The sequence below is a fragment of the Flavobacterium procerum genome (assembly GCF_042431625.1).
Lineage (GTDB): Bacteria > Bacteroidota > Bacteroidia > Flavobacteriales > Flavobacteriaceae > Flavobacterium > Flavobacterium procerum.
In genome coordinates this window covers 287,906-345,576 of the sequence record NZ_JBHLYW010000003.1, presented here as the reverse complement: position 1 = coordinate 345,576, position 57,671 = coordinate 287,906, and the positions used below count along the sequence as shown (strand labels likewise).

Sequence of the window (57,671 nt, the reverse complement as noted above, 5' to 3'; positions counted from 1 at the left end):
TTATATATTGTATGTATTTTTGTAATCATGTATATTTGCATTCACAAAATTATAAACAATGATCAAGATTACTTTACCCGATGGGTCAATTAGAGAGTTCGCTTCAGGCGTAACTCCAATGGAGGTCGCTAAAAACATTAGCGAAGGTTTTGCACGAAATGTTATTTCTGCATCTTTTAATGGTACAACTATTGAAACCGAAACTCCATTGACGACCGATGGTAATCTTATTTTATATACTTGGAATGATGCTGAAGGTAAAAAAGCTTTCTGGCATTCGACTTCGCACGTAATGGCACAAGCTCTTGAAGAATTGTACCCAGGAATTAAATTAACTCTTGGACCTGCAATTGCAAATGGTTTCTATTATGATGTTGATTTTGAAGATCAGAAAATTTCTGAAGCTGATTTCAAAAAGATCGAAGATCGTGTTCTTGAAATCTCTAGAGGAAAACATGAATTCAAAATGCGTCCGGTTAGCAAAGCTGATGCATTAGAAATGTATAAAGATAACGTTTACAAGACTGAATTGATTTCAAATCTTGAAGACGGAACTATCACTTTTTGTGACCACTCTACTTTTACTGATTTATGTCGTGGTGGACATATTCCTAATACTGGAATCATCAAAGCCATGAAAGTAATGAGTGTTGCCGGTGCTTACTGGAGAGGTGACGAGAAAAACAAACAGTTAACTCGTGTTTACGGAACTTCTTTCCCTAAACAAAAAGATTTAACTGAGTACCTTGAACTTCTTGAAGAAGCAAAACGCCGTGATCACCGTAAATTAGGAAAGGAATTAGAATTATTTGCTTTCTCACAAAAAGTCGGTCAAGGTTTACCGCTATGGTTACCAAAAGGTGCTGCACTTAGAGAACGTTTAGAGCAATTCTTAAAGAGAGCTCAAAAGAAAGCAGGTTACGAACAAGTTGTGAGTCCGCATATTGGACAAAAGGATCTTTATGTAACTTCTGGTCACTATGCTAAATATGGTGCCGACAGCTTCCAACCGATACACACTCCCGCAGAAGGTGAAGAGTTTTTATTGAAACCAATGAACTGTCCTCACCACTGTGAAATTTACAATGTAAGACCTTGGTCATATAAAGACTTACCAAAACGTTATGCGGAATTTGGTACTGTATATAGATACGAGCAATCTGGTGAATTGCATGGTTTAACTCGTGTTAGAGGATTTACTCAGGATGATGCACATATTTTCTGTACTCCAGAACAATTGGATGAAGAGTTTAAAAAAGTAATTGACCTTGTATTATATGTATTTGGTTCGTTAGGTTTTGAAAACTTTATAGCTCAGATTTCATTAAGAGATCAGGAAAACAGAGAAAAATACATTGGTACAGACGAAAACTGGGAGAAAGCTGAAAACGCGATTATCAATGCTGCAAGAGACAAAGGTCTTAACACAGTTGTTGAATACGGTGAAGCTGCATTTTACGGTCCGAAACTGGATTTTATGGTTAAAGATGCTTTAGGTAGACAATGGCAGTTAGGAACAATCCAAGTAGATTATAACTTACCAGAACGTTTTGACTTAACTTACAAAGGTGCCGATAACGAATTACATCGACCAGTTATGATTCACAGAGCTCCTTTTGGTTCTATGGAACGATTTATAGCTATTTTACTGGAACATACAGCTGGGAATTTCCCTCTTTGGCTAATGCCTGAGCAGGCTATAATCTTGTCTTTGAGCGAGAAATACGAAAAATATGCTAAAAAAGTTTTAGATTTGCTAGAAAATCACGAAATTCGCGCCCTAATTGACAACCGAAATGAAACAATCGGTAAGAAAATTAGAGATGCTGAAATTCAGAAAACGCCATTCATGCTCATTGTAGGTGAGGAAGAAGAGAAAAACAATACGATTTCTATTCGCCGCCACGGTCAGGAAGGAAAAGGAAATATCACAGTTTCAATTGATGAATTTGTCAGAATTGTAAACGAAGAAATAAATAAGACATTAAAAGTATTTACAGTTTAACTTAAATTAGAAAGTCATAGCAATAAGAAGCAACAGAGGTCAACAACCTCGAGTAGAAAAAAAAGATGCACACAGAATAAACAATCTTATTCGTGTGCCGGAAGTACGTCTTGTAGGCGAAAACATTGAACCTGGCGTTTTTAAAATAGCAGACGCACTACGTCTTGCTGACCAGCTTGAGTTAGATTTAGTAGAAATCTCTCCAAATGCTGAACCGCCAGTATGCAAAATAATGGACTACAAGAAATTTGTTTACGAACAAAAGAAACGTGATAAAGTTTTAAAAGCAAAATCGTCTCAAGTAGTTGTAAAAGAAATTAGATTTGGTCCTCAAACTGACGAACATGATTATGAATTTAAAAGAAAGAATGCTGAAAAGTTCCTTAAAGAGGGGTCTAAATTAAAAGCATTTGTTTTCTTTAAAGGACGTTCGATCATCTATAAAGACCAAGGACAGATTTTATTACTTCGTCTTGCACAAGATTTGGAAGAACACGGCAAAGTTGAAGCGATGCCTGTTTTGGAAGGAAAGAGAATGATTATGTTCATTGCTCCTAAGAAAAAGAAATAACGTTCTGTTTTTTAGCACCAGTGTTCAATAGCGAACCTGAAACTTTAAGATAAAACAAAATATTAAGTAAGTAAGAATTAAATTAAAACACTAGGAAAAATGCCTAAAATGAAAACAAAATCTAGCGCTAAGAAACGTTTTAAAGTTACTGGCTCTGGAAAAATTAAAAGAAAGCATGCTTTTAAAAGTCACATCTTGACTAAAAAATCTAAAAAACGTAAATTAGCTTTGACACACTCAGCGCTAGTTCACCAAACAGATATGAGAAGCATTAAACAACAATTAAGAATTATCTAATTATTGTAAAATGTAAAATGTATAATGTAAAATTGTCTTTGACATCGATACAATATACTGCAATACAATATACAACATAAAGGATTCTTTAGGTTAAAAAATATTTATATAACCTTGGAGTATGGCTTTCAAGTTCCTTTGATTCAATTCAGGACGCCTGCTACAAAAAAACATTAAAATTATGCCAAGATCGGTAAATTCAGTTGCTAAAAGAGCAAGAAGAAAAAAAATAATGAAGCAAGCCAAAGGTTTCTTTGGTAGACGTAAAAACGTTTGGACAGTTGCTAAGAACGCGGTAGAGAAAGCGATGTGCTATGCTTACCGTGACAGAAAACAGAATAAAAGAAATTTCCGTTCATTATGGATTCAACGTATCAACGCTGGAGCTAGATTAGAAGGAATGTCATATTCTCAATTCATTGGAAAAGTTAAAGCTAACGGAATCGAATTGAACCGTAAAGTTCTTGCAGATTTAGCTATGAACCACCCAGAAGCTTTCAAAGCTATTCTTAACAAAGTAAAATAAACGTTTTATAAACTCAATTTAAGATTACTTACTTATTATAGAAAAACCATTCGTTAATTCGAATGGTTTTTTGTTTTATTATCTTTCTAGCCAAAACTGTTAAAAATGAAGAAACTATTTGTCCCTTTATTTATAATACAAATACTTTTTGCGAAAGCTCAAGAGAAAAAATTCGACAAATATTCTATCAAGACCATAATTGGGCTAATTGATAAACGTGATGTAAACTGTATTTCCGAAATTGAACGAGCAAAAATTGATTTTAAAAAACAAGAAGTCCTCTACGAACTAATCCCCGAAGGACATCTTGACAGCGATTATAATAGGCATTATTCTCATTTAATAGATTTGCTAAAAGAAAAAGGAATTAACTTTTCAGAATCTCGTGATTTAGACCCATCTTGGATTTTAGATGATGAAACTAAATATCCATTACTATCAAATTGTTACTGCAAAGCATCTAATGAACTACTGAAGGAAAAATATGGGCAAAATTTCATTAAGAACATTACCAAAACTGCAGACAGTTTGTACGTAATGAGCAGAATAGAAATCCCTTTTGAATATCCATTTGGAGTAGATGACTATTGTTTGATATATCCAAAAGCCGGAGACTTTTTAGAGCAAAAGATTGAAATTCAAAAAGACTTTTTCTCTTCTTTTGTATTCCCAAAAAAATTCATTCAAAGCAGTGAAAAAAGAGATTTTTATGCAAAAACCAAATTCACAATTAATAGAGACAATTCAATATCTAACATTTCCATAGTTATTGAATTTAAAAATTCTAAAAATGAAGAGTTCGGCAAATTTATGAATGATCAAATCACTAAATTTATAAAACATGCAGATTGGCAAGCTGCTGTTAGTAATGGTATAAAAGTAAATACTAACTTTGCTATTAATTTTTACAATTAATTCATACAAATACTTAAACAATGCATAATGTACTTGTAAAACATATTCAAAAGTTTATTAATCTGGATTCTTCAGAAATTGATAGTATTGAATCACGTTTGACAATTTCTCAGATTAAAAGAAAAAATCATGTTTTAGAAGAAGGACAAATTTGCAATACTATGTATTTTATTGTAAAAGGCTGCATGAGACAATATATAATTAACGCTAAAGGAACGGAACAAACTCTTCAGTTTGGAGTAGAGAATTGGTGGATTACAGATTATTTGAGCTATCATAACCACACGCCATCTCATTTTTATATTCAAGCTGTAGAAACAACAGAAGTAATTGCTATCGACAAATCGGTTTTAGAATCATTGCTTGATGAAATTCCCAAACTGGAAAAATACTTTAGGATTGTTGCCCAGAAAGCTTTTGGCGCCGCGCAAATGCGAATTAAATTTTTGTTTACCATGTCAGCTGAGGAACGATATAATCACTTTAAAAATCAGCAACCCGATTTTGTACAAAGAGTTCCACAGTATATGCTTGCCTCCTATTTAGATTTTTCGGCAGAATTTATGAGCAAAATAAGAGCTGGAAAAGTCTGAAATGTATTTCTTGAAGTAGTTCAAGTTTTTAAGAGTATCGATTACTGACCTTTGTAATGAACTTTTAAAACATATAAAAATGAAATCAAGAATTGTTATTCCGCAGGCCGCTCCAGAAGCATACCAGGCCTTAATGAATTTAGAAAAATACATTGCAACCACTTCACTAACATCTACTCATAAAGAGCTTATTAAAATTCGTGCATCACAGATAAATGGCTGTGCATTCTGCATTAATATGCATACCGCAGATGCCCGCAAATATGGTGAAACAGAACAACGTATTTACCTTTTGAGCGCATGGCGAGAAGCCGACGTCTACACAGAAGAAGAAAAAGCAATTTTGGCTTTAACAGAAGAAGTTACCTTAATCAGCAATCATGTCTCTGATGAAGTTTATCAAAATGCTGCACGCCTATTTGACGACAAATATCTAGCTGAAATCATCCTAACCATTATTACCATAAATTCTTGGAACAGGATTGCCATCACAACGGGATTAAGAGCCGTTTAATTTATAAAGATAAATTTTACAAAATTTATTAGAAGAAAAGCTCTCTTAAACAGAGAGCTTTTTCTATTTAGTTGTAAATGAGCGATGGCATTTTTCAACAATCAAAATATTTTAAAATACTGTAATTATACTCTTTAACGGAAATTATATTTTTTTATTTTTGGTACATGATACCAAAAAGAATATATAAATACCACTATATAATCAGTTTTTTTGTCCTTTTTTTATCTTGCCAAAAGAACCAAAATTCAATTGTAAAAAAACCGAAGAATAATACCGAAGTCGAAAAACTTATTGCTGCTGCAGAATTCTTTACATATAAAAATGTCGACAGTGCATTTTATTACTACAACAAGGCCAAACTTATCTGCAATCCCTCCCAAAATATCGAAAATTATGTAACAGTCTTAAATAAAATGGCCGATTTACAGCTGGTTTTAGGAGATTACGCTGGAAGCGAAACGACAATCACAGAAGCAATTCCGTATCTAAAAGGCATAAAAAACCCTGTTCATTTATGGAATACTTACACCACGCTTGGGTCTACTTATTTATTTATGGGTGATTTGAACAATGCTTTTTTGTTTTATAATAAAGCTTTGGCATTAGAAACGAATGAACAAAAAAAACTAGTTGCAAAAAATAATATCGCCACTGTTTTGCGTCAACAAAAAAAATACGACGAAGCATTGCAAATTTTTTATACTTTATCAAACAAAAAAGAAGTAATCAAAAACCCGCTGTATCTTGCTACAACGCTTGATAATATTGGTATTTGTTATCTAAAAACTAAAAATCCTGAAGCGTTACAGTATTTAAACCAAGGTCTGAAAATCAGAAAAGAAATAAATGACAATTTAGGAACCGGAAATAGTTATCTTCATGTTGCTGAATATTACGACAAGGCTAAAAACCCGGAAATGGCTAGAAAGAACGCCATAGAAAGTTATAAAATGTTGACAAAATTACACAATGTTGACAATCGCTTAATGGCTTTAAAGCTCATAATTAAAAACAGTTCGCGCGATGATTTAAAAAAGTATTCTGTCCTTTATGTTAATTTGTCGGACAGTATTTTTGAAGTAAGACAAAAAGCAAAAAACCAGTTTGCCCGAATCAAATACGATTCTAAAAAAGAAAAAGAGGAAAATTTAAAACTAAAGACTCATAAAGCTGAAAACGAACTTAAATTAGAAAGACAAAAAAACAGAAATGTAATCTCGTATGTTGTAATTGCATTAACTTTATGCCTAGTTTTGATTCTATACTTCTATCTGACTTCTAAAGCAAATAGAGAAAAAATAGAAGCTGCTTACAATAGTGAAACCAGAATATCTAAAAAATTACACGATGAACTTGCCAATGATATTTACCATACAATGGCATTTGCAGAAAACAAAAATCTGGCACTTGCCGAAAACCGTGATCAATTATTGAACAATCTTGATGCTATATATTCCAGAACACGCGATATTTCTAAAGAGAATAGTATAATTATCACAAACGAAAATTACATTGTCTCGCTCAAAGAAATGATTTCGGGTTTCAGTACTTCTAAAATAAATTTAATTTTAAATGGTTTGGATACAATTCCGTGGCATCAGATTGACCGAAATAAAAAAATTACCGTTTACAGAGTACTTCAGGAGTTACTGGTCAATATGAGAAAATATAGCGAAGCGACACTCGTTGGAATCACTTTCAAAAAAACTGATAAAAATATTGTGATAAATTATACCGATAACGGAAAAGGAATTGATACCGACAAAATGATAATCAAAAACGGTCTCCACAATGTTGAAAGCAGAATAACGAAGATTAAAGGAAAGGTAAATCTTACTTCTTCTGTTAATCAAGGATTTAAAGTGTCTTTCAAATTTCCGTTGTAAGATGAAAAATGTAACTCAATTTTTTCAACCGAATTGTTTTTGTAAGCTATTTACAATCTTAGCTATTATCATTTTACTGCATTCTTGTGACAAAAAGAATAATTTCGTTTCAAACAAAAGCACTAATAAGCAAACAATAAAAAAGCTTACCGAAAAAGCAGATTCACTTTATTTTAAAGACCAATACGACAGCTCCTACTACTATTACAATAAAGCTCAACTGCTTTGTGACGTTTCTGTTGATTATGAAGAATATGCTTATCTCATTTCTTCTATGGCAGAAATACAATCGCTTTATGGCGATTATATTACTAGCGAAGCTTTATTGACAAAAACACTTCCGTATTTAAAAAAAATTAAAAAAGAGCAAACCGTTCGTAACATTTACAGTTTTATAGGCGATAATTATCATAATATGGATGATCTAGAAAACTCTATTCTTTATCATACTAAAGCCTTAAAAGTGTCTGGGAACTCATTTAAAAAATCACTTGTTTTAAATGACATTGCTGTTGCATACATTGAACAAAAAAAATACGAAGAAGCTGCCGAAATTCTCGAACCTTTGAGCCGAAGGAAAATTGTAAGCATCAGCCATCCTGAATTTTCAGATGAGAATTATGCTTATACATTGCTTAATCTGGGATATTGTTACTTTAATCTCAAAAAAGAGGGAGCACTGAATCTTTATCAAAAAAGTCTTCAGCTCAATCTAAAACATAATTTTAGTCTCGACTTAACTCAAAACTACATTTATCTTTCAAAATATTTCGAAAAAGAAAATCCTAAACTAGCTCGTGATTATGCATTAAAATCATATGAAAGAGCTTGTATTGATGTTTCTTCTTCCAACAAAACTCAGGCATTGGCTCAAATTATTAAAGTAAGCAACGGCAACGAGCTAAAGCGCTATACATTAAGCTACATAAAACTAATTGACAGCATTAGCGAAAGCAGACAAAAAACAAAAAACCAGTCTGCAAACATAAAATACAATTTTGCAAAAGATTTAGAAGAAAACCTAGAACTTAAATCACAGACAATCCAGAACCAAATTCTGTTGGAAAAACAAAAAAGCAGAAATATAGTCTCTTACATCACTATTGCATCTGTACTTTTATCGACCACTTTCCTGATTTTTTATTTAAGTTGGAGAAATAAAAAAGAAAAACAAGAAACGATTTATGAGAGCGAAATGCGTATTTCTCAAAAACTTAGTGCCACTCTCTCTGACGACGTTTACAATCTAGTGTCATTTTCTCAAAATACTGATTTAGAAAACGAACCTGACAAGGAAAAGTTATTGCAGATTTTAGACAATGTTTATCAGCGAACAAGAAAAATATCTAAAGAAAATAGCGTTATTTCAACCAATGAAAACTTCGAAACAGAATTAAAAGAAATGATTTCAGGGTTTAAAAATCCAAACCTGAATATTATTGTTAATGGGTTAAATGAAATTCCGTGGTCTAAGGTCGAAAAAAACAAGAAAATCACCATTTTCCGCATCATTCAGGAACTTTTAGGCCAAACCAAAACAGATAATCCTGCAACATTAACCAGTCTGGTTTTCAAAAATTCTACTCAGAATATTACGCTCATTTACACCGATAACAGAAATGGAATACAAAAAGAGAACTTTTTTTTAAGAAATGGACTCCAAAATGTGGAAAACCGTACAAAAACTATAAAAGGAAAACTTAATTTTGACACCAATGAAAGAGGTATCAAATTAAGTTTCACTTTTCCTTTATAAAATAAAAATATGTTTAAGAGAGTTTTAGTAGCAGAAGATTTAGACAGTATAAGCATTGCAGTTGTACAAGTGCTCGAGGAATTAAAAATTTCCATAATCGATCACGTAAAATATTGTGATGAAGCATTGCTTAAAATCAAGAAAGCACTTCAAGAAGGAGAACCTTATGATTTGCTTATCAGTGATTTATCTTTCAAAACAGATCATAGAAAAGTCAATTTAAGCAACGGAGAAGAGCTCATTGAAGCCGCTAATGCAGTACAACCTAATCTTAAAAAAATTGTTTTTTCAATTGAAGATAAAAGCTTTAGAATTAAAACACTTTTTAACGATTTCGGAGTTAATGCTTATGTCTCTAAAGGCAGAAACAGTATTACCGAATTAAAAAATGCGGTTGAAGCAGTTTATAGAAATGAAGAAAAAATACTTTCTTCAGATCTTGCTTTCAATTTTAATGATAAAACATTGATTGAAATAGAATCTTATGATATTTCTATTCTGAAATTGCTAGCACAAGGCTATATTTTAGAGAATATTTCTAAAGAATTTAAAGAACTTTCGATTGCTCCGAACGGAACCAGCAGTATCGAAAAGAGAATCAACAAACTAAAAATCTATTTTAAGGCAAACAACAATGTACATTTGATTGCAATTGCAAAAGATTTTGGTCTAGTTTAATTTATGCTTTTACGGATTCCCGTAAGGAAAAGCCTTTTTATAGCATTAAATTTGTAATCAACTATCAAGCTAACCATGAGACCACGGACCAAATTTAATATAATTGCGAAATTGAATACTATTCAAAATAAAATTATCATGAAAACAATGCTGTTATGCATCTTACTTTCAATGAGTTTTGCTTATGTCTCAGAAAAAACGGGCTGGTTAGAAATTGACTGGAAACTTGTTTTTATTCCTGCCCTGCTTGTTCTTCAAATTATTATTATCGGAACCGCTTTAAAAAACAGATATAAAAAACACTGATTAATTCTCAAACCTACGTTTTTTATAAAATTGATTGCCGTTAAATTTAGGGCTGGAAATTGAAATTCTTATATTTGATTTCTTTAATAATCTAAATGAAAAACCTACTAAGTTCCCTCTTCCTTTTAATTTATTTTATTTCATTTTCACAGACAAAAGTCGTGTCTTGGAATATTGAAAATCTTGGAAAATCTAAAAGCCCAGCTGTCTTAAACTTTATTGCAGAAACCGTTTTTAGCTATGATATCGTTGTTATTCAAGAAGTTGTTGCAGGTCCTGGAGGTGCACAAAGCGTTGCAAAACTTGCTTCCATATTAAACAATAAAGGATCTAAATGGGATTATATTATCAGTGATCCTACCACAAGCAGCAGTTACAAACGCGAACGTTATGCTTATATCTGGAAAACCAATAAAGCAAAACTAAAAGAAAAGTGGCTGGAAAAAAAACTCAACTTAGAGATTGACAGAGAGCCTTATTATGCGACTTTTGAAATCAACAAAAAAAGCATTACTCTTGCCAATTTTCATGCAATCACCAAAAGCAGACAACCTGAAACAGAAATAAAGTATTTTAAGTTTTTGCCTGAGCAATATCCACAACATAATCTTGTCTTCTTAGGAGATTTTAATTGCCCAGAAACTCACACTGTCTTTAATCCGCTTAAAAAAATGGGATTCTCTGCTCTTTTGAAAGGTCAAAAAACAACATTAAAACAAAAATGTAGAAACAATGTATGTCTGGCTTCAGAATTTGACAACGTTTTTTACAAAGCCGACCGCTTAAACATAAAGAGTTCTGGCGTGATTTTGTTTTACAACAAATTCAATTCACTGCAAGAAGCAAGAAAAATTTCTGATCACATTCCAGTTTGGTTTGAGTTCACTCTGAATTAGGTTTTTAGTTTCTTCTTTTTCGCCGCCGGAAACAAAACATTGTTCAAAATCAGTCGGTAACCTGGAGAATTTGGATGCAGATCTAAAACTGTCGGCGGATCACCAACTTGATGCTGAAAATCTTCTGGATCATGACCTCCAAAAAAAGTAAACATTCCTTTTCCTTTTTCGCCATGAATGTATCTTGCCTCACCATTGAGTTCGCAAGTCCCCATAACCAGCACATTAGATTTTACTAGAGAAGCGTCAAAAGATGTAGTTTGCCCCATAAAACCTTTTACAAGCTGTGTATGATTCTGACAAAGCATACTCGGAATTGGATCCCATTTTGCAGAAAATTCCATTAAAGTAAAATAATCTTTTTCCATCGGAATACGACGTTTCATCGTCATATCAATATTTGAAAACTCATAGACTTCTGGTTTTCTTTCTAAAGTAAAATTTTTAAAAGCAAAAGAATTTCCATAATTCAGTTTAGACTGATAATTTGATTCACTTGGATCTCCGTCAAACATTGCTTCGCAGATATCTACTCCATCTGCTGCAAGTGCAATATCAAAACTATCTGTAGCAGAACACATTGCAAACATAAATCCTCCTCCAATTACAAAATCTCTAATTTTTTTGGCAACGGCACCTTTTTCTTTAGAAACTTTATCATAACCGAGTTTTGCTGCCAAAGCTTCAGAATCTCTCTTTTGATCGATGTACCAAGGAGTAGTTTTGTAAGCAGCATAAAATTTTCCGTATTGTCCAGTAAAATCTTCATGATGCAGGTGTAGCCAATCGTAAAGCAATAATTGGTCGCTTAAAACTTCTTCATCATAAATTGGAGTAAAAGGAATCTCTGCATAGGTAAGAACCAGAGTTACAGCATCATCCCAAGGTTGTTTCCCTTTTGGAGTATAAACGGCAATTTTAGGAGCTTTTTCTAAAATTACCGATTCCATATTTTGAGAAGGACTCGAAATTTCGTTTAAAATAGACGCTTCTTCTCCATCTGAGATAATTTCAAAACTTACGCCTCTAATTTTACATTCTTTTCTTATTTCATCAGCGTCTGGCAGCAAAAAGGAACCTCCACGATAGTTAAGCAACCAACTTGCTTTGTAGTCGCGGCTCAAGCACCAATAGGTTATTCCGTAAGCTTTTAGGTGATTCTGCTGTGTTGTTTCGTCCATCGGAAGCAGTATAAAAGAAGCTTTTGCAGAAAACGACAACAGTAATAAGATAAAATATAAACCCTTTTTCATTCAAAAAATCATTTTAGTAAAGATAGGAAGAACTCTTAAAAACCATAAGGTTCTTGACAAGTTTTACAAAAGAAACCAATATAGAAGAAATATCTTAAGAATATTTTAATTTTAACAAATAAACACGTAAAAACACGCATTCTAAAAATAGAAATTCTAGTTACTTTTGCTTTTTTAGCCCTTCAAATCAATTCAGAAAAATCAAAAGTATGAGGTTTAACAACAGTAATAATAAAAAAAAAGAATTAAATATACTTCAGAAAATAGGTTTATGTGTTTTAGTACTCACAATAATCTTTTATTATGTTTTGTCTATACAATTTCTAGCTTCATAAAAAACTAAAGCGTTAAAACAGCAATTTCATTTTGTATTGCATAAACTACAAGGCCTGCAATATTTCTAGATTCGGTTTTTAAAAGTAAATTGTTCCTGTGTCCCTCAACTGTTCTTGGACTTAAGAAAAGATGCTCGGCAATTTCTGCTGTTGTTTTTTGCTGACAGATGAGCTGTAGAATTTCTACTTCACGAGATGAAAGGAAATTGGTTTCTAAACCACCTCTTGAATTTTTAGGAGAAACAATGGTTTCCTGAATCGTTTTTAAAACATTTTCGTTGTAATAAAATCCCTTTTGGGCGACTTCATTTATGGTTTTAATAAGATCTTTGGGCGTGGTATTTTTAATTAAATAAGCAACTGCTCCGACCTGTATCATATTTGCAATAAAAGATTTCGTATCGTAACTGGTAAGTGCAATAATCTTTATATCGGGAAAACTTTTACGGATTATTTTTGTTGCTTCAACGCCATTTAAAATAGGCATTTTCAAATCCATGATAATAATATCTGGTTTTGTTTCTTTCTGGTTTAGTTGCAAAATCAGTTCTTCTCCATTTGATGCTTCAAAAAGTATCTCAATGTTTTCTTCTCTCTGCAACAAAAAAGCTATTCCTTTCCGAAATAAAACTTCATCATCGACTAAAGCGATTTTTACAGCGTTACTCATTCTAATTTGGTTTTGGTCGTTTATTTATGCCGAAATTACAAAATATGAAGGAAATAAATTAACGAAAACCGTGTTATTATAGAAAATATACGATAATTTAACTATTTAAACAACTAAAACCTAAAATCAACTTTTATTCCTTTTCCTATTTCCGATTTAAAATCTATAGTTCCGTTTAAAAAAGAAATCCGGCTGTCAATATTTTTCATACCAAGTCCTTTCTGATTGTCAAGATTATTACTGTCAAAACCGATTCCGTTATCCACATAATGACAGGTATTGACACCATTATTATTTTTGAAGGCAATCCAGATTTCGGTTGCTTTTCCGTGTCGGAGCGAATTATTCATCAATTCTTGTAAAATCCTAAAAATATGCAAATGACGATCAAGGTCTTTTTCATCAAAATCTATTTCGTTTGTATAATAAGTTTTTACCTTTTTACTGCTTTCAAACTCTTCACATAATTCTTCTACTCCTGCATTCAATCCAAATTTTTCAAAAACTGGCGGTAATAAATTATGTGCAATTTTCCTAGAATTCTCTAACGCTTTAGTTGTAAGATTGATAATATTTTCGGTAATTTCTAGCGTTTCACTTTCTGTTAAACCACTAGTGGTAAGCAGATGGCTATTTAATGAAACAATATTAAGTTTAGAACTAATATCGTCATGCAAATCTTGTGCGATTCGTTTGCGTTCTTCTTCTTGAGTAATAATGATTGCGTGAAGTTGCTCTTTTTGATATTGCAAAATCAAATCTTTCTTTTCCAGTTCTTTCTGAATGATTTTTTTTCTCGAAAAATAAAAGAATACTATCAAACTAATAGCCACAATCATTAAGAAAAGGGATGTATATAAAATTATTGCTACAATTTCTTTCTCTGGAACCGAATTAATATTTAAAGCAATACTGGATTTTATCATATGTATAAATATCAAATTAGACATTTAATCAAATATAGTTTTTTATATAAAAATCTCTACCAAAATTGTTTGATAGAGATTTAAAAATGCTTTTTAATACAGTATCTTAAAAGGGAGGACTAGGTCTTGACCCGTCATAAACGATATCAACCCCTCCAGCAGTTTTTCCTGTTAAAGAAGAACCTTGAATACTGTTGTTTTTGTCCAATCCGATTAAATAAGTAGTCACTTTCCCTTCAGGATTAAGCCCTAAGAAAACTCCAACATTTTGAGTAGAAGCTTTTTCTAGCAAATCTTTAATGATTTCTACTTCTAAAGTATAGTAATGAAATCTGTCGTTTTCGTATGAAGTAACTTCATCAAGATCTGAAACTGTTTTGAGTTTGTTTTTCCATGATGTAATTCCGTCATAAGCTACAGATGGATTCATAATGTGCGCATTCAAAAGCGCAGAACTCTTTTTGGTAACAGAAGCTGAAGTGTTTAACGAACTCAGCTGAGCATCCAAATTAGGGTCTTTTAAAATTTTTGAATCAACAGCAGCCAATTCATTTCCGTCTTTATCAACTCCGGAGATATGAAGCTGAATTGTATTTTCATCATAACCTAAAACAAAGCGCACAAACGCTACATCCTGATCTGCTGCCAGCGTTTTAAGCTCAGCCGATGAAAATAAATAGGCCGAAACCTGTTGTTGTGAAGTTGCAAATTTAGCATTCAAATCGGCATCCAGCCAGTTCTCCTGCTCGGTTCTTGTTGCTGTAGAAGCATTCTCCTGAGAGTTGTCTTTTTGGCAAGAAAATGCAAAAAGCGCTACAGCAATGGTAATTAATAACTTTTTTTGGTTCATTATTTAAATATTAAGGGTTAATAAAAACTTGACTAAAAAAAATAATGAAGAGCGTTTTTTTTAAGATGAAAAACTTTTTTTCCATTCAAACAAAACAAAAAACTGATTTACCATAACAAAAAAGGCATTTAACGTCCAGGTTATTAATTTCAATTCTTCGCTCAAACCTAAAGTCAGATTTCCTACCAAAAATAATATCGTACTTGCCAACAGATAAATGACCAATCCTACGGTAATGTAGTAGAATTTTTTTTCATCGGTTAACATATTGTACAAATACAGCAAGGCAAAGAAAACCACTAATAATGAGGTTATTGTGATTTCGAATAAATTAAACTTAAAAAACAATTCTGGTTGCAGAACATATTGTATTGCCAAAATAAATATGCCCGTCAATAACGAAATCTGTATGATTTTTTTTTGTGCTTTATTTTGAAAAAGCTCTTTGTAAAAAAGACCTAAAAGCATAAACTGACCAATAAAATAGAGATGAACGAGTGATAGATTGTTTATATTAAAAAATACCATTACCTCCATAGTAAACTGGACAATGACCAATAGGAAAAGATAACAAACGTAAATTCTAAAAGCTTTTCCGAATTTAGAAAAGCCTTTAGAAAATAATATAAAATTGATTATTAATAGAAAATAACCGAAATAAGTAAAAAAAAGATATAACATTAATCTTTTTATTTACATCGGACTTTCAGGATCACCGTTTGGAGGACACGGACGTGTAGCATCGTAGACAACACCGCCATCGTTACTTTTTGCTTCTGCTCCTGCTCCCGTTCCTTCAAAAAATACATCTCTGTAAATACCCGTTTTAGGATCCAGTTTAGTGCCTACAAACATTAGAATCTGTTCGCCAGCATTGTTGATACCTTTGTAAGCACGAACAGCATCAATGTCTTGTTCTAAAACTAATTTTAAAGTAGCAAGCGGAATTAAATAAGCATTGACTTTGCCATTTCCTTCTTCGTCTTCTTTAGGAGCATCGCGATATTTTTTTGCCCATACGATACCTTCACTCAAAGGAATTTCCACACTTCCTAAATTTTGTAAATCTTTACTCATAGAATTTAATTGTTTTTGGTTAATGTTAAAAAAAATGTTTGTACTTGGTTTCGCTAAACTACTGAATTTTCTTAAAGAATTAACATTTTTTCATAAAAAAAGCCTTTCCGAAGAAAGGCTTTTTTAAATATGTTAAAACGGTACATCACTGTCGTCATCATCGTCATTGAGATTGCTTCCGAAAGCCTCATTTGCCGATGGTAAATTCTTTGTAATAAAGGGATTATCATCATGATTCATTTTAGATGGAAGATCATCGTATCCTCCGGTAAACTCCTCAAGGTTGTCAAACTTACCTAAATGTCCAAGAAACTTCAGACGAATATTTTCTAAACCACCGTTACGGTGCTTGGCTATAATAAACTCTGCCTGCCCCGCTGTAGAAGAAGCTTCATCATCATCCCATTCCTCAATTTTATAATATTCCGGACGATAGATAAACGATACAATATCGGCATCCTGCTCAATCGCACCAGATTCACGAAGATCCGAAAGCAGTGGTCGCTTGCTTGATCCACGGGTCTCAACAGCACGAGATAACTGAGAAAGTGCAATAACCGGAACGTTTAGCTCTTTTGCTAATGCTTTTAAGTTTCGAGAAATAGTCGAGATTTCTTGCTCACGATTTCCGCCTCCTTTACCATTACCTCCCGCAGTCATTAACTGCAAGTAGTCAATAATAATCAATTTAATTCCGTGTTGCGATGCCAAACGACGACATTTTGCACGTAAGTCGAAAATAGAAAGCGAAGGCGTATCATCGATAAATAATGGCGCCTTTTCTAAATCTTTCACTTTAGTACTCAGCTGTTCCCATTCGTGTTTTTCTAATTTTCCTGTTCTTAGTTTTTCTGAAGACAATCCTGTTTCAGAAGAAATAAGCCTCGTAATTAACTGAACTGATGCCATCTCCAGAGAGAAAACCGCTACGGCATGTCCAAACTGAATTGCAACATTTCGCGCCATCGAAAGTACGAAAGCTGTTTTACCCATACCCGGACGAGCCGCGATAATGATCAAATCCGAAGGCTGCCATCCTGAAGTTACTTCGTCTAACTTTTCGAATCCAGTAGCAATACCACTCAGACCTTCTTTTCCTGCAATCTCTTCAATACGTTTTTTTGCTTGAAGGACCAAACTCTGTGCAGTTTCAGAACTACGTTTGATATTTCCTTGCGTTACCTCATATAATTTAGATTCGGCTTTATCCAGCAAATCGAATACATCTGTTGTTTCATCATATGATTCTTCAATAATTTCAGACGAAATTCGAATCAAACTTCTTTGGATAAATTTTTGAAGAATAATACGCGAGTGGAATTCGATGTGCGCAGAAGATGCGATTTTCTGCGTCAGCTGAATTAAATAAAAATCTCCTCCAGCTAAATCGAGTTTTCCATTTTTCTTAAGCTGCGTCGAAACCGTCAATAAATCGATAGGTTGCGTTTCTGTAAAAAGCTGTAAAATTGCTTCGAAAATATGTTTGTGAGCATCTTTGTAAAAAGCATCCGGCTGTAAAATATCAATCACATCGTCTACCCCTTTTTTATCAATCATCATCGCACCAAGTACAGCCTCTTCCAAATCAATTACTTGCGGAGGAAGTTTACCTTTTTCTAAATTAATAATGGTGGTTTTGTCGACCTTAATCGGGCTTAAGTTTTTGAAATTTTCCATATAGCGAAAGTAGCAAAATTTAAAAAAAATCTGCTATCGAGTTATAACTAATACAGTGTTTATAAATAAGTTTTTTTGTTGATAACCAAAAAAAAATCCGAAACCGCAAGGCTTCGGATTTTTCATTCATTTTGATGAATTTATTCTTTATACTCGCCCATATTACTGTATTTGTCCATTCTTTGGGCAATCAGCTCGGCTGTTGATAAGTCTTTTAATTCATTGTATCCTTTAGTGATGTATTCTGCAACCGTTTTAAAAGTTGTTTCGCGGTCGTAGTGCGCTCCTCCTAGTGGTTCAGGAATTACATCATCAACTAATTTTTGTTTTTTCATGTCAGAAGAAGTCAATTTTAAAGCTTCAGCCGCACGTTCTTTATACTCCCAGCTTTTCCATAAAATAGAAGAGCAAGACTCTGGAGAAATTACAGAATACCAAGTGTTTTCTAACATAAAAACTCGGTCTCCAACACCAATTCCTAAAGCTCCACCAGAAGCGCCTTCACCTACAATAATTGTGATAATTGGCACTTGAAGACGAACCATTTCAAAAATATTTCTAGCAATCGCTTCTCCCTGTCCTCTTTCTTCAGCTTCAAGTCCTGGATATGCACCCGGAGTATCTACTAAAGTCAAAACCGGAATTCCGAATTTCTCTGCCATTTTCATCAAACGTAAAGCTTTACGGTATCCTTCAGGATTTGCCATACCAAAATTACGGTATTGACGTGTTTTTGTATTAAACCCTTTTTGCTGTCCGATAATCATAAACGATTGTCCGTTTATTTTACCAAGACCACCAACCATTGCTTTATCATCTTTAAATCCTCTGTCTCCATGAAGCTCTAAAAAAGTTTCGCCACAAATAGCTTTGATATAGTCTAAAGTATAAGGTCTATTTGGATGTCTTGACAATTGTACACGCTGCCAAGCCGTAAGGTTTTTGTATATATCTTTCTTAGTTTCTTCTAATTTCTTGTTGATTTCCTTGCAGGTTGGCGTTACATCAACGTCAGATTCTTTTCCAATTATAACACACTTTTCTAACTGTTCTTCAAGTTCTTTAATTGGAAGCTCAAAATCTAAATATTCCATGGATTTTTGAATTTTGTTTGTAAATCGAACCGCAAATATAAAAATATTATATCATTGGCGAAGTTAATTGTTATTTAAAGTATAAAAATGCAATTTAAAAATAAGGAAACTATTACAAGTTTTCCTTCTTGTTCTGATAATGCTTAAAAACACCATTCAGTATCACTGTTATGATAATTATAACCGCTCCAATATAAAATTCAACACTCATTTTTTCTTTTCCGCCCAAAATAAAATAAGCCAATATAATTCCGTAAACAGGCTCTAGATTTGTTGTTAACATCACGGTATAAGGCGTTAAGCGTTTCATCACTTTTACCGATGTTGTAAAAGCATAAGCAGTACAAATAGAAGACAAAACTAGCAGTAAAACCCAGTTATTTAAAGACATTGTAAAGAAATCTGCTGTGAATTTTCCTTGAAATAAAAAATAAATCGAAATGAAGAAAACTCCTGCGCCAAACTCATAAAAAGTAATTACCGAAGGCTCATGATCCGAAATCAATTTGCCATTCATCAAGGTAAACAAGACTCCTAAAATGATTGCTGCCAAAGCATAATAAACTCCCGTTAGATATTTCATTTCTACTTGAAGAATCAACGCCAAACCTGCAATAATTATGAGGCCAAAAAAAACTTCGTACCATAAAATTTTTCGTCCGTAAAACAACGGTTCTAATAAGGATGCGAAAAAAGCTCCCAGCGAAAATATGGAAAGCGTAATTGAAACATTGGAAACGTGAATAGCCTTGAAAAAGAAAATCCAGTGCAATGCGATTAACAATCCGACAAAAATCAGCTTAAAAAGTTCTTTTATAGGAACCTGAAAAGATTGTTTTTTAAAAGCAATAAAAGCTCCTAAAAAAACCATGGCAATAAGCATTCTAAACCAAACCAGATTATAGGCGTCAATAGTTATTAAAGCCCCTAAAATGGCTGTAAACCCCCAAATAAAAACAATTAAATGAAGGTTTAAATAGCTCTTTAAATTATCGTTTCGCATTACGTAATAAATAAACCGCTAAGATTCCAAAAACTATATTTGGGAACCAAACCGCTATTAAAGGTGAAAATGTAGATTTTTCGGCTAGTGTACCGAATATTTTATCAAAGAATACGAATGAAAACGCAATTGCAATTCCGATTGCAAGATTCATTCCCATTCCGCCTCGTCTTTTCATAGAAGAAACTGACACTGCAATAATCGTTAGAATAAAAGCCGAAACTGGTACGCTGTACTTTTTATAAAGAACCACCAGATAAGTATTGATATTTCCAGAACCTCTTTTTCTTTCTTTTTCGATAAAATCGATTAATTTTCCTAAAGTCAATGTTTCTGCGATGTAAACAACAGGAGTCAAATCGGCAAGCTCAAATTTAAAAGCTACGTTTTTCTCCGGTACTTTTTCGATTACATCATTAAGTTCTCCAACTGTTCTTTTTGTATAATCATATAAAACGTAAATTTTCTTTTTTGGATCCCATTTTATACGGCTTGCCGTGATTTTATAGGTCATTTTTTCTTTTTCGAAATGCTCTAAAGTAAAATTAAAAGCAGTTTTTGATTCTTCATTAAAACTATTTACAAAAATAAAATCGTGGTCGTTAATTTGTCTGTAAACATTGGTATTTTCACCTCGCATGAGCTCTTTACCGTTACCTTTCAGATAAGTGTATCTAAAATTATTATAACCTTCACTGGCTGCTGGAACAATAAAAAATCCCATTAGCAGAACAAAAAGCGATACAATCGTAGCACCTATAATATAAGGACGCAAGAAACGAGTAAATGAAATACCAGAACTCAAAATCGCGATAATCTCGGTGTTATTAGCCAGTTTTGAAGTAAACCAGATTACCGAAAGAAACAAGAATATCGGAAAAAGAGAATTAATGAAATAAATCGTGAAATTGTAATAATAAAAAGCAATATCCGGAAACGGAATCTTGTTTTCGAGCATTTTATTTACCTTTTCAGAAACGTCAATTACGATTCCGATGGGAGCAAACAAAAGCAACATTACAGAGAAAGTCCCCAGGTATCTCTTTAGGATGTATTTATCTATTATTGAAAGCATAGATTTTTTTGTTTCAAGTTTAAAAGCTACAGGTTTCAAGTTTCAAATTTCAGATTCTTATCGGAAACTTGAAACTAAAAAAACTTGAAACTTCTTATAATCTTTGGCTCATATTTTTAACCATCATTTCTTTCCAAGGTCTGAAATCTCCTGCTAAGATATGTTTTCTTGCTTCACGAACCAACCACATATAGAAACCAAGATTGTGAATGGTAGCAATTTGTTTTCCTAAGTATTCGTTGGCAGCAAACAAGTGACGCAAATAAGCCTTACTATATTCGGTATCTACAAAGGTATGTCCCATTTCGTCGATTGGAGAGAAATCGGCTTCCCACTTTTTATTTTTAATATTGATTGTTCCATTTGCTGTAAACAACATTCCGTTTCTTGCATTACGCGTTGGCATAACGCAGTCGAACATATCAATTCCTAAAGCAATATTTTCTAAAATATTTATCGGAGTTCCAACACCCATTAAATAACGAGGTTTGTCTTCTGGAAGAATTTCGCAAACCACTTCAGTCATTGCATACATTTCTTCTGCCGGTTCTCCTACTGACAATCCTCCAATTGCATTTCCTTGTTGACCCGAATTTGCAATATATTCAGCCGACTGACGGCGTAAATCTTTATAAGTACTTCCTTGAACAATCGGGAAAAACGTTTGTTCGTAACCGTATTTATACGGTAATTTTTCCAAATGATTAATACATCTGTCTAACCAGCGATGTGTCATATGCATAGAACGCTGTGCGTATCTATAATCACATGGATACGGCGTACATTCGTCAAAAGCCATAATAATATCGGCTCCAATAGTACGCTGAATTTCCATTACATTTTCTGGAGTAAAAAAGTGGTAAGAACCGTCGATATGCGATTTAAACTTTACGCCTTCTTCTTTAATTTTTCTGTTTGAAGAAAGAGAATATACCTGATATCCCCCAGAATCGGTCAAAATATTACGATCCCAGTTCATAAATTTATGCAGTCCGCCAGCCTTCTCTAAGATTTCTGTCTGTGGACGAAGGTATAAATGGTAAGTGTTTCCAAGAATAATATCCGGATTTATTTCTTCTTTCAATTCACGCTGATGAACGCCTTTTACAGATGCAACTGTACCTACAGGCATAAAGATTGGCGTTTCAATTACGCCGTGATCAGTAGTAATACTTCCCGCACGAGCTTTAGACTGCGGATCTTTTTGTAATAAATCGAACTTCATTTGTTTCTTTTTTCAGTCGGCAAAGATAGATTAATTTCAGGGAAATTTAATTAATTAGAAAATTTGTCAATTAGAAAATTAGCTAATGTTTTCTTAATTTCAGATTCTGTGTTTTAGAACTTGAGATTCTCTGATTTGTTTTTTCATGTATGACATATTCAATTCAAAACAAACCGAATGTAAAAACTACAATATCAAACCATTAAAATATAACATGGTAGAAGTCCCTATTCCGTAATTTTAGATAAAATCATACTACAGTATTCTCAATACTAAAATTATAGAAATCATGATAAACGCTGACGAAAAATTAGACCAAATCAAAGATGATCAAATCGAAAGAAATCTTGAAAACATGGATTATCCTGCAAACGAGGACATTTACAATCAAGAAGAAAGATTAGAAGACATCGACCCTCAAGATATTTCTGGAGAAAGAATAATCAACAATAACGATCATGAGTGGAAACAAAACAGTGACAAAATCGGCAACGACTTAGACGTTCCAGGTTCTGAACTTGATGATGAACAAGAAGAAATAGGTTCAGAAGACGAAGAAAATAATTATTACAGCGAAAGCGATACAAATTAGCTCACTGGTCCAATCTTATTTTTGCCACTGCTTCTACCGATTAAATAGATTTTAAAATCATTATAATCCGTAGAATCAGTGGCAAAACTTTTATATACAATTATCATATTTTTGATTTTTCTCCAATTTTAATAAAAAAAGAGTAAAAAAATCTAACAATTGGAACCAACTAAAGCAGAAAATCATTTGTCTCTCCACAAAATATCCGCTACTTTTGCTTCAGTTTAAAATTTTACATATAAAATGAAGCCTAACACACAACAATTAAGCGATTTAACGATCCAAGTAAGAAGAGATATTCTTAGAATGGTACATGCTGTAAACTCTGGACACCCGGGTGGTTCTTTAGGTTGTACTGAATTTTTGGTAACACTATATCAAAATATAATGGACCGCAAAGAAGGTTTTGATATGGACGGAATTGGAGAAGATTTATTTTTCCTTTCAAACGGACACATCTCTCCTGTATTTTATAGCGTTCTAGCAAGAAGCGGTTATTTTCCAGTTTCAGAATTGGCAACATTTAGATTGTTAGATTCTCGTTTACAAGGACACCCAACAACTCACGAGGGACTACCTGGAGTTCGTATTGCATCTGGTTCATTAGGACAAGGTTTATCTGTAGCTCTTGGAGCAGCGCAGGCTAAAAAATTAAACAACGACAAGCATATTGTATATAGTTTACACGGAGACGGAGAATTACAAGAAGGTCAAAACTGGGAAGCTATTATGTACGCTTCTGCTAAAAAAGTAGACAATATTATTGCAACTATCGACTTAAACGGAAAACAAATCGACGGAACAACTGATGAAGTTTTACCAATGGGAAGTATTCGCGCTAAATTCGAAGCTTTTGACTGGGATGTTTTAGAAATTAAAGAAGGAAACAGCATTGATGCAATTCTTGCTGGTTTAACTGATGCTAAATCAAGAACAGGAAAAGGAAAGCCAGTTTGCATTTTATTACACACAGAAATGGGTAATGGTGTAGATTTCATGATGCACACACACGCTTGGCATGGTAAAGCACCAAACAATGACCAATTGGCTAGTGCTTTAGCTCAAAACGTTTCAACTTTAGCGGATTATTAAAAAGTGCTCAATCTCAGTAAACAGTTTTCAGATTAGAAACTTATATTACTTAGAAACTTAGCATCTCAAAAGAAATAAAATGAAAAAATACACAAATACAGGAAGTAAAGACACTCGTTCTGGTTTTGGAGCGGGAATGACTGAACTAGGTCAAAAGAATGAAAATGTTGTAGCATTATGCGCAGACTTAATTGGATCATTAAAATTTGACGAATTCAAGAAAAATCACCCAGAGCGTTTTTTCCAAATCGGAATCGCCGAAGCCAACATGATCGGAATTGCAGCAGGTTTAACGATTGGAGGAAAAATTCCGTTTACAGGAACTTTCGCTAATTTCTCTACAGGAAGAGTTTACGATCAGATTCGTCAGTCTGTTGCTTATTCTGATAAAAACGTAAAAATCTGCGCTTCTCACGCTGGTTTAACTTTAGGAGAAGATGGTGCAACTCACCAAATTTTAGAAGATATCGGTTTAATGAAAATGTTGCCAGGAATGACTGTAATCAACACTTGCGATTACAATCAAACTAAAGCAGCAACTATTGCTTTGGCTGATCATCATGGTCCGGCTTATTTACGTTTTGGACGTCCGGTTGTAGCAAACTTCACTCCTGCTGATGAGCCATTCGTAATCGGAAAAGCTATTCTATTAAATGAAGGAACAGATGTAACAATTGTTGCTACCGGACATTTAGTTTGGGAAGCTCTTATTGCAGCTGAAGCCCTTGAAGCAAAAGGAATTTCTGCTGAAGTAATCAACATTCACACGATCAAACCACTTGACGAAGAAGCTATTCTTAAGTCGGTTGCTAAAACAAAATGTATTGTTACTGCAGAAGAGCACAACTATCTTGGAGGTCTTGGAGAAAGCATTTCTGGAGTGTTAGCTTTAAACAATCCAGCTCCACAAGAATTTGTTGCAGTAAAAGATAGTTTTGGTGAATCTGGAACTCCTGAGCAATTAATGGAAAAATACAAGTTAAACAATCAAGCAATTGTTGAAGCTGTTGAAAGAGTAATCAAAAGAAAATAATTAATTTTCTACTCCATAAAAAAACCTCGAAATTTACATTTCGAGGTTTTTCTTTTTTCAGACTTACCCAAAGATTTACAATGGGTAAGGATATGTTTTATCTAAGTGAATTCTTGACCTGCCAGCTGCGGTATAATCTTCAGGTATAAAAGCTCTAGGATTTGACCTAGACTCTGGCTTAGAAGAATCCTTAAGTGCCCCGGTTGGTCTTCTCGGAATTCCCCATGGTTCTGTTTCGTCTACATTTATTGTATTCGGATTATCAGAAACCGGCTCGAAAGGATAATACCTGCTTATTCCATAATAAAAATCTTCGCCGTTAAGTTTGCCCCATCCAATTAAGTCTGTTGGTTTAGTAATCTCCATTCTAGTCGTAAATCCGTCTCCATCATCATCCAAATCAAGGAAATCTGCTATTCCGTCTCCGTCAGAATCATCTCCTTTCATCCAATCAGGAGGATTTGGATATCTTGTTACGTCTCTAAGATCATATAGATAACCGTCTCCATTTATGTCTTCAAGATAAGAAGGAATACCGTCTCCAACAACTGTAGTTCCAGAACTTGTTGCCGTAAACTCGCTGTCCATTCGTTGCAAATTAAACAACTTAAAGCTGAAAGTCAGTGGAGAATAGGCTGGAACATCACCTTGAACACGGTTATAATATCCTAAACCAGAAGGCAAAAACATGACACCAGCACCAAAACCTGTATAGGTAATCGAACCATCATTACCAGTCTGCGATGTACCAGTTCTAAACTGTGGCATTATTTCACCCCATCCGTCTATAATAGTACTGATATACACATCCAAATCAAAAGTTCTTGCCACGCCATAAGAAGAGTCAAAAATTTTATTATCAAGAAAAGTTCCAGTGTAAGCCACAGAAATCTTATCGACATTACAAGGTCTAGCTCCAGTTCCTTCTCTTAAAACTAAATAATATACTCTATAGGTAATATCACGATTATATACATCACGGTATTTTAACTCGTAATCTTTCTGATCCCAGATTGAAGTCTGTGTTCCTCCTGCTGGTATTTTTTCAAATGTAATATCTAAATCAGACGTAACTTCTTTGATATAATTGGTCTTTAAATATTTTAGAATAGAATCATTATCTGCTTTGTACTGCTCAGCATAATCTCTTGGCGGTGTCACCACTACCTCATCGTCATCGCTTTTATTACACGAAACCATAGCAATACCAGCCAGTAATAAAACAAAATAATATTTAAATTTATTCATTATTGTTAATTTTTTAGGTGCGCAAGATACAATATTGATTTATTTTTGTAAAGAATTTAACTTGGATTTTAGAAAAATTATGAGAATAGATAAATACCTGTGGTGCGTGCGATATTACAAAACCAGAAACATGGTTACAGAAGCCTGCAAAAAGAATCAAGTTACAGTAAACGGACAAGTTTCAAAACCATCAAAAGAAGTCTTTCCTACTGATAAAATCACCTTTAGAAAAGACCAGATAACCTATATAATCACAGTATTAGATATTCCACAAAATCGTGTTGGGGCAAAACTCGTAGATATTTACCGCAAAGACGAAACTCCAGCAGAAGCTTTTGAACATCTTGACATGATCAGGCTTTCTAAAGAGCATTACAGAAAAACCGGTACTGGAAGACCCACTAAAAAGGACAGAAGAGATATTGATGATTACGGAAATGATTTTATAGACGAAGAGGATGAGTTGGATTAAAAAAAAATCCAAATAAACAAATTCCAAATTCCAATGCAGTTCAAATTTGGGATTTGGGATTTGGGATTTGAATATTAAAATCTTATCCCATTCTTAATTTTTTAAAATTTGTACATTAGCAAAAAAAACAGACCATGAGCGAAAATATCATTTTAACCCATCAGGAAATCGAACACAAAATAAAACGTATCGCTTATCAGATTTACGAAACGTTTGTTGACGAAGAAGAAATTGTAATTGCGGGCATCGCTTCTAACGGTTTTATTTTTGCCGAAAAAATCGCGGCCTCTTTACAAACTATTTCTTCTTTGAATGTTTCTATCTGCGAAGTTAAAATCGACAAACAAAATCCGCAGTCGGCAATCCAGACCTCTTTGTCAGAAAACGAATATTCTAACAAAGGTCTGGTACTAGTAGATGATGTTTTAAATTCGGGAACTACTCTAATATATGCAGTACGTCATTTTCTAGACGTTCCGCTTAAGAAATTCAAAACAGCGGTCCTTGTTGATCGAAATCACAAAAAATATCCTGTAAAAGCAGATTTCAAAGGAATTTCACTTTCCACTTCATTATTGGAGCATGTAAAAGTCGTTTTTAATGACAACGGAAAAGATTACGCGTCTTTAAGCTAAAATCTCCAGAATATCATTTACCGTTTCTTCGACCGTTCTGCCGTCTACTCCAAGCTTATGTTGTGCGTGGTTGTAATAAAAGCTGCGGTCGAATAAATGTTTTGCGATAAACTCTCTCATTTCTTCTTCATTCATATTAGCAATCAAAGGACGTTTGCTTTTGTTATGTATTAATCTATTATATAAAGTATCGATTGATGCCTTTAAATAAATCGAGATTACATTTTCGCTTTGGAGCAATTCATGGTTATTTGCATAACATGGAGTTCCGCCTCCAAGACCAATTATAGTATTTTCATCAGATTGCAACAATTCGACAAACATTTCGTGCTCTAACTTTCGAAAATAGATCTCTCCATACTTTTCAAAAATCTCATTTATGGACAAATTTGCTTTTTTTTCGATGCATTTATCTAAATCCAGAAACGGAATATTGGTAATTTTTGACAAGTTTTGGGCAATTGTTGACTTTCCGCAACCCATGTAACCTAATAACACTATTTTTTTCATATTAATAAAACCTTATAAACTAAGACATTGGGAACTTTTTGTAAAAAAAGACAAATTTATAATAAAAATGCTTGGAAACTTCGAAAATAACTCCTTATATTTGCACCCGCATTCAAGAAACGAATATGACTCGATAGCTCAGTCGGTAGAGCACATCACTTTTAATGATGGGGTCCTGGGTTCGAGCCCCAGTCGGGTCACAAAATTTGTGATTAACAAAATAAGTTTCTTGAAAGCAATGACTCGATAGCTCAGTCGGTAGAGCACATCACTTTTAATGATGGGGTCCTGGGTTCGAGCCCCAGTCGGGTCACAAAAGGTCGGGTAATTTATTTTACTCGACCTTTTTTTATTTTCGGCCATGTGGAGAAACGGTAGACTCGCCATCTTGAGGGGGTGGTGCTCGCAAGGGCGTGAGGGTTCAAATCCCTCCATGGTCACTATTAAATCTGAAAGCCTATTTTATTGCAAAATAGGCTTTTATAATTTATTACAAAAAAAGCTTAAAAAAAAGGCTTCAAAAACTAAATAAAGTGTTTATATTTGCACCCTCATTAGAGAAATCAATGACTCGATAGCTCAGTCGGTAGAGCACATCACTTTTAATGATGGGGTCCTGGGTTCGAGCCCCAGTCGGGTCACAAAAGGTCGAGTAATTTAATTTACTTGACCTTTTTTATTTTAAGGCCATGTGGAGAAACGGTAGACTCGCCATCTTGAGGGGGTGGTGCTCGCAAGGGCGTGAGGGTTCAAATCCCTCCATGGTCACTATAAATAAAAAGCACAATTCTTTTGAAGGATTGTGCTTTTTTCGTTTTCAACCTTTATTGCAAGTCTCAAGGTTTGTCAATGTTTTTTTTTCTTATGTTTATAAACTGAATTTCTAAAAATCAACAAAAGATTAAGCTATGGCGTTATTTTTAAAGAAAAAAATCATTTATACCTCCTTAGAAAAAAAAGATTTGATTGAAATCTTACAGAAAAACATTGAGCCTTTTAAAAAGGACAATTCAAGTTTTTTATTTGAAGGAAAAATCGATGCGAATGGGAATTTCAATATCTCTCCAACTTTTGATTATAATGCCAGAAATCAAATAAGACCAGAAATCAAAGGAATTATATCAGGCAAACCAGAAAAGAAGCTGGAAATCGAAATTACATTTGATCTTCCCAACACAATAAAAGGCTTAATCGGAATTGTAATTATTATCAATCTTATAGCATGCTTAATACTTTGTTTCAATAATTTCTTTTTGAAATGGTATATGGTTCTATTTGCGATTATCTTTTTTTGTTCATTCACCTATGCCATATACGACCAAAAGGTAAAAAAGTCACTAAGCATTCTGGAAAAATTGTTAAAATAAAAAAACACAAAAGATGAACTGAAAGATTACGAGTTTAATACTAATTAGGACCATTTATAGCCAACCTAAAATCAATACTAATGAAAACCAAAATCCTGCTCCTTTTTATTGCATTTTTTATTATTCTTTCGTGTCAAGAAAGAAAAGAAACAAAAAACAAACTTCCTGAATTAAAAAAAGAACATAAAGCTCAGACTAAAAATACAATCCCTGAACAGGACACAATCACTATTGAATATCTCAACAAACACAATTCTTATGATTATGAAACCAAACTTCGCAACGGTTATGATTTAGAATTTAAATATTTTCGGGAAAACAAAAACAGCAGTATTGAAATGTGCTTGAATCTAAAAAAAGGAAATACCCTCATTGACACTTTAAACATTATGGGTTATGGAGCACCTCATAAAAATCTGGGATATGTTGGTGCAGATTACAATAACTATTTTGCTTTTGTAAATTCGTTTGGAAGTGGCAACCCGCACGAGTTTAGATTGATTGAAAAATCTACCGGAAAAACCATCAAATCTGGTTTCATTGTGGATAGTTTTAAAAAGCCAGAATTCCTTTTATACACAAAAGGCTATGATTCCCTGATGCTTTATGATATGGAAAAAAAGAAGGATAATTATATTGAAGACCTTGCCAAATCTAAAGAAATTGACTTAATGGTAAGTGAATTGAGCGATGGTCTAAAAATAAAAAAAGTCACCGCAAAATATGTCGTAATCGAGATTGAGAACCACGAAAACAAAATCATAACCAAGAAATACAACCGATAGTCATCTAAAAAGATTACTTAACATGAGAAGTCTTTTCAAAAGCCACAGCAAGTTTGTCTAAAAATAAAAACAGCTTCTCATTCATTTCTGTAAAATCATAACTTCTGATTTCATTTGGTTTCTGAACAAATCGGTGTTTTGTATTATCGAGCAGAAAATCTTCCTCTTCTGCAATGAGCAATTCTACGACATCTGGCGTAAATTCCATATGGCACTGAAATCCATAAACCAAATCTGAATAAGCAACGATTTGCCTCGGACATCCATCGCTTTCTGCCATTATTTTAGAGTCTGCCGTAAGGCCTGGCATATCATTGTGCCAATGACCAACTGATAAAGGTGATCCAAAATGTGAAATTTTCGCATCCAGCAATCCCTGATCTGTAAGCCGAATAGGTAAAACTCCGATTTCTTTTTCGGGACTAGACTTAAATTTTGCCCCAAGTGCTTCTCCAATCAGCTGCGCGCCTAAGCACACGCCCACAACGGCTTTTCCTGCCTGAATGCACTTTTGTAGTAATGCAATCTCAGCTTTGGCATTAAAATGAGGACATTCTTCTATCGTAGTGTTTGGACTCTGTGGACCTCCCATAACAATCAGCATATCTATATTTTCTATTGTTTGAGGAAGCATATCATTTTCAAAAACTTTCGAAAAAGTAATGGAATGCTTATGCTTTTCAGCCCATTTTAAATAGGCTCCCGGCGCTTCAAATAATTCGTGCTGTACGAAATGGATGTTCATGAATCTTATTTTTTGAATACTAATTTCTAGTGCAAAACTACTTTACTTCTTCAATTTTAAAGAGGCACAGTTTAAAAATAAAACAGCTAGTCCAGCTTTTAAATGCAATTCAAATCAGTTTTTGTAATCATTTCTTTATATTAGCAAAGAGTAATACACAAAAAAATAAGTACAATTATGAAAATTTGTTTCTATACCGTTTGTTTTTCAGTCTTTTTCGCTACTGCTGTTTATTGCCAAAAACCAACTCCAGTAAAGCCGAGAATAGTAATTAGTACCGATATCGGCGGTACAGATCCTGACGACAATCAGTCAATGACTCATTTGTTAATGTATAGCGATAAATTCGAAATCGAAGGCCTGATTTCGTCACCTTCTTACGGAAATGGAAGCAAACAGGAAATAATTCGAATGATTGATTTGTATGAAGAAGACCTTCCAAAGCTTCAAAAACATCAATCGGGATTTGCTAGTCCCGATTATTTACGCTCCATAACCAAACAAGGTTATCACGGAAATGTTTCCTTTATTGGATATTCTAAAGCAACAGAAGGATCAAAATGGATTGTTAAATGTGCGAAGAAAAAAACCAATCAACCATTATGGGTTTTATGCTGGGGCGGATTAGAAGATCTGGCTCAGGCTTTACACGATGCTCCCGAAATTCAAAACAACATACGAGTTTACTGGATTGGCGGACCCAATAAAAAATGGAGCGCTAACAGCTATGCTTATATTGTTTCAAATTTTCCAAATTTATGGTTTATTGAAAATAATTCTTCCTATTATGGTTTGTTTTCGCCACATGATGAACCAGACAATGTTATTCTCTCCAATTACTATTCAAAATACATTCAGGATAAAAGTCATTTAGGAAAAGACTTTATCAACTATTATAAAGGAGAAGTAAAAATGGGAGACACGCCATCTTTATTATACATGATGGACGGCGACCCAAACGATCCGACTCGTGAAAGCTGGGGCGGCAGTTTTGAGAAATTCAATCATAGTCCAAGAACTGTACTTAAGCGTACTACAACCGCAAATGATTCGATAGCCTTTTGCTCGATTTTAGAACTTCGATTTACGATTCCAAAATCAAAGGCAAAGAAAGAATCAATTTGTTTCTGGATGGAAGTCCCATATGGAAAAACAGTGCAAAAATGGCCAGGTTATTATATAGGAAATGATGTTTATGCAATACGATATATTCCCAAAAAAGCAGAAGTTCTAAATTACAAACTGTCTTCAGATTTACCTGAAATCAATGGGAAAACCGGAACTTTAATCGCTACCAACTTATGGCCCGGAAAAAAAGGCCCAGACGATTACAAATTGGGCAATAACTGGTTTACAGACAAACATGACAAAGACTTGTATTTTGGCATCATACAAGGCGGAAAAACGGTTTCGAAATGGAAAGAAGAAATTCTATTGGACTGGAGCAAAAGATGGAACTGGCTAAATGAATAAAAACCACAATCTTAAATTACGCTTAATCAATAAAACAAACTATGAAATCTAAAAAAATGCTTCCTCTCCTATCCTTGTTTTTGGTTTTGTTTTCATGTACAACTAAAAATGAAGAATTTAAAAAGAATATATTAGGCGAATGGAAATTCATCAAATTTGTAGACACCAAAACAGCAGTAAGCAATAACGGCAAATTACTCCGACTTCCAGCTCAACCTTCATTTGAATTATCTACACAAGGATATGTTTTTTCTGAAAAGGACAGCTGTGAAGTCAAAATGGGCTATTTTAAAAGAGTGGATTCAGAAGAATGGGAAAAGAGAAGAACCTTTTATCTAGGCAACAAAACAAAATACGAGATTAAGGATGATAGTCTGAAAATTTTAAATCTCTCTACAAAAAAGTGGGTGAAACAAAAAATTTACTCTATTTCAGAAGACACTCTAACATTTCAGTTTAGCGACAGCACTTTTGCAAAATTTGCCAAAATTAGATACAAACCAGACCCTAAAGAAAGCTATGACCACATTATGGTTTCGTCCTCGGGTTGCTACGGAATCTGTCCGATAATGGATATCAGATTGGATAAAAACGGTGATGTTTTATATTATGGCAATCGTTATAATACACAAAACGGAATTTTTAAATCTAAAATTTCAGTGGCTCAATACAAAAGCATTGAAAACAGTTTTAAAAAAGCAGATCTTAAAAACCTTAAAAACGCTTATAGTGCTGACATATCCGACCAAGAAGAAGTGACCATTACATTTGTAAAAGACAACAAAATAGTAAAGTCTATCAGTGATTATGGCAGAGAGGCTCCAATGGAATTCACGTGGGCTTACACTCCTGTTCGATTTTTGTACCAACAATTAAAACTAAAACCGGAAAAATTCGAAACTCCACTTCTATCACTTTCAGGTTTTAGTTTTACAAAAGGCAAAATGGAACTTTACTTGACAAAATCTGAAAGTTTTTACTTGTTGACGGAGTTGCAAAAGCCCAAAACAAGCAACAGTACTTTTGAAAACGAGTACAAAATTGAATTTTGGAACGACAAAAACAAAAAAGAAGTAATATTTACAGACGGCCGTTTTTACAAAATCAAAGGAATAACCTTTGACCTTGGCTACAATTTATTGATTGAAAACAACTTAGAATCAAAATTTACAAAAAGCCCCAATTAAAGTATAAATTCTGAATTCTTATTCCTACAGAAAAGCTACTCAAGGTGTTGAGTAGCTTTTTTTTGCCTTTAAACAAAAGTTAAAAATCAATCTCTAATTCCTTCAAAAAGCCTCCTACAGCCTTTCTGATTAAAAATTAACGTTGTTTGTCGGCAAAAAATATCCTCTTGACGGGATTCCGTAAAAACTACTGCTAATTAATACATATATTCGCAAAAATTTTTTTTGATGAAAGTAATATTACGCTTATTAATATTTTCTTGCCTTTTTAATTCCCTATACGCCCAAAACGAAACCAACATTACTTACGGATTAAAATTTGGCGGACTGCATTCTAAAATCAGTAATCTGCCGGCAAGCATAAAAGGACGAGACAATACTTTTGACAACAGCACTATGGAAAACCAAGGTGTTTATGGTCTCGAAGGAGGTTTCTTTCTTAATTTAAAACTTTACGATACCCGCGTTGCCATTCAGCCTGAGATTTTATTCAGACAATCTGGCGAAAAAGTAACTTATCAGGACGCTTTAGGAAAGAAATTTGATTTAGGGCTCCACTACTCCTACCTACAGATTGGTGCATTGTACAAAGTATATCCGTACGAAGGTTTAAATCTTGGTGCCGGAGCTTTTTATGGCATCAACTTATCTCCCAACAATGTTACTTACACTTCTAACGAAGCCAATGGAATGTACGATGTGGCTACAAGACAGTTCTACATAGATGGTCTTGAAGGCGCTGACGATTTTGCATTGTGCTTTGCATTAGGATACGAACTTCATAAAAGCATTCACTTTGATATGCGCTATTATCTTGGCGTAAAAGATATGGTCAAAAGTCATGCTTCCTCTTTTCAGTTCATCGAAAACCAGAACAAAAGCAGTGTTTTTTGTTTTTCGCTGGGCTACAGTTTTCATCAATGGTAATTTATAAAAAATGAAAAAAATTATTCTGCTTCTTTTATTAGTAAGCACAAATTCTGTTTTGGCACAAGGTGACAGAGAAATAACATACGGACTTTTTGGTGGCGGTATCTACTCAAAAATGTCGAATCTTCCGGATGTGATAGTACCAAAAGGTATTTATGAAGGTTACACTTTGAAGGAAGAAGGCAAGTTTGGCGGAACAGGCGGACTTTTTATAAACTGGAAATATCCTTATGCGAAAGTGAGTATCCAAACTGAAATTTCGTATTCAGGTCAAGCAACCGATTTGAATTATGAAGATATAAAAGGGCTTAAATATAAAATGACTTTTGGATACAGCTACATCAATGTCGGTGCTCAGTTTAAATATTATCCTGTAGAAGGATTTTATGTTGGCTTTGGTCCTTATGTTGGTTTTAATATTGCAAGCGATAACATAAAGTATAGTTCTAATGCGCAGCAAATTTTTGCAGATTCAGGAGTATATTTTGAACCTGATGCCAATGTTCAAAAGGTTTTGAAAGAATCGCTTACCGGAAAAAACTACTTCTACGGAATGCTTTCTGCTGGTTATGAATTCAGCTCAAATTTGTCTATTGGCGCTAGATATACCATAGGTTTGACAGACGCACTGGCAACAGAAGAAAACGGACATCGCTACAGCGAAAACAAAAATAAAATCAACAGCATCTCTTTGATTATCGGGTATTCTTTTGACTTTGATGATCTCGCTAATTTCTAGCAATCAAAAACTCTTCTTTATGTATAAAAAGTTTTTCTCAGCTTTCGTTTTTATATCGTTATTGACCGTAAATCTTGGGTTTTCGCAACAAAAACCGTTACCGGGAGCAGTATCAGAACCGTATTTCTGGATTAAACCCAAAAATATTGGAGAGAATTATTATTGGGAAAACCTAACTGATAAACAAGGAAAAATAACTGCCGCAAGACAAAATGGAAAGGCTTTCAATTTTAATCCGAGCATTGTTTTTGACACGGCTCAGGATTCTTTGATTTTACCTCTTGGCACTGACAGCAAAAGACGCCAAACAATATTTATGGTCTACAAAGTAAAAGACAGTTTAAAAGAACAGTTTTTATGGACCATAAACGATCCGAACAAAATACTTTCTACCGCAACAAACAAACGTTTAGTCGATTTAAAAAAATACTCGTACCAGTCGTATCAGGAAAAAATAAAACCGCGTAAGGCAAACATTCATTTTTTTCAGCAGAACATTACAGATAGTGTGGCTAAATCGTCTTCTTTGACCATTGGGCAAAAATCAAAAGCCGAAAAATTACCTCCTGCAGAATTTACTGGAAACATTAGCGAAATTTTGGTTTACAACCGCGTTTTATCTGGTGCCGAAACACAAAGAGCAGCAAGTTATCTCGCAATCAAATACGGAATTTCGCTTTCGCAGTTTGACAACAAAAACTACGTTAACAGTCTAGGGCAAACTATCTGGGATGTCGAAAAACACAAAGGCTTTACTTCTTCGATCACAGCTGTAGGACGTGATGATGTTAGCGGATTGCTACAAGCCAAAAGCAGCAATATGATTGATGAAGGTCTTCTGACTATCGAACTTAAAAGCAAATCGGAAAAAATTCCAGACAATTATTTTGCTTTTTGGAGCGATAACGGAAAAGAACTTTTAGTTAAAAAACAAGAACAGGGCGAGCCGGTTGGAATTTCGAGAGAATGGCAACTTGATTTTGCAAATCCTTCTGATTTAAGCCTTAGTTGGACTTTCAATCCTAAATATATCAAAGGCACTTTACCAAAAGATACTTTTTATTGGCTTTTGGTTGATTATTCTGGAAAAGGAACTTATGATGAAAATGATTCAGAATACATTCGTTTAGGAAGTACTTCGAGTACCGAAAAACTTGTTTTAAACGATTTTGATTGGAATAAGCAAAAACAGGGAACTGCCAAATTTACTTTAAAAATCGCTCCGCAAATGTTCAGCCGTGTCTCGATTACCGAAGCGGTCTGTGGTGTAGCAGGGTCTGGAGAGCTTAATTATACTATCGAAGGTGGTGAAGCACCTTATACCGTTACCGTAAAAAAAGAAGGCAGTGAAACCATTGTGAAACAATGGAATCAGGCTGCTAAAAGTAAATCTGGATTACAGCTTTCGTCTGGAACCTACGATTATATTGTAAAAGATGCAAAAGGAAATCTGTACAGCGAAACCGTATTTGTGGCAGACAAAGAAGGCACTTCTCCGAATCTTAAATCTGAATATTTGCTGACCGATGGAAACGCATTGCTTTTAGACGCCAGCAAAGATCTTCCGAACGGAAATTATCAGTTCGAATGGTTTTACGAAGGCAACTTTATTGATGACAATTCAAAAATACTAATTGACCAACCGGGTATTTACGAGCTTCGACTTACAAATAACCAAGAATGCAAAACGTCTAAAAAAATTGCTGTAGCAACAGACGGAAAAGAAATCACAGATTCAAGTGTTTTAATCTTGTATCCAAACCCGACTCCAGACGGAAAATTTTCTATTGCAATGCAGTTTCCTAAAAAAACAAATGCATCAGTAAGCATATATTCGCCGACAGGTTCTTTAGTCAAACAAAAACAATTCACACAAATCGAAACCTATTTGTACGAAGACAGCATTCACGGATCTAATGGAATGTACCTTCTTAAAGTGACTTCTGATTTTGGAACCAAGACTTTTAAAGTTATTGTAAAATAATCCGGCTCAGGAATTCCTGTCTCAGCACTAAATAATATAAACCGATCGCCCTAACCGATTATCCTTTCTATGAAAAATAAAACAATATTACTGCTCTTTTTAATTGGCACATTTTTGTTTGCAGCAAATTTTGGAGATTATAAAATCACATCATTGTTTTCTGAAAATACTTTTACAGAGGAAATAGCAACTGTGCAATCAGATGTTGCTGTTGTTTCTAAAAATGAAAACAAAAGCACAAAATTGTTTACAGCAGATATTCAGGAAGGGATTATCGGAACTGTAAACTCCGAAGATATTGATGATGCATATGATAACGTTTTTCACCTAAAAATTGATGAGCTTCCGGTTGCTTCAGAAAATGCTTATTTGGAATATGAGTTATATGGTTATGATCAAGCAGCATCTATTTCAAGAAGTTTAAATAATCAGCCTAGTATCGGTGGGCAGTTTTTATCGCGTAATAAAGCTTGGACAAAACAATCGGAACTATTATCTGAAAAGTCGCTTCGCGAAGGCGACAACGTACTTTTATTTACTGCTCCAGAAGGAATTTCTAATAGTTATAAAGTCAAAAATGTTAGAATTGTTTATAAAACAACTTCGGCAGATAAAAATTTCACGCTTTTAAAATCGGCGGATAAATTATACATCAAAGGAACCAATTTTCCTTCTCAAATCAAAAAAATAAGCATTGCAGGAATTTCGGTTGATGTAAACCAGCCTGAATTTGAACTGATTCTGAATGCCGAAAACATTGGAAAAACTATTTTGATTATCAAAGAAATGACAACAGGAATATTGGTAAATGAAAAAATAGGGATTAACCAGTTTACCAAAGTTGAAGATTTCAGACCGCTGGAAAATGCGAAAGAACGTGTTTTTAAAACTATTGATTTCAAAACAGAAAACACACTTTCTTATAAAGAATTTGATGCCGTTTTTCCTGCCGAAGCCTTAAAAAACAACATTTCTGTTTCGGTAAGCGGCCTTAGAAAAATTGATATCGCGCCTCTTAATTCGGCTATGGTAAACGTTACCGCTGCCAATGCCGGTTTCAGATTACTGCCACACGGAACTGTTTTTGAAAAAGCTGTTACACTTTCGCTTCCTTACGATAAAAAAGCTATTCCGGAAGGTTATACCGAAAAGGATATCAATGTTTTTTATTTTGATGAAAACAAACGTCTTTGGCAGGAAGTTACCAAAGATTCGCTTAACAGTAAAGACGGAATCATCAAAGCCAAAACAACTCATTTTACCGATTTTATTGCTGGAATTATAAAAATGCCAGAATCGCCAGAAACTTCAGGTTATACTCCAACAAGCATTAAAGATTTAAAAGCCGCGAGTCCATTAGTTGGAATTCAGTCAATCGCACCGCCTTCTGCAAATGGACGCGGAACGGCAAGCACTGGTTTTGCTATCGCAGTTCCAAACGGAAGAGGCGGTATGCAGCCATCATTTAATTTACAATATGATAGTGACGGTGGACACAGCTGGGCAGGAACAGGTTGGGATATTTCGGTTCCGTCTGTAAATATCGAAACCCGCTGGGGAGCACCTCGATATGATGCTTCAAACGAAACCGAAAGTTACAATCTTGCTGGAGAAGCCTTAATTCCGAATTCGCACAGAGCAGAATGGATTGGCAGAACTTCTGATAAACAATTTTATCCAAGACGCGAAGGCGCTTTTCAGCAGATCATCCGTAAAGGATCTTCTCCTAAAAATTATTACTGGGTAGTAAAAGATAAAAGTGGTGTAACCAATTATTATGGAGGAAATGAATCTGGTCTGAATACGAATGCTGTTCTGCAAGACGGCTCAGGAAATGTGGGGCATTGGGCGCTTTGTCTTCAAAAAGACTTAAAAGGAAATACAATCACTTATGAATACGACAAACGCGACGGGGAACTTTATCTTAAAAAAGTATATTATACCGGTTTTGGATCCGAAAAAGGAAATTACAATGTAACATTCGTTAAAAATTCAGATTTGGGAGAAACCAATCGTTTAGATGTTCAGGTTTCTGCGAGATTAGGTTTTAAACAATTAAACAATCAATTACTGCGAAAAATTGAAGTGCGTTACAAAAACAGCATGATTCGCAGTTATGAACTGAAATACAAGGAAGGTGCTTTTAAAAAGACTTTATTAGAATCGATTTCAGAATACGATTCAGAATCCAAATTATTCTATACCAATACTATGGATTATTTCGACGATGTTCGTGATTCGTCTGGGAAATACAATCCTTTTGGCAATGTGCAAAGCTGGAACGTTCCTAATGACAATCTTTCAAACTCTTCTATTCCGGCTTTTAGCGATTTATTATTTTCGGGGAAACATTCGTTGGTAAGCAGTACTGAAGGCTCTACTGAAGGTGTGAGCTACCGACTTGGTGTAGGTTTAGCAACCAACGCAGGAAGCTTGAAAGGATTTACTGTTGGAGGTCACGGGGGAAACAGCTGGGGGAAATCTGATACCGCTGCAATTTTAGAAGATTTAGATGGCGACGGTCTTCCTGATAAAGTTTTTAAAACCAAAAATGGCGTTTACTACAGAAAAAACCTTTCAGGAACTGGACAAAATGGTTTTGGCGAAATTCAGGCAATTAACATCAGTGATGTTGGATTTTCGAAATCAACTTCGTTTAACTGGGGTGTCGATTTAAATTTAAAATACGGAAACATTGGTTATGACCAACAACGCTCTACCAGTAAAACAAAAGTCTATTTTATGGACTTTAACGGAGACGGATTAATCGATTTTGTTCGTAACGGCCAAGTTTATTACAACCGATTGGAAAATGGGATTCCAACCTTTAAAAACAGCAGTTCAGGGACACCATCTCCTGTTTTCGGAGGAGGAGATCTTACCATTCCGGGATACACCACTATTTCTGCAGAAGAAGTTGAAAAACAAAATCCGCTGCACGATGTAGTGCGTATGTGGGAAGCACCCGTAAAAGGAACCATCAGTGTATCTCATCAGTATCAGCTTGTAGAAGAAACTACTCCTGAAAGAATAAAAGCCCGTTCTGAATATGTAAACAATTCTGGAAATGATAAAGCAGATGGTGTACATTTATACTTTCAGAAAGGAAACCAATTAATTTGGAATGAAGCAATTGGGGCAAAAGATTATGCCCTTAAAAACAGACAAAACACAGTACTTTCAGTTGAAAAAGGCGAACGTCTTTATTTCAGAGTCAGTGCTGTAAAAGATGGGAATTTTGATACGGTAAATTGGGAACCTGTTATAACCTATTCTCAGTTCAAACACTTTGACAGAGACCTCAACGGAAACGCTACAGAAAGCGATGTAAATGCTGCAAACTTAAAAGATGCCAATTTATATTCTCTTTCAGATTATCAGGCAAGCACAGATTTTTTCAGCAGCTCATTGGCTGGAAAAGCGATTCCGACTGCTGGAAATGTTTTATTGAAAGGAATTTTGAATAAACCCGTTACTTCAGATCATATCAGATTAGTAGTGACTAAAACTTATTTAGAGCAAAATAATCCGCCAGTCGTTGTTTATGAGAAAACATTTTTAGCAAATGAAGTGGCTTCGTTTAATTTAGCGTCAATTACATTGCCTTCTTTTGAAGCCGAGACACAAATAAGCCTTGCATTAGAAACGCCAACCAATATAAACTGGCAGACCGTTTCTTTTTCTCCAAGTGTAGTTGTACCAGCTTATCCTGGTAGCGTTGCAGAAGAAACACCAATAGAGGTTTCACATTTATTGTACAACAAACGAGAAGGAAATTACAATGTTCCAGGAATTACCGCAACAACAGGAGGCAAGGTAAAACTGAGTATTTTGCCACAGGATTTAGTGCTGGCAGTTCCGTTTCAATATCCCGGAAACATTAATAATTACAACGGAGAAGTTATTATTTCGGCTAAACAAAATAATCTTTTATTAGCTCGCCAGCGTTATCAAATTACTGCCGGAACTCTTGTTCCTATAACTAATGTTTTTGACAATTTGGTTGTTTATCCAGATGCCGCTTCGGGAGTTCCGATTCAGTTGGAAATGACCGTTTCTAATCAACAGTCGATTACTATCATCAAAAACTATCCAAAAACAAATGCTTTAAAAATTCAGGTTCAAGTAACCGATTTCAAGGATTTGGCTGATTTGGCAGATGATGTAATCTGGAACGGCTCAACAGATGATTTTTCAATCTACAGCCTTTTAACAACAGAAGAGCGAACATTAGGACTATACCACAGAAACTGGGGCGGTTTTATCATTAACGGAACACTGGCATCTAATACCATAGATCAAACGCAGTTGAAAAATTCTGATGCATACAACGCAGAACCGGATTTAAACAATACGGATCCTGAAAATTATGATGGAAAAGGTTATGAAGTAGCCAACAATTATTTTGTTTCTCTAAATCCGTCTTACAATAAAGCAAAATGGCAAGGTCTGGAAGAAGGAATTTATATAAAAGGACAAACAATCGGAACCTCAAGATTGGGAGAAGATGATATAGCCGATTACACCGATTTTTCACTTCCGAATCTGCAAGGAGGAAGCACTTCTGCATTGGATATGATCAGCGAAAGCAAAAGCAAAAGTATTTCGGCTGGAGCTTCTGCCGGATTTGCAAACGTAGGTTACAGCAAATCTATAGACGGAGATTCTTATGTTACGCAGACCATGAGCGATTTTAACGGAGACCGTTTTCCAGATTATATTCGAGGTGGAAATGTTCAGTTGACAGCTCCTGTCGGAAAAATATCAGATGAAATCATCGATCTTGGTGACAATTTCAGTCATGCGACAACCACTTCTGAAGGACCTAATTTTGGTGGAAGCTATAGCCATGGAGCGGCAAAAAGCGGTTTAGGAATCACCGTTGGAAAAGTCGCTGCACAACGAGAAGCATCTAGATCATGCGCAGATGAAGAAGCTGATAAAGCAAAAGACCAAATTTCTGTAAGTGCATCACAAGGTAAAGGAACTGACCGTGCCAGAATGATTCATAGCGATATTAATGGTGACGGACTTCCAGATAAAATTACAGACTCTGGAGACGTAATGCTAAACACCGGTTACGGATTTGTTCCTGGCGGCAATTGGAATCTAGGAAGCTTAAACAAAGGCTTTTCTAAAGACTGGAGCGCTGGATTAGGTTTCAGTATCAAACAGGGATCAATTTCTGGAGGTGCCAATTATGCAAGATCAGAGTCTGATGTTGACGAGTCTTTTATGGACATCAATGGAGATGGCTTGGCAGATAAAATCAGTTATCAAGGCAATACTATGCGTGTCGCTTTTAACCTAGGAGGCTCTTTTGATACACCAGTAGTATATCCTAAGTTTTCGGAAATGAATTTAAACAAAGGAGTTAGTTACGGTATGAATGCTAATTTCTCATTCGACATTACAATCTGGTTGCTTCGTATAACGCCAACTGTTGGAGGAAGCAAAGGCTGGAGTACAAGCCGTTCTGAAGGAACTTATATGGATATTGACGGCGATGGAAATTTGGATTATGTTGTTTCTACAGACGATAATAATTTAACGGTTCAGCTTTCCAACATCAGAAGAACCAACAAACTTAAAAGCGTTAAAAATGGCGCTGGAAATAGCTATACCGTAGATTACGAGCTGACTAAACCAAGTTACGAAAATCCTTCTGCAAAATGGGTTTTACAATCAATTGATGTTTTTGACGGACATACGGGCGATGGTATCGATCATTCGATTGCTAAGTTTAGATATGAAGACGGTTATCAAGACCGTCGTGAAAGAGAGTTTTATGGTTTCGGGAAAGTAATTCAGGAACAGATTGATGCCACTGATAATTCGGTTTTCATGACTAGTATTCAGGAGTTTTACAATCAGGACTATTTTAGAAAAAACCTTTTAAAACACAGTTATACCTTAGATAAAAACGGAAAAATGCGTCAAGAAGCCGAAAATGAATACAGCTTTGTGGATGTCGCTACGCAATCAAGTGTTCCGGTTTCTGAGTTAAATTTACCGTCTTGTGATGATAAACGAATTTTTGTCGGATTGATTCATGCCAATCAAAAAGTATACGAAGGAGGAAGTGATTATCTAGAAACAAACACCTTTAACACTTACGATGCTAACGGAAATATTGTTCAATACGAAGATTTAGGAAATGGAACTGCCGATGATAAAGTAACTGCTAAAATTACGTATCACGAAAGCACTACACCTTACTACGGCGGTATTCCGAAACAATTGGAAGTATATACAACTGACGGATTACGCCGTAAAAGAGCAACAACAATTAACACAACAACTGCTGAAGTAACGCAGATTAAAAACTACGCAGCAGCAGATAAAATTGCCATTACTGATATTGCCTATGATACTTATGGAAACCTGCAAAAAATTACAGGTCCTACCAATCATAAAAATCAGCGAATGACTTTGGAATATGTATTTGATGGCGAAAACCATCAATACATGACCGAAATCAAAGATGCGTTTGGCTATCAAAGCAAGATGGAATACGATTATCGTTATGGCATTCCATTAAAAACCACCGACCGAAACGACCAAAGCATCATTTATACGCTAGATGCCAAAGGCCGTCCAGCAACGATAAAAGCACCATACGAAATCGCTTCGGGAAAACCGTATACAATTGCGTACGAGTATTTCCCTGAAGCAAAAGTGCCGTATGCCAAAACCAAAAATTACGATCCTGAATTAGACAAAGACATTGAAACATTCACCTATACAGACGGTTTAGGAAGAGCTTTACAAGTTAAAAAAACAGCCAGTTTGTTTACGCAACCAGGAAGTGCAGATCAGGAAGCACATATTATATCAGGAAAAATAATTTATGACGGATTAGGAAGACCAATTACCAGCTACTACCCTACTACCACTACGACAATTGATAACAATTTTAGTGCAGCATTATCTAATGTTACACCAACTAAAACAGAATATGACGAAGTCGGACGTGCTGTAAAAGTGACATTACCCGACGGAAGTACCAATACTACTACTTTTGCTCTGGAAGATTATGATGGTGTAACGGTATTAAAAACTACTCAGACTGATGCATTAAACAAAACAGCTGAAACATTTACGGATGCTACCGGACAGAACTTAGCCAGCATGCAGAATGATTTATTAACCAAGTTTGAGACCAATGCATTAGGCGAAATGATAAAAGTAACCGATGCTATGGATCATGTAACCAAAAGCAGTTACGACTGGTTGGGAAGACGTACTGAATTTACGCATCCTGACGCTGGAACAACAACGATGCAATACGATTTGGCAAGTAACTTAACTACTCGTATCACACAGGATATCAAAAATACGGTGCCAAATGGAGGTGCGATTGAATATGTGTACAATTACAACCGTTTAGAAAGTATAAAATATCCTAAAAATCCGCAGAATAATGTGCAGTACAACTACGGAAAAGCAGACGGAACTGCATCTCGTCGTGGCAGATTATGGTTTGTACAGGATGCCAGCGGTGGTCAGGAATTTTTCTATGGGAAACTGGGAGAAATAGAAAAAGAAATCCGTACGCTTCGAATTACGCCTACAGATGTACAAACGTACATTTCGCAATACGAATACGACACTTGGAATCGTATTCAGAAAATGATCTATCCAGATGGTGAAGTGGTAGAATATACCTATAACCGCGCTGGAAATTTACAAAGCATGCAAGGTAAAAAAGAAAGCCACACTTACGATTATATCAAACAATTGAGTTATGACGAATTTGAACAACGCAAGTATTTAAAATACGGAAACAATACCGAAACCAATTATACTTATGATCCTGTCATGCGTAGGTTACAGCAATTGCAGGTAAAAAGTGGCTCAAGACAAGTCATGAACAATGCTTATGGTTATGATTTGGTCGGAAATGTATTGAGCATCAAAAATACATCTCCCGTTGTAAATAATACGCTTGGAGGAACATCTTCGCATGAATATCAGTACGATGATTTTTACAGATTAAAATCAGCAAAAGCGACTTATCAGGGTGAGTTTACCAAAGCAAGCTACGAGCTGAATATGAGCTACAACAAAATGCACAATATTACCAAAAAAGATTTGGTGCATACCGTTAATAACGAACAGAAAGGTTATGTTTTAGATTATAATTACGATAACGAATTACATCCGAACGCGCCAAATAAAATTGCCGAAGTCGGAAAAGCTATTCCACGTGAGTATATTTACGACGGTAACGGAAACCCAACGAGTTATACCGAAGACCAAAACTTCAGAAAAATGACTTGGGACGAAGAAAACCGCTTGATGGGAATTAACGATAATGGTAGAATTCACCAATATACATATGATGCAGGAGGCGAACGAGTAATAAAAAGTTCGGGAGATTCTCAGAATGTTGCCATAAATGGAGAAACCGCTGCCACGATTGTACATACGGATGATTATACAGGTTATGTAAGTCCGTATTTTGTGATCAGTAAAGGTAAATTTACCAAACATTATTTTGAAGGCGCCGGACGTATTGTAAGCAAATTGGGGAATGGTGCTTTCGCTCAGCCATTAGGAATTACAGCAGGTGGTGTAAATTATACCAAACTGACTGCAGAACAGCAAAAAGCATTAGATACCTACGTGAGAAGTTTAGGGTTACCGCCTGGACCCCCAACACAACAAGGCATTTATGCAACACCAGAGTTTACAGGAGATCCGTATCCTAGTGAAGTAATTAAACCGGTAGACGAAAATCAGGAACCGCCAGAAGGCTGGCCAAGAAACCCTATTTTCAATGCTCCGGGAGATGTTCCAGGGCCACCAGTGCAATTCGGTCCTCCGGTTGAACCCGAAACCGTAAAATCTGGAGAAGGTTTTACCGGAACAGGTATGCCTGAGAATGATATTTTCTATTTTCACCCTGATCATTTAGGAAGTACTTCGTATATTACCAACAAAAACGGCTCTATTTCACAACATGTCGAGTATATTGCATTTGGTGAGGTATTATTTGAAGAGCATTCATCTAGTTTTTCTAGTCCTTATTTATTTAATGGGAAGGAATTGGATAGGGAAACAAATTTGAGTTATTACGGGGCTAGGTATTTGGATATGAAAACTTCGCTTTGGTTGAATGTGGATCCATTGGCGCTTTATAATCCTGTATTTGAAGAAGAGTTTTATTTTGATGGACAGCATAATGGAGGCGTTTATTATAGTGGAAATTTAAATCCTTATATTTATTGTTATCAAAATCCAATTAAATACATTGATCCTAATGGAAAGCAGGCCAACTCTAGTGTTTTGTTGAAAGCGAACTTTAAAACTATTTACACACGATCTGGTCTACCGATTAAACACCAATATGGATATAAATTTACGCAAGGAGTATCACATTTACTAAGTTTGGTAAGTAATGTTAGTGAAAAAAATATCAGTAATGCTAAATTGAATTTTCAACATACTCTCGTTGGTGGAGGAGCACTAACAGAAGGCTCAAGCTCTAATAATTCTACCATAAATATATTTTGGAATGAAGCTCCAAAAGGGAAAATATACAATACAAATGCAAAATGGATAGATGGATTTTTAGGTTTAATGGCTCATGAAGTTGGTCACATACCGCAAATAGATAAAGCAGGTGGCAATGTAAGTCATTTACTGGGGTCTTTAGGTGAATATATAAATAATTGGGTTCATTTAAATGATTCGCATGATAGCACATATGCTCATAAAGAAAATGAAGCAGAGATAGGGTCTATAGAATTTGAAAATTTTAACGAATTCATAAATAACAATTATGGAAAAAATAAATTGGCGAAATTATTTAGCAATAAACATAATACAGAAAAAGATATTATAAAAAGATTAGATCAATGGTGGAGTAATTATCAAAAACAAAAAAGTAAAGATGAATAACAAAAAATATATAATTATAATATTTTTCATACTTAGTTCTTGTCAAAAACATAATATTTATTTTGATATAAAAAGTCAAAGAATTTTTAGTTGTAACAATATACCAATTAAATTATTAGAAGTTGATAATGACTCGATTAAAGCAAATGGTTTTCCTTATGAAGGAGGTTTTTTGTTTGTATGGGAAGGTGATAATGAATTAATTCCTTCTGATTTTTCATTTAATAATGTACCTAAAGAATATCGTTGTACCAAAGGAGGTATTTTATATAAATCTAAAATAAAATTAAAACCTAATTGTGGATATATCGTAAAAAAGTCGGGAAATGGTTTAAATCCAGATGTTATTAAAATTTGGACAGACAAAAAAGGTATAGTTTATAAAACTACCCGCTCTGAATGTATTGATAATAAAGGAACATCTGAGGAATTATTAAAATAATGAATTCTTTGTTGATGGAATAAGGCTAACAGAACCAGTAATGTTTAAGATCTGTTGGTGGTTAACAATTGTAAAACCGTATTTTATGATAATACTTTAAAATCATTTAAAAATGACATGGACAAAACGATTCGAACAATTAAAAAATGATTTAACGATACCAACAAATTCATATAAATTTTAAAAAATGAAATCAAAAATAGCCACAATATTTATTGCTGCTTTTTTTCTTATAAGCTGTAACGATAAAACTAAAAGCTTTAGTAGTAATAAAATAAAAAAATGTGATGACTGTTTGGTTGAAAAAGAAGAGACAGCAATAGCTATAGCTGAAGCTATTTTATTTGAACGATTTGGAAAAGATAAAATAGAAGACCAAAAACCATACAAAATAAATATTAAACAGGATAGTATATGGGTATTAAAAGGCTCTTTTAATAAAATAGGCTTTGGTGGCACATTCTATATTGAAATATCTTCAAAGAATGCTAAAATATTAGAAATTTATCATGGAAAATAATCTTGGTATCATATAAAATCCCTCAACTGATGTGCTTATCTTGTTTGTGGAATTAATCCATATTTAAGAGTATGGACAAATGAGGGTAAAACAGGAAGCACAGGAAAAGCTACTAATAAAATATATTTACCTAATGGAAAAGAAAGAGGCTTATAGGACAAAATCAAAGATTTATTTTAGTTTTATCTTAAAAACCATAATCATATCATTCCTAATAAGTTGCTCAAAAGATGGTGAACATAAGCCATTTCACAAATGGATTGATGATATATATGGATGCAAAGGTTATAGAAATATAGAATTAGCCCAATTTACAATATCTAAAAATGATATGATTAATAATTCTTCAGAATCCGATGTTGTTAAAGTATTTGGAGAGGCTGATTTTATTGAAGGTAATTTATTAAATAAACAATTACTTTATTTGTCAAATTCAAATTGTGAAGATGGAAAACTTGTGAAAGAAAGTGATAAATGTTATATCGTATTTACTTTTGAGCTAAACAAATTAAAATCAATAAGTGAATTATGCGAGTAATTGATAATAACAACTGGTGATTACAACTTTTACCATTTCACTAGATATTACCCGATTGCACAGATAGATCACCAGGAACGATATCGAGGATTTTCAATCCGTATCCACAAAGATTGGTTTGTACTCTTTGTAAAACATTAATTCATATAACTTTTGTTTTAATTATTTGTTCTGTGTCTTACTGTTGTAGCCACGGATTGTAAACCACACTATCGGCCTAAAATAAAATAATTTTAACATGATAAGAGAAGATAGAAAAACAGAAAACATTGATTTAATTCAACTTGTAGCAAAAAGACCTGCAATGTTTTCAATTCATAATGTAGAATCTTTCTTTGTTTTTTTTAAAGGATATTCAATTGGTAAAAATGACTCAATAGTCACTGATTTTTTTACCTCATTTGATAATTTTATTCATAAAAAACATCCTGAAAAATGTTTAAAAAATATTGATACTGAAAAAATAATTAGGCTTTATAGTGCCAATGATTCTCATTCGTTAGAGTTATTAAATCTTTTGATAGATGAATTTATAAATGAAAATGATCTCTATTAGATTAAAGAACATTGATAAAAAATAAAAAACCGATTGCAGATATATCTCCAGCAACGATTGCAAATTCACGCTATCGCATATAATCAAATACAAAAACGAGGAGATAGAACATTTGAATAATTCAAACTAAATATTATGGAAGAAGTATATATCTTAGAACATGTATATGAATTTGAGAATACTGAAGAAATTAAATTTATCGGTGTTTTTACTACGAGAGAAAATGCTCTAAATGTTATAAAAGAATTAAAAGATTTACCTGGTTTTAATAGATTTGATGAAAATTGTTTTCAAATAAGTCAATGCAGGTTAAATCATTATGAATGGAAATCAGGTTTTATCTCTTGGGAAGAAGCAAATGAAGATTAAACAGTATCTTTTTATCAACCCGATTGCTTAGATATATCTCCAGTAATGATTCCGAGAATTTGCAATCACAAGTGTTTGAAGCCTTATTCGTCTTCCTTCTCTTTTTCTAGCAAATCCCTTTGAAGCAAATAGTTTCCTCATCATAGAAGTATTACCAACAAAAACGTTCTATTTTGCAACATGTGGAGTATATTGCATTTGGAGAGGTTTTGTTTGAGGAGCATTCATCTAGTTTTTCTAGTCCTTATTTATTTAATGGGAAGGAATTGGATAGGGAAACAAATTTGAGTTATTACGGGGCTAGGTATTTGGATATGAAAACTTCGCTTTGGTTGAATGTGGATCCTTTGGCAGAGAAAATGCCAGGATATGGAGCGTATGTTTATGCATTTAATAGTCCTGTCTGTTTTATAGATCCAGATGGTAAAGAACCCAAATATAGGTATGAAAATATCAATAAAAACACTAAATATGGTACAATCCTGGTACTGCCTATGAACTTTAAATCTGATCCTGCTTTGAAGGCAGATTACGATGCTGCAAAAAAACAAAAAATGCCAATAATCATGGTTTCAGGAACGGTGGGGCTAAAAAATTCTTTAAAAAATTTGAAAAAACAAAATGTTAATTATAACGCCATTTCAATCTCGCAACATGGAAATAAAGGTTTTTTTCAGATAGGAGATAATTCTCAATATATGTCAAGTGAATCTAAAGGAGGGAATACGTATTCATTCACTACTCCCCAAGGTAATCTGTCAACTTTTCAAACTAGTAGTTTTTCGGAATTTAATTATTTGAAAGATGTTTTAAAAGGGAAACTTGTATTTATTGGTGAATGTTTGGTAACAAAAGATAACGATAAACAAGCAATGTCTATGATTCAAAATTTTACAAACGCTACTCAATCAACTACTTTTACATCCGACCATTCAGTTCCTGGCGGATATTCTTATACAGGAAATGATACTTTTCTTAATAATAATAATAGTACTAATGGTTATTTGTGGTGGAAAAAGTATGAAGACGGAGATGACTATAATGATTATCATTTATTCAAACCTAATTCAAAATCAAAGGAAATTTATGACTTAAAAATTAGACTCAATGGGACATTTATTTGGAACAAAAATGATGGTAAATAATATGACTATATTTCTTATCAATATTTTTTTCATTTTTTTTAGCTGTCAAAGTAAAAAAAATGACGGTAATTATATTTTATATAAATACTTTGATGAATATAATCTGAAAGGGGTAAATAAAATTGATAATATAGAAAATTATGAGGGTAAATATTACGTGTCTGTATTAGCAGCTAAAGACAGTATAATTTTACACAAAATGCAGAAAAATAAAATAATTGAAAAACTAGTTTATTTTAAGAAAAAAGGAAATTGGGAATTAAACTCTAGAGAAGAAAATTCTGGAAATGAAAAATCTTTCAAAGGAATTAGTTATTATCACAAAAAAATTATAAAAAACGATACCATTTACAATTATAGCTATAACTTAATTAATGGGAAATATACTAATGGCTGTTTGTCATACACAACTAAACAAAAAAGTATTTTTTGTTACGATTGCGGAATAGATATTCTAGAAAACAAATTAGATACAGAATATGCAAAACAGTATTTAAAAGAATGCAATAACAAAGAAGTCTTTTATAAAAAGTACATTGGTGATAGAATGTTTATTTATTATGAAGATGGTACTTTGTTTGATGTCAGAAGTTTTTGTTTTGGTTATTTCGATTCGGATGAAAAAAATAATGAAAGTTTTATTGATGAATACCAATAATGTTGAAAAAAAACGGTCACGCATACATATATCTAGTAACAATAGCGCGGATTTGTAAATCCGTGCTATCGGCATGCTCTTTTTGAAGAAGCAGATTTACATAAAAATGAAAAAGTTCGTAATTTGCTTTCTAATAAGTTTTTTAATTATTTTTCTAATATCTTATCTCTCGGGATTGAATGATGACATTTTCAGAGAAAAGTATTATGAAGGAATATGGTATAAAGATTTAGTAAACTACTTTATATATTACATTATATGGGTTTTGCCATATTGGTGGTTTATCGTATTACTTGGCAGTTTCCTTCTAGGTGGAATGATTTTTCTATTTCTATTAATTTTTAGCAGAATATTACTTTACTTAAAAGCTGACTAGAAAAATTAGTCCAAAAAACCCGATAGCGCGGATTTCCAATCCGTACCCACAAAGATTGGTAGTTTACTTTGTAAATATACATAAGCACATTTATTTAGTTTTAATGATTTGTTTTGTGTCTTACTGTTACGGGCACGGTTGCAAATCCGCGCTATGGGAATAAAACTTTAATTTATTACTACATTATAAACTTCGCATATTTATGAGAACAAATTTCAAAATATTATTAGTAATTATTACACTATTAGTTGTTGTGGTAATGTCATATTTTGCGTTCATATATTTTTTTACTAAAGAACCAAAACCAATTGAGGTATATACTTTTTCTATGCCATACAAAGAATTAGAAAACAGAATACAAAAAGAAATGAAAAAAAAATCAGACAGCAATATTAAGATTGACAGCAGTTTTACAACAAGATATGTAACTCTAGGAAAAAATAATGACAGCTACTTTTTCATAACTAATATTGATAAAAATAAATCTAAAGAATATAATAAAAAAGCATGGATTGAACTTCAGACTGTTGTAGATTCAAATTTTACAATGCTTGATGTTTTCTATGAAAACAAAAACCAGTATTCTGACAAAATAAAAATATTTAAAGAAGATTTTATCGACAAACTAAAAAATGATTAATAAAGAATCTAGTCTAACAACTTTTGTATTGTTGCCTCCAGTAACATTTAATCATCTCTCCGTTCTCTAAAGTATTCAATTGAAAAGTTGTTTGCGGAGAAAATATCAGGATATTGAGCATATGTTTATTCTTTTAATAATCTTGTTAAATTTACCGATTCAAATGGTAAAGAACCAACTCCGTACGAATAAGCGTTTATGGCTCCTCATATTTGTGATGGAAAAATAAAATTAGCTGGAGGTTGCAAAGTATAAATGCTGCAAAAGGCATAAATTTAAATAATGATAAGGTTGGTTTTAAAGCTGAAGAAGGTATAATTCGACAGACAGCCACAAATGAAAAATGTTAAGCTACTAAATAATTTTTTTAAAGATTAATATTATGAAAAGAAAACTATACCTAGCAATTATTCTGCTTCTTATTATTACCATTCTATTTTTTTGTTTAAAGTTTTACACCAAAACAATTTATAGTCTAGCAATTGAAGAATGTGAAGCAAACTATAGTAATAGCTACAGCGAAAAATTTAATAAAGAACAATACAAAAAAAACACCAAATCCAGTATTAAATCTCTTTTAGTAAATAATTTTGACAAACAATCGTACGATAGCATTGTGCGAACAGATACTCCTGAAAAATCATTTATCTATTCGTTATTAGTTTCAAATAAATGGAATCATGCAGAAGCATCTTTGGAAGTATTTTATTCAATTGCACATTTAAATGAAGATAATATTTTTGTTGATTTTCCTGATTTGGATTTCTTAGATTCAGAAACTAGAAATTTGGCATTAAAATATTTAAAGAAGGCAGCGGATAAAAAAAGTCCAAATGCATTATATATTTTAGGAAACTACTATCTGCAGGGAAAATATTTAGAAAAAAATGAAGTACTTGGTAAAAAATTAATGAAAGAAGCTGAAATTTTGGGTACTGGAATATTGAAGTAAACTTAATCACGGAGATATATCTCCTACAACAATTACGCAGACTTAGTAATCCATACCACGCAAAAATTGGTTTATTCTCTTTGTAAAAAATTAATTCGTGTAACTTTTTTATTAATGGTTTGTTCTGTGTCTTACTGTTGTGGCCACGGATTGAAATCCGTGCTATCGGCAACTGCAAAAAATATAAAAAAAAAACAAGATGCCAGAATTAACTCTAGTAAACAGGCAATAAAAAAGAAGACCAAAAAAGATTTTAAATTAAACTCAATGGGCGAACGTACTGCAAAAGTATTAAGGAAATTACGTTAAGGACAAAGTATCAGAAAAATGAAAATAATAACAATTACATTTAGATTAGCAATAATACTGTTCTTTACTACGATCTGTTTCTTTTATTTTAGAGAACAAAATATTACTCAAAATGAAAATAATTTAAAAGATTGTATTATAACACAAATTGATTGTTGGCATGGTAAAAGTGGAAGCTCAAAAGTTTGGATACAATATAAAGACAAAACAGACAAGGTATCCGTTAGCGTAACGCTCTGCGATAAATTAAAAATTGGCGAAACCATTAAATTGTATTACGATAAAGATTTAGATTACTTTTTTAAAAAAGGATATGTAAATATTGGGTGGGTAATTGTTGCATTTGTTGTTTTAATTATATCATTTACAGGAAAACAAATAGATAAATTAAATGCTTTTCTAAAAAAGCAAAATTAAAAGGTTCATATAAATAAAAGATAGCTATTATAAAGTGTGACATCTTACTCGTAATGAAAACCCAATCACCTTATAATTGCAAATCCACAATATCGTCATATAATCAAATACAAAAACGGGGAGATAGATCATTTGAATAATTTAAACCAAATATTATGGAAGAAGTATACATATTACAACATAGTTATGATATTGGAGATTTTGAAGAGACTAAAATAATTGGAATCTATTCCACTATAGCAAAAGCAGAAGAAACAATAGAAAAATTTAAAAATAAAAAAGGTTTTAACAATCATCCAATTGAGTGTTTTTCAATAGACAAGTATAAACTTGATAAAGACAACTGGATTGATGGCTTTATCTCTTGGGAAGAAGCAAATGAAGATTAAATAGTATTTTTCAACCCAATCGCACATATATATATCCAGCAACGATAGCACGCATTTCAAATGCACGTTATCGGCTTTTCCTCTGGAGGAATAGAAACATCAATTTTTAAGCCTTTAAAAAAACAACTATCATGAAATTAAAATTATGCTTCATAATGATCAACTATATTTTATTCGTTAGTTGTAATAGACATCAAAATTCAATTACCTTACAAGAAAATATGAATTGTGACAAAAAAGTAGACAGTTTCAATTACCCTAAAGATTTAGAGTCATTGGAAGAAAAAAAATACATTTGCGACAATACGATACCTTTCATTGAAAATGATGAAAGGCTATTTCTAAAAAAAATGAAAATTACTTTTTCTGACAAAAGTTTTGCATTAATAAATTTTGATAGAAAAACAAAAATACTATTTGATAAAACAGAGAATTTACTACTCGTATTTAAAGCCTCAGAAATTGATAATTTTTATTTTAATAAATCTAGCTATAAAGAACTTTACCCATTGTCGTTGTATGTTTTAGATGAAAAATATTTACCAAAATATCATTTTGCAGGAGAGGTAATTACAATATTCAAAGACAATGTTAAAATGAAAAAATTTGAAGAGTATAGAGTAGTAATGAAAAACAAACCTTTGAATAAGAATTATGAATTATTTAAATATTCAGATTTAATTAAAGTGATCAAAGAATTAAATAAAGGGAATTATGAAATAGAAGAAGAAATAAGTCCCGATATGTTGAATTATTTTTATAAAGAAGAACCTGTTTGGATTGAATATTAAACCCTATAACGCAAACCTATCTCCAGCAACGATTGCAAATCCCCGCTCTCAGCACTTTTGGCATACCTTGACCTTGGAATAGAAATCAGCTCAAAAAAAAAAGAACAGCTAATTAATTATGATCAATAAAGAATCGATTCTAACAACTTTTATATTGTTGCTTGCAGTAACATTTAACCATTATACAGATTTTGGTTTTTCGTTGAAATCCGATATTTTTATTATATCATGGTTACTATTTTATTCTATAATCTTACCTATTAGTTTGATTATATGTGTTTTTGTTCGAAATAAAACCGCATCAGAATTATCAAAAATTAGTTTACTTTCATTTGTATGCTACATCATAAGTACATTGTTGTCTGGAGTTAATCTTATAGATTTTCAAAGATTTATAATTATTGGAGACGGTGCCACTAGATACGTCATTACAGCATTATTTTTACTTTGTTTTAGTACATCACTATCGTCTTTTTTTTATTTTTCAATTAAAATTAAAAAAAGGTGATTTGTCTCAAAAATGAAAAATAAATTTACTTGCAAAATTTTGACGAATATTTTTACGCAGTTCCTTTGACAGAAATTTACAAATAATATGAAAAAGTCTTATCGTTTAGCAAATCTCATCATAATTCTGCTTATTATTTTAACTGGATGCGGAGAAAAAAAGAAACATACTTTTTACGACGAAGTAGCATATTATCATAGTGATTATTATAAAATTCCTGGTCCACCAGAAAATACAGCTCGATATGAGGTTTATTATTTCAATTTTGTCAAGGAGAAAAATAAAATTAATTATGAAAATTTATCTCAATTTGGGTTTGTGAAAAATGAAATTAATAGTGAATTGTCTATCCAGATTGAAAATTTTTTCACAGATCATAACCCAGGCGAGTATTTCGCTGATCCCAGATGTTTAAATTGCTATCAAGACATAATGCTTTTTTACAAGAACAAAAAGCTAATCGGTGTCGCAAAGTTTGATTTCAAATGCGATAAATATTACTACACCAACTTTCTTTCGAACAAAAAAATCTATTTAAAAAGAGATTGCGGCAAATACCAAAATCTTTTTAACAACTAATTGCATTTACTAAAATCAAGAATGAAAACAATAATTAAATTTCTTTTAGTCCTACTGTATCTTTTTTTTATTTTCATCTGCTTTCTGTGGTTGGTTTTCTTTGGAAGCAGCCACAATATTCCTCATGATACCTATTTCGGATTGCTTTTTCTAACGGCTCTAATTATTGGAATAATTGTCACCGTAAAAATTATTCTGAGAAAAAAGTAACAGCAAATAAACTTCTAAACATGATACATCTCAATCTGGAAAATTTTAAGATAAAAGTATTCAATACATTAAGAAGAAAAGACGAACTCAAATATCTGGATTATGAAATTGACCTTTCAGAAAACCATACCAGATTTTATCTCAGCAATGGAATTTGTTTAGGATTTGATCAGAAAGTATTTGTTTATTATGCTGATGAAGGAATGCTGAACAATCCTGCTTCTGAAAAAAAACAATACTTAAATCGAGAAAGTACGTTACGAGAATTCAACATTGTAGAGGATGCGTTTGATTATATTGAATATTTGCAAAATCTAATGAATTCTAAGCAAATGGAACAGTTTTTTTATTTTGAATACAAATCAAAAAAAGCGAATCAGCTTTGGTGTCAGAAATTTTCTTTGAAGATTGTAAACAATAAAAGCGTCGACGATTACATCGCTCGAATAGACACATCTGGATTGGATTTCACTATCACTATTTGCTTTTTTAACGCGTATCAATTTCAAGTCAACTTTACGCCAAATAATGAGAACTGGTCCAGCCATAAAACCAAAAAATACGGTCATATAGATTCTTTATTTTTAGATTTAGAACTTTTTACCTCTTATGAATCAATCGCAATCGAAGAATCTGAAAGAGAGTTCTTTTAATTTCACCTAAAATAGAAATCAATTCAAAAATGATTATAAAAGACAAAGCCAACTTTTACGACGCTGTATTCTGCAGCTTTCTGTATTTTTTTATCGGAACCGTAGATAATTTGACAGGTTTACAATTTGAAAAACTTCTAAGCGGACTATTCGGCCCCAGCAATAGCGGATGGGAGTTTTTTATCATTCTAGTTTATGGCCATTCTTATCTGTATGGCGCTTTATTTTGTTCCTTTTTGGGTGCTAGCGATTTTTCGTTTATCTTCTGCCAAATCATCGTTTTTCTAATTTGTACAATGTTGCTTTATTATTTTTTGATGGAAATCAATAGAATCAAAACGAACAAACAAAAAAAAGATAACTAGATTTTAAGTTTTTTCAAGCAATTTTTTATCCGAAATCCGTTAAAAAAGGCTCTATAAACCCGCTAAGCATGATTTTTTATTTTTTAATCATTAATTAAAAAACAAAGCAACTAGGCAAATAAAACTTTCTTAAATTCGTTTCATATTCAAATTAACCTACTAATCCCAAATTAGTTTATGAAACATTTATTACTTGCATCATTTATGATGATTACATGCTCTATCTGGGCACAATCGGCAACCGGCTATTTTGACCGCGCAATGAAAAAAGCTGAAGCCGGAAACACAAAAGGCGCCATCGCCGATTACAACAAAGCCATAAGCATGAATTCTAAATTTGTCGAAGCGTACCAAAATCGTGGTGTTGCCAAACTTAAACTAAACGATCTAAAAGGTGCATTGGCAGATTTCAGCAAAACCATCGA

Annotated in this window: 54 protein-coding genes and 5 tRNA genes (1 of these 59 cut by a window edge); 45 read left to right on the top strand and 14 right to left on the bottom strand. The window is 33.4% G+C overall.

The window, feature by feature from the left end; translation table 11 throughout:
* Positions 1 to 58 precede the first annotated feature (58 nt).
* The 12 genes from thrS to ACFFLS_RS03770 all read left to right on the top strand — a co-directional run bounded on the left by thrS (position 59) and on the right by ACFFLS_RS03770 (position 10,946).
* Positions 59 to 2,005: a threonine--tRNA ligase gene (gene thrS, locus ACFFLS_RS03825; RefSeq protein ID WP_379683137.1), complete on the top strand. Its 1,947-nt coding sequence runs from the start codon at positions 59 to 61 to the stop codon at positions 2,003 to 2,005.
* Positions 2,006 to 2,027: 22 nt separating this feature from the next.
* On the top strand, positions 2,028 to 2,576 hold the full coding sequence (gene infC / locus ACFFLS_RS03820; protein WP_379683392.1) for a translation initiation factor IF-3: 549 nt from the start codon (positions 2,028 to 2,030) through the stop codon (positions 2,574 to 2,576).
* 99 nt (positions 2,577 to 2,675) lie between these two features.
* On the top strand, positions 2,676 to 2,873 hold the full coding sequence (gene rpmI, locus ACFFLS_RS03815; RefSeq protein WP_008464950.1) for a 50S ribosomal protein L35: 198 nt from the start codon (positions 2,676 to 2,678) through the stop codon (positions 2,871 to 2,873).
* Between the two features lie 181 nt (positions 2,874 to 3,054).
* Complete coding sequence (gene rplT, locus ACFFLS_RS03810) at positions 3,055 to 3,399, top strand: 50S ribosomal protein L20 (protein ID WP_379683138.1); 345 nt, start codon at positions 3,055 to 3,057, stop codon at positions 3,397 to 3,399.
* Between the two features lie 105 nt (positions 3,400 to 3,504).
* Positions 3,505 to 4,314, top strand: coding sequence for a hypothetical protein (locus ACFFLS_RS03805; RefSeq protein WP_379683139.1), 810 nt, complete (start codon positions 3,505 to 3,507; stop codon positions 4,312 to 4,314).
* Positions 4,315 to 4,334: 20 nt separating this feature from the next.
* Complete coding sequence (locus ACFFLS_RS03800) at positions 4,335 to 4,907, top strand: Crp/Fnr family transcriptional regulator (protein WP_379683140.1); 573 nt, start codon at positions 4,335 to 4,337, stop codon at positions 4,905 to 4,907.
* Between the two features lie 79 nt (positions 4,908 to 4,986).
* Positions 4,987 to 5,421, top strand: a complete 435-nt coding sequence (locus ACFFLS_RS03795; RefSeq protein ID WP_379689177.1) for a carboxymuconolactone decarboxylase family protein — start codon at positions 4,987 to 4,989, stop codon at positions 5,419 to 5,421.
* A 167-nt stretch (positions 5,422 to 5,588) separates the two neighbouring features.
* Positions 5,589 to 7,310 carry a tetratricopeptide repeat-containing sensor histidine kinase gene (locus tag ACFFLS_RS03790; RefSeq protein WP_379683141.1) on the top strand — a complete coding sequence of 574 codons (1,722 nt, stop codon included), beginning with the start codon at positions 5,589 to 5,591 and terminating at the stop codon, positions 7,308 to 7,310.
* A gap of 1 nt (position 7,311) precedes the next feature.
* Complete coding sequence (locus ACFFLS_RS03785) at positions 7,312 to 9,066, top strand: ATP-binding protein (protein ID WP_379683142.1); 1,755 nt, start codon at positions 7,312 to 7,314, stop codon at positions 9,064 to 9,066.
* Between the two features lie 9 nt (positions 9,067 to 9,075).
* Positions 9,076 to 9,744, top strand: a complete 669-nt coding sequence (locus ACFFLS_RS03780) for a DNA-binding transcriptional response regulator (RefSeq protein ID WP_379683143.1) — start codon at positions 9,076 to 9,078, stop codon at positions 9,742 to 9,744.
* Positions 9,745 to 9,882: 138 nt separating this feature from the next.
* Entirely contained in the window at positions 9,883 to 10,050 is a 168-nt protein-coding gene (locus ACFFLS_RS03775; RefSeq protein ID WP_379683144.1) for a hypothetical protein, read from the top strand.
* A gap of 95 nt (positions 10,051 to 10,145) precedes the next feature.
* Positions 10,146 to 10,946 (top strand): endonuclease/exonuclease/phosphatase family protein, encoded by an 801-nt coding sequence (locus ACFFLS_RS03770; protein WP_379683145.1) that lies wholly within the window; start codon positions 10,146 to 10,148, stop codon positions 10,944 to 10,946.
* Here the strand turns inward: ACFFLS_RS03770 and ACFFLS_RS03765 are convergent.
* The 11 genes from ACFFLS_RS03765 to tgt form a co-directional block, all read right to left on the bottom strand.
* Positions 10,943 to 12,199, bottom strand: a complete 1,257-nt coding sequence (locus ACFFLS_RS03765; protein WP_379683146.1) for an asparagine synthetase B — start codon at positions 12,197 to 12,199, stop codon at positions 10,943 to 10,945. The genes ACFFLS_RS03770 and ACFFLS_RS03765 overlap by 4 nt on opposite strands.
* Before the next feature lie 339 nt (positions 12,200 to 12,538).
* The gene (locus tag ACFFLS_RS03760) at positions 12,539 to 13,204 is read right to left on the bottom strand and encodes a response regulator (protein WP_379683147.1); all 666 of its coding nucleotides are present in this window, start codon (positions 13,202 to 13,204) and stop codon (positions 12,539 to 12,541) included.
* 113 nt (positions 13,205 to 13,317) lie between these two features.
* On the bottom strand, positions 13,318 to 14,130 hold the full coding sequence (locus ACFFLS_RS03755; protein ID WP_379683148.1) for a sensor histidine kinase: 813 nt from the start codon (positions 14,128 to 14,130) through the stop codon (positions 13,318 to 13,320).
* Positions 14,131 to 14,236: 106 nt separating this feature from the next.
* Positions 14,237 to 14,980: a hypothetical protein gene (locus tag ACFFLS_RS03750; protein WP_379683149.1), complete on the bottom strand. Its 744-nt coding sequence runs from the start codon at positions 14,978 to 14,980 to the stop codon at positions 14,237 to 14,239.
* Positions 14,981 to 15,040: 60 nt separating this feature from the next.
* Positions 15,041 to 15,508, bottom strand: coding sequence for a hypothetical protein (locus ACFFLS_RS03745; protein WP_379689175.1), 468 nt, complete (start codon positions 15,506 to 15,508; stop codon positions 15,041 to 15,043).
* 165 nt (positions 15,509 to 15,673) lie between these two features.
* On the bottom strand, positions 15,674 to 16,057 hold the full coding sequence (locus tag ACFFLS_RS03740) for a hypothetical protein (RefSeq protein ID WP_379683151.1): 384 nt from the start codon (positions 16,055 to 16,057) through the stop codon (positions 15,674 to 15,676).
* Positions 16,058 to 16,189: 132 nt separating this feature from the next.
* Complete coding sequence (gene dnaB, locus ACFFLS_RS03735; RefSeq protein ID WP_379683152.1) at positions 16,190 to 17,734, bottom strand: replicative DNA helicase; 1,545 nt, start codon at positions 17,732 to 17,734, stop codon at positions 16,190 to 16,192.
* Positions 17,735 to 17,874: 140 nt separating this feature from the next.
* Positions 17,875 to 18,828: an acetyl-CoA carboxylase carboxyltransferase subunit alpha gene (locus tag ACFFLS_RS03730; protein ID WP_379683153.1), complete on the bottom strand. Its 954-nt coding sequence runs from the start codon at positions 18,826 to 18,828 to the stop codon at positions 17,875 to 17,877.
* Between the two features lie 112 nt (positions 18,829 to 18,940).
* Positions 18,941 to 19,831 carry a DMT family transporter gene (locus tag ACFFLS_RS03725; protein WP_379683154.1) on the bottom strand — a complete coding sequence of 297 codons (891 nt, stop codon included), beginning with the start codon at positions 19,829 to 19,831 and terminating at the stop codon, positions 18,941 to 18,943.
* Positions 19,818 to 20,906, bottom strand: coding sequence for an LptF/LptG family permease (locus tag ACFFLS_RS03720; RefSeq protein ID WP_379683155.1), 1,089 nt, complete (start codon positions 20,904 to 20,906; stop codon positions 19,818 to 19,820). Before ACFFLS_RS03720 ends, ACFFLS_RS03725 begins: the two co-directional genes overlap by 14 nt.
* Positions 20,907 to 21,000: 94 nt before the next feature.
* A complete protein-coding gene (gene tgt / locus ACFFLS_RS03715; RefSeq protein WP_379683156.1) occupies positions 21,001 to 22,131 on the bottom strand; it encodes a tRNA guanosine(34) transglycosylase Tgt in 1,131 nt (376 codons plus the stop codon).
* A 289-nt stretch (positions 22,132 to 22,420) separates the two neighbouring features.
* On the opposite strand from tgt, the gene ACFFLS_RS03710 reads away from it, so the two are divergent.
* The 3 genes from ACFFLS_RS03710 to ACFFLS_RS03700 all read left to right on the top strand — a co-directional run bounded on the left by ACFFLS_RS03710 (position 22,421) and on the right by ACFFLS_RS03700 (position 24,848).
* The gene (locus ACFFLS_RS03710; RefSeq protein ID WP_379683157.1) at positions 22,421 to 22,723 is read left to right on the top strand and encodes a hypothetical protein; all 303 of its coding nucleotides are present in this window, start codon (positions 22,421 to 22,423) and stop codon (positions 22,721 to 22,723) included.
* 243 nt (positions 22,724 to 22,966) lie between these two features.
* The gene (locus ACFFLS_RS03705) at positions 22,967 to 23,815 is read left to right on the top strand and encodes a transketolase (protein ID WP_379683158.1); all 849 of its coding nucleotides are present in this window, start codon (positions 22,967 to 22,969) and stop codon (positions 23,813 to 23,815) included.
* Between the two features lie 79 nt (positions 23,816 to 23,894).
* Complete coding sequence (locus ACFFLS_RS03700) at positions 23,895 to 24,848, top strand: transketolase family protein (protein ID WP_379683159.1); 954 nt, start codon at positions 23,895 to 23,897, stop codon at positions 24,846 to 24,848.
* A gap of 75 nt (positions 24,849 to 24,923) precedes the next feature.
* On the opposite strand, the gene bamM is transcribed toward ACFFLS_RS03700, so the two are convergent.
* Positions 24,924 to 26,096 (bottom strand): BamM family beta-barrel-assembly machinery protein, encoded by a 1,173-nt coding sequence (gene bamM / locus ACFFLS_RS03695; protein ID WP_379683160.1) that lies wholly within the window; start codon positions 26,094 to 26,096, stop codon positions 24,924 to 24,926.
* Between the two features lie 79 nt (positions 26,097 to 26,175).
* On the opposite strand from bamM, the gene ACFFLS_RS03690 reads away from it, so the two are divergent.
* Both ACFFLS_RS03690 and ACFFLS_RS03685 read left to right on the top strand, forming a co-directional pair.
* Positions 26,176 to 26,568 (top strand): Hsp15 family ribosome-associated heat shock protein, encoded by a 393-nt coding sequence (locus ACFFLS_RS03690; protein ID WP_379683161.1) that lies wholly within the window; start codon positions 26,176 to 26,178, stop codon positions 26,566 to 26,568.
* A 134-nt stretch (positions 26,569 to 26,702) separates the two neighbouring features.
* Positions 26,703 to 27,203: a phosphoribosyltransferase domain-containing protein gene (locus tag ACFFLS_RS03685; protein ID WP_379683162.1), complete on the top strand. Its 501-nt coding sequence runs from the start codon at positions 26,703 to 26,705 to the stop codon at positions 27,201 to 27,203.
* On the opposite strand, the gene ACFFLS_RS03680 is transcribed toward ACFFLS_RS03685, so the two are convergent.
* The gene (locus ACFFLS_RS03680) at positions 27,195 to 27,713 is read right to left on the bottom strand and encodes a shikimate kinase (RefSeq protein WP_379683163.1); all 519 of its coding nucleotides are present in this window, start codon (positions 27,711 to 27,713) and stop codon (positions 27,195 to 27,197) included. The genes ACFFLS_RS03685 and ACFFLS_RS03680 overlap by 9 nt on opposite strands.
* A 127-nt stretch (positions 27,714 to 27,840) precedes the next feature.
* Here ACFFLS_RS03680 and ACFFLS_RS03675 point away from each other — a divergent pair.
* The 7 genes from ACFFLS_RS03675 to ACFFLS_RS03645 all read left to right on the top strand — a co-directional run bounded on the left by ACFFLS_RS03675 (position 27,841) and on the right by ACFFLS_RS03645 (position 29,865).
* A tRNA-Lys gene (locus ACFFLS_RS03675) sits at positions 27,841 to 27,913 on the top strand.
* Positions 27,914 to 27,953: 40 nt separating this feature from the next.
* Positions 27,954 to 28,026: transfer RNA gene (locus ACFFLS_RS03670), tRNA-Lys, on the top strand.
* 44 nt (positions 28,027 to 28,070) lie between these two features.
* A tRNA-Leu gene (locus ACFFLS_RS03665) sits at positions 28,071 to 28,153 on the top strand.
* A gap of 128 nt (positions 28,154 to 28,281) precedes the next feature.
* A tRNA-Lys gene (locus ACFFLS_RS03660) sits at positions 28,282 to 28,354 on the top strand.
* A gap of 44 nt (positions 28,355 to 28,398) precedes the next feature.
* A tRNA-Leu gene (locus ACFFLS_RS03655) sits at positions 28,399 to 28,481 on the top strand.
* 140 nt (positions 28,482 to 28,621) lie between these two features.
* Positions 28,622 to 29,080, top strand: coding sequence for a hypothetical protein (locus ACFFLS_RS03650; protein ID WP_379683164.1), 459 nt, complete (start codon positions 28,622 to 28,624; stop codon positions 29,078 to 29,080).
* Between the two features lie 80 nt (positions 29,081 to 29,160).
* Entirely contained in the window at positions 29,161 to 29,865 is a 705-nt protein-coding gene (locus tag ACFFLS_RS03645; RefSeq protein WP_379683165.1) for a hypothetical protein, read from the top strand.
* A gap of 13 nt (positions 29,866 to 29,878) precedes the next feature.
* On the opposite strand, the gene ACFFLS_RS03640 is transcribed toward ACFFLS_RS03645, so the two are convergent.
* Positions 29,879 to 30,610, bottom strand: coding sequence for a type 1 glutamine amidotransferase (locus ACFFLS_RS03640; RefSeq protein ID WP_379683166.1), 732 nt, complete (start codon positions 30,608 to 30,610; stop codon positions 29,879 to 29,881).
* A 177-nt stretch (positions 30,611 to 30,787) separates the two neighbouring features.
* Between ACFFLS_RS03640 and ACFFLS_RS03635 the strand changes: the two genes are divergently transcribed.
* The 21 genes from ACFFLS_RS03635 to ACFFLS_RS03535 all read left to right on the top strand — a co-directional run.
* Positions 30,788 to 32,083, top strand: a complete 1,296-nt coding sequence (locus tag ACFFLS_RS03635) for a nucleoside hydrolase-like domain-containing protein (RefSeq protein ID WP_379683167.1) — start codon at positions 30,788 to 30,790, stop codon at positions 32,081 to 32,083.
* 41 nt (positions 32,084 to 32,124) lie between these two features.
* Positions 32,125 to 33,270, top strand: a complete 1,146-nt coding sequence (locus tag ACFFLS_RS03630) for a DUF6438 domain-containing protein (RefSeq protein WP_379683168.1) — start codon at positions 32,125 to 32,127, stop codon at positions 33,268 to 33,270.
* 228 nt (positions 33,271 to 33,498) lie between these two features.
* Positions 33,499 to 34,197, top strand: a complete 699-nt coding sequence (locus ACFFLS_RS03625; protein ID WP_379683169.1) for an outer membrane beta-barrel protein — start codon at positions 33,499 to 33,501, stop codon at positions 34,195 to 34,197.
* A 10-nt stretch (positions 34,198 to 34,207) separates the two neighbouring features.
* Positions 34,208 to 34,939 carry an outer membrane beta-barrel protein gene (locus ACFFLS_RS03620; protein ID WP_379683170.1) on the top strand — a complete coding sequence of 244 codons (732 nt, stop codon included), beginning with the start codon at positions 34,208 to 34,210 and terminating at the stop codon, positions 34,937 to 34,939.
* Positions 34,940 to 34,958: 19 nt separating this feature from the next.
* Positions 34,959 to 36,923: a T9SS type A sorting domain-containing protein gene (locus ACFFLS_RS03615; protein ID WP_379683171.1), complete on the top strand. Its 1,965-nt coding sequence runs from the start codon at positions 34,959 to 34,961 to the stop codon at positions 36,921 to 36,923.
* 69 nt (positions 36,924 to 36,992) lie between these two features.
* Positions 36,993 to 46,829, top strand: coding sequence for a SpvB/TcaC N-terminal domain-containing protein (locus tag ACFFLS_RS03610; RefSeq protein ID WP_379683172.1), 9,837 nt, complete (start codon positions 36,993 to 36,995; stop codon positions 46,827 to 46,829).
* A complete protein-coding gene (locus ACFFLS_RS03605) occupies positions 46,822 to 47,271 on the top strand; it encodes a hypothetical protein (RefSeq protein ID WP_379683173.1) in 450 nt (149 codons plus the stop codon). The genes ACFFLS_RS03610 and ACFFLS_RS03605 overlap by 8 nt, the downstream gene beginning before the upstream one ends.
* A 187-nt stretch (positions 47,272 to 47,458) precedes the next feature.
* Positions 47,459 to 47,791: a YbbC/YhhH family protein gene (locus ACFFLS_RS03600; RefSeq protein ID WP_379683174.1), complete on the top strand. Its 333-nt coding sequence runs from the start codon at positions 47,459 to 47,461 to the stop codon at positions 47,789 to 47,791.
* 133 nt (positions 47,792 to 47,924) lie between these two features.
* Positions 47,925 to 48,329 (top strand): hypothetical protein, encoded by a 405-nt coding sequence (locus ACFFLS_RS03595; RefSeq protein ID WP_379689172.1) that lies wholly within the window; start codon positions 47,925 to 47,927, stop codon positions 48,327 to 48,329.
* A gap of 238 nt (positions 48,330 to 48,567) precedes the next feature.
* Positions 48,568 to 48,885 (top strand): hypothetical protein, encoded by a 318-nt coding sequence (locus ACFFLS_RS03590; RefSeq protein ID WP_379683176.1) that lies wholly within the window; start codon positions 48,568 to 48,570, stop codon positions 48,883 to 48,885.
* Positions 48,886 to 49,020: 135 nt separating this feature from the next.
* On the top strand, positions 49,021 to 49,254 hold the full coding sequence (locus ACFFLS_RS03585) for a DUF7336 domain-containing protein (RefSeq protein WP_379683177.1): 234 nt from the start codon (positions 49,021 to 49,023) through the stop codon (positions 49,252 to 49,254).
* Between the two features lie 182 nt (positions 49,255 to 49,436).
* Positions 49,437 to 50,399 carry an RHS repeat domain-containing protein gene (locus tag ACFFLS_RS03580; RefSeq protein ID WP_379683178.1) on the top strand — a complete coding sequence of 321 codons (963 nt, stop codon included), beginning with the start codon at positions 49,437 to 49,439 and terminating at the stop codon, positions 50,397 to 50,399.
* Positions 50,386 to 51,057, top strand: a complete 672-nt coding sequence (locus ACFFLS_RS03575) for a hypothetical protein (protein ID WP_379683179.1) — start codon at positions 50,386 to 50,388, stop codon at positions 51,055 to 51,057. The genes ACFFLS_RS03580 and ACFFLS_RS03575 overlap by 14 nt, the downstream gene beginning before the upstream one ends.
* Before the next feature lie 578 nt (positions 51,058 to 51,635).
* Positions 51,636 to 52,073: a hypothetical protein gene (locus ACFFLS_RS03570; RefSeq protein ID WP_379683180.1), complete on the top strand. Its 438-nt coding sequence runs from the start codon at positions 51,636 to 51,638 to the stop codon at positions 52,071 to 52,073.
* Positions 52,074 to 52,455: 382 nt separating this feature from the next.
* The gene (locus ACFFLS_RS03565; RefSeq protein ID WP_379683181.1) at positions 52,456 to 53,025 is read left to right on the top strand and encodes a hypothetical protein; all 570 of its coding nucleotides are present in this window, start codon (positions 52,456 to 52,458) and stop codon (positions 53,023 to 53,025) included.
* A gap of 327 nt (positions 53,026 to 53,352) precedes the next feature.
* On the top strand, positions 53,353 to 53,751 hold the full coding sequence (locus tag ACFFLS_RS03560; RefSeq protein ID WP_379683182.1) for a hypothetical protein: 399 nt from the start codon (positions 53,353 to 53,355) through the stop codon (positions 53,749 to 53,751).
* Between the two features lie 155 nt (positions 53,752 to 53,906).
* Positions 53,907 to 54,140 (top strand): DUF7336 domain-containing protein, encoded by a 234-nt coding sequence (locus ACFFLS_RS03555; protein WP_379683183.1) that lies wholly within the window; start codon positions 53,907 to 53,909, stop codon positions 54,138 to 54,140.
* Positions 54,141 to 54,271: 131 nt separating this feature from the next.
* The gene (locus ACFFLS_RS03550) at positions 54,272 to 54,931 is read left to right on the top strand and encodes a hypothetical protein (protein WP_379683184.1); all 660 of its coding nucleotides are present in this window, start codon (positions 54,272 to 54,274) and stop codon (positions 54,929 to 54,931) included.
* 595 nt (positions 54,932 to 55,526) lie between these two features.
* Entirely contained in the window at positions 55,527 to 56,018 is a 492-nt protein-coding gene (locus ACFFLS_RS03545; RefSeq protein WP_379683185.1) for a hypothetical protein, read from the top strand.
* 230 nt (positions 56,019 to 56,248) lie between these two features.
* Positions 56,249 to 56,881, top strand: a complete 633-nt coding sequence (locus ACFFLS_RS03540) for a hypothetical protein (protein ID WP_379683186.1) — start codon at positions 56,249 to 56,251, stop codon at positions 56,879 to 56,881.
* 542 nt (positions 56,882 to 57,423) lie between these two features.
* Positions 57,424 to 57,671, top strand: partial view of a tetratricopeptide repeat protein gene (locus ACFFLS_RS03535; RefSeq protein WP_379683187.1) — the beginning only. Its footprint extends 253 nt past the window's final position; only the first 248 of its 501 coding nucleotides appear in the window; its start codon is at positions 57,424 to 57,426; its stop codon lies off the right edge, out of view.

Bases quoted from the DNA above. Each gene is read 5' to 3' on its own strand.
- thrS (WP_379683137.1), top strand. From the start codon at position 59: ATGATCAAGATTACTTTACCCGATGGGTCAATTAGAGAGTTCGCTTCA.
- rpmI (WP_008464950.1), top strand. From the start codon at position 2,676: ATGCCTAAAATGAAAACAAAATCTAGCGCTAAGAAACGTTTTAAAGTT.
- rplT (WP_379683138.1), top strand. From the start codon at position 3,055: ATGCCAAGATCGGTAAATTCAGTTGCTAAAAGAGCAAGAAGAAAAAAA.
- ACFFLS_RS03805 (WP_379683139.1), top strand. From the start codon at position 3,505: ATGAAGAAACTATTTGTCCCTTTATTTATAATACAAATACTTTTTGCG.
- ACFFLS_RS03800 (WP_379683140.1), top strand. From the start codon at position 4,335: ATGCATAATGTACTTGTAAAACATATTCAAAAGTTTATTAATCTGGAT.
- ACFFLS_RS03795 (WP_379689177.1), top strand. From the start codon at position 4,987: ATGAAATCAAGAATTGTTATTCCGCAGGCCGCTCCAGAAGCATACCAG.
- ACFFLS_RS03790 (WP_379683141.1), top strand. From the start codon at position 5,589: ATGATACCAAAAAGAATATATAAATACCACTATATAATCAGTTTTTTT.
- ACFFLS_RS03785 (WP_379683142.1), top strand. From the start codon at position 7,312: ATGAAAAATGTAACTCAATTTTTTCAACCGAATTGTTTTTGTAAGCTA.
- ACFFLS_RS03780 (WP_379683143.1), top strand. From the start codon at position 9,076: ATGTTTAAGAGAGTTTTAGTAGCAGAAGATTTAGACAGTATAAGCATT.
- ACFFLS_RS03775 (WP_379683144.1), top strand. From the start codon at position 9,883: ATGAAAACAATGCTGTTATGCATCTTACTTTCAATGAGTTTTGCTTAT.
- ACFFLS_RS03770 (WP_379683145.1), top strand. From the start codon at position 10,146: ATGAAAAACCTACTAAGTTCCCTCTTCCTTTTAATTTATTTTATTTCA.
- ACFFLS_RS03765 (WP_379683146.1), bottom strand. From the start codon at position 12,199: ATGAAAAAGGGTTTATATTTTATCTTATTACTGTTGTCGTTTTCTGCA.
- ACFFLS_RS03760 (WP_379683147.1), bottom strand. From the start codon at position 13,204: ATGAGTAACGCTGTAAAAATCGCTTTAGTCGATGATGAAGTTTTATTT.
- ACFFLS_RS03755 (WP_379683148.1), bottom strand. From the start codon at position 14,130: ATGATAAAATCCAGTATTGCTTTAAATATTAATTCGGTTCCAGAGAAA.
- ACFFLS_RS03750 (WP_379683149.1), bottom strand. From the start codon at position 14,980: ATGAACCAAAAAAAGTTATTAATTACCATTGCTGTAGCGCTTTTTGCA.
- ACFFLS_RS03745 (WP_379689175.1), bottom strand. From the start codon at position 15,508: ATGGTATTTTTTAATATAAACAATCTATCACTCGTTCATCTCTATTTT.
- ACFFLS_RS03740 (WP_379683151.1), bottom strand. From the start codon at position 16,057: ATGAGTAAAGATTTACAAAATTTAGGAAGTGTGGAAATTCCTTTGAGT.
- dnaB (WP_379683152.1), bottom strand. From the start codon at position 17,734: ATGGAAAATTTCAAAAACTTAAGCCCGATTAAGGTCGACAAAACCACC.
- ACFFLS_RS03730 (WP_379683153.1), bottom strand. From the start codon at position 18,828: ATGGAATATTTAGATTTTGAGCTTCCAATTAAAGAACTTGAAGAACAG.
- ACFFLS_RS03725 (WP_379683154.1), bottom strand. From the start codon at position 19,831: ATGCGAAACGATAATTTAAAGAGCTATTTAAACCTTCATTTAATTGTT.
- ACFFLS_RS03720 (WP_379683155.1), bottom strand. From the start codon at position 20,906: ATGCTTTCAATAATAGATAAATACATCCTAAAGAGATACCTGGGGACT.
- tgt (WP_379683156.1), bottom strand. From the start codon at position 22,131: ATGAAGTTCGATTTATTACAAAAAGATCCGCAGTCTAAAGCTCGTGCG.
- ACFFLS_RS03710 (WP_379683157.1), top strand. From the start codon at position 22,421: ATGATAAACGCTGACGAAAAATTAGACCAAATCAAAGATGATCAAATC.
- ACFFLS_RS03705 (WP_379683158.1), top strand. From the start codon at position 22,967: ATGAAGCCTAACACACAACAATTAAGCGATTTAACGATCCAAGTAAGA.
- ACFFLS_RS03700 (WP_379683159.1), top strand. From the start codon at position 23,895: ATGAAAAAATACACAAATACAGGAAGTAAAGACACTCGTTCTGGTTTT.
- bamM (WP_379683160.1), bottom strand. From the start codon at position 26,096: ATGAATAAATTTAAATATTATTTTGTTTTATTACTGGCTGGTATTGCT.
- ACFFLS_RS03690 (WP_379683161.1), top strand. From the start codon at position 26,176: ATGAGAATAGATAAATACCTGTGGTGCGTGCGATATTACAAAACCAGA.
- ACFFLS_RS03685 (WP_379683162.1), top strand. From the start codon at position 26,703: ATGAGCGAAAATATCATTTTAACCCATCAGGAAATCGAACACAAAATA.
- ACFFLS_RS03680 (WP_379683163.1), bottom strand. From the start codon at position 27,713: ATGAAAAAAATAGTGTTATTAGGTTACATGGGTTGCGGAAAGTCAACA.
- ACFFLS_RS03650 (WP_379683164.1), top strand. From the start codon at position 28,622: ATGGCGTTATTTTTAAAGAAAAAAATCATTTATACCTCCTTAGAAAAA.
- ACFFLS_RS03645 (WP_379683165.1), top strand. From the start codon at position 29,161: ATGAAAACCAAAATCCTGCTCCTTTTTATTGCATTTTTTATTATTCTT.
- ACFFLS_RS03640 (WP_379683166.1), bottom strand. From the start codon at position 30,610: ATGAACATCCATTTCGTACAGCACGAATTATTTGAAGCGCCGGGAGCC.
- ACFFLS_RS03635 (WP_379683167.1), top strand. From the start codon at position 30,788: ATGAAAATTTGTTTCTATACCGTTTGTTTTTCAGTCTTTTTCGCTACT.
- ACFFLS_RS03630 (WP_379683168.1), top strand. From the start codon at position 32,125: ATGAAATCTAAAAAAATGCTTCCTCTCCTATCCTTGTTTTTGGTTTTG.
- ACFFLS_RS03625 (WP_379683169.1), top strand. From the start codon at position 33,499: ATGAAAGTAATATTACGCTTATTAATATTTTCTTGCCTTTTTAATTCC.
- ACFFLS_RS03620 (WP_379683170.1), top strand. From the start codon at position 34,208: ATGAAAAAAATTATTCTGCTTCTTTTATTAGTAAGCACAAATTCTGTT.
- ACFFLS_RS03615 (WP_379683171.1), top strand. From the start codon at position 34,959: ATGTATAAAAAGTTTTTCTCAGCTTTCGTTTTTATATCGTTATTGACC.
- ACFFLS_RS03610 (WP_379683172.1), top strand. From the start codon at position 36,993: ATGAAAAATAAAACAATATTACTGCTCTTTTTAATTGGCACATTTTTG.
- ACFFLS_RS03605 (WP_379683173.1), top strand. From the start codon at position 46,822: ATGAATAACAAAAAATATATAATTATAATATTTTTCATACTTAGTTCT.
- ACFFLS_RS03600 (WP_379683174.1), top strand. From the start codon at position 47,459: ATGAAATCAAAAATAGCCACAATATTTATTGCTGCTTTTTTTCTTATA.
- ACFFLS_RS03595 (WP_379689172.1), top strand. From the start codon at position 47,925: ATGGAAAAGAAAGAGGCTTATAGGACAAAATCAAAGATTTATTTTAGT.
- ACFFLS_RS03590 (WP_379683176.1), top strand. From the start codon at position 48,568: ATGATAAGAGAAGATAGAAAAACAGAAAACATTGATTTAATTCAACTT.
- ACFFLS_RS03585 (WP_379683177.1), top strand. From the start codon at position 49,021: ATGGAAGAAGTATATATCTTAGAACATGTATATGAATTTGAGAATACT.
- ACFFLS_RS03575 (WP_379683179.1), top strand. From the start codon at position 50,386: ATGATGGTAAATAATATGACTATATTTCTTATCAATATTTTTTTCATT.
- ACFFLS_RS03570 (WP_379683180.1), top strand. From the start codon at position 51,636: ATGAGAACAAATTTCAAAATATTATTAGTAATTATTACACTATTAGTT.
- ACFFLS_RS03565 (WP_379683181.1), top strand. From the start codon at position 52,456: ATGAAAAGAAAACTATACCTAGCAATTATTCTGCTTCTTATTATTACC.
- ACFFLS_RS03560 (WP_379683182.1), top strand. From the start codon at position 53,353: ATGAAAATAATAACAATTACATTTAGATTAGCAATAATACTGTTCTTT.
- ACFFLS_RS03555 (WP_379683183.1), top strand. From the start codon at position 53,907: ATGGAAGAAGTATACATATTACAACATAGTTATGATATTGGAGATTTT.
- ACFFLS_RS03550 (WP_379683184.1), top strand. From the start codon at position 54,272: ATGAAATTAAAATTATGCTTCATAATGATCAACTATATTTTATTCGTT.
- ACFFLS_RS03545 (WP_379683185.1), top strand. From the start codon at position 55,527: ATGAAAAAGTCTTATCGTTTAGCAAATCTCATCATAATTCTGCTTATT.
- ACFFLS_RS03540 (WP_379683186.1), top strand. From the start codon at position 56,249: ATGATACATCTCAATCTGGAAAATTTTAAGATAAAAGTATTCAATACA.